Annotated in this window: 43 protein-coding genes (2 of these 43 only partly in view); 23 read left to right on the top strand and 20 right to left on the bottom strand. The window is 59.5% G+C overall.

Annotated features, from left to right (window positions below; genetic code table 11):
• The 7 genes from ACIOU6_RS06665 to ACIOU6_RS06635 form a co-directional block, all read right to left on the bottom strand.
• On the bottom strand, window positions 1-236 hold the start of the coding sequence (locus tag ACIOU6_RS06665; protein WP_339431513.1) for a response regulator. 721 nt of this gene lie to the left of the window's left edge; only the first 236 of its 957 coding nucleotides appear in the window; its start codon is at window positions 234-236; its stop codon lies off the left edge, out of view.
• Window positions 237-400: 164 nt separating this feature from the next.
• Window positions 401-1,162 (bottom strand): phosphate signaling complex protein PhoU, encoded by a 762-nt coding sequence (phoU, locus tag ACIOU6_RS06660; RefSeq protein WP_221731907.1) that lies wholly within the window; start codon window positions 1,160-1,162, stop codon window positions 401-403.
• Window positions 1,163-1,282: 120 nt separating this feature from the next.
• Window positions 1,283-2,116, bottom strand: a complete 834-nt coding sequence (gene pstB / locus ACIOU6_RS06655; RefSeq protein WP_221731906.1) for a phosphate ABC transporter ATP-binding protein PstB — start codon at window positions 2,114-2,116, stop codon at window positions 1,283-1,285.
• A gap of 184 nt (window positions 2,117-2,300) precedes the next feature.
• The gene (gene pstA, locus ACIOU6_RS06650) at window positions 2,301-3,971 is read right to left on the bottom strand and encodes a phosphate ABC transporter permease PstA (protein ID WP_221731905.1); all 1,671 of its coding nucleotides are present in this window, start codon (window positions 3,969-3,971) and stop codon (window positions 2,301-2,303) included.
• Between the two features lie 16 nt (window positions 3,972-3,987).
• Window positions 3,988-6,273 carry an ABC transporter permease subunit gene (locus ACIOU6_RS06645; RefSeq protein ID WP_221731904.1) on the bottom strand — a complete coding sequence of 762 codons (2,286 nt, stop codon included), beginning with the start codon at window positions 6,271-6,273 and terminating at the stop codon, window positions 3,988-3,990.
• 174 nt (window positions 6,274-6,447) lie between these two features.
• Entirely contained in the window at window positions 6,448-7,449 is a 1,002-nt protein-coding gene (locus tag ACIOU6_RS06640; RefSeq protein ID WP_221731903.1) for a phosphate ABC transporter substrate-binding protein PstS, read from the bottom strand.
• Window positions 7,450-7,689: 240 nt separating this feature from the next.
• On the bottom strand, window positions 7,690-8,988 hold the full coding sequence (locus tag ACIOU6_RS06635; RefSeq protein WP_221731902.1) for an MFS transporter: 1,299 nt from the start codon (window positions 8,986-8,988) through the stop codon (window positions 7,690-7,692).
• A 378-nt stretch (window positions 8,989-9,366) separates the two neighbouring features.
• Here ACIOU6_RS06635 and ACIOU6_RS06630 point away from each other — a divergent pair, with 378 nt between their 5' ends.
• Window positions 9,367-9,771, top strand: a complete 405-nt coding sequence (locus tag ACIOU6_RS06630) for an acyl-CoA thioesterase (RefSeq protein WP_003229628.1) — start codon at window positions 9,367-9,369, stop codon at window positions 9,769-9,771.
• Between the two features lie 57 nt (window positions 9,772-9,828).
• On the top strand, window positions 9,829-10,728 hold the full coding sequence (locus tag ACIOU6_RS06625; RefSeq protein ID WP_401134855.1) for a D-hexose-6-phosphate mutarotase: 900 nt from the start codon (window positions 9,829-9,831) through the stop codon (window positions 10,726-10,728).
• Between the two features lie 125 nt (window positions 10,729-10,853).
• Here ACIOU6_RS06625 and ACIOU6_RS06620 read toward each other — a convergent pair whose 3' ends face one another.
• The 5 genes from ACIOU6_RS06620 to ACIOU6_RS06600 form a co-directional block, all read right to left on the bottom strand.
• The gene (locus tag ACIOU6_RS06620; protein WP_401134853.1) at window positions 10,854-11,390 is read right to left on the bottom strand and encodes a DUF3299 domain-containing protein; all 537 of its coding nucleotides are present in this window, start codon (window positions 11,388-11,390) and stop codon (window positions 10,854-10,856) included.
• Between the two features lie 86 nt (window positions 11,391-11,476).
• Window positions 11,477-11,722 carry a GlsB/YeaQ/YmgE family stress response membrane protein gene (locus tag ACIOU6_RS06615; protein ID WP_217829170.1) on the bottom strand — a complete coding sequence of 82 codons (246 nt, stop codon included), beginning with the start codon at window positions 11,720-11,722 and terminating at the stop codon, window positions 11,477-11,479.
• Between the two features lie 109 nt (window positions 11,723-11,831).
• Window positions 11,832-12,914: a 5-(carboxyamino)imidazole ribonucleotide synthase gene (locus ACIOU6_RS06610; protein ID WP_401134850.1), complete on the bottom strand. Its 1,083-nt coding sequence runs from the start codon at window positions 12,912-12,914 to the stop codon at window positions 11,832-11,834.
• 10 nt (window positions 12,915-12,924) lie between these two features.
• Window positions 12,925-13,416, bottom strand: a complete 492-nt coding sequence (gene purE / locus ACIOU6_RS06605; protein WP_007920220.1) for a 5-(carboxyamino)imidazole ribonucleotide mutase — start codon at window positions 13,414-13,416, stop codon at window positions 12,925-12,927.
• A 329-nt stretch (window positions 13,417-13,745) separates the two neighbouring features.
• Window positions 13,746-14,654, bottom strand: coding sequence for a LysR substrate-binding domain-containing protein (locus ACIOU6_RS06600; protein WP_221731898.1), 909 nt, complete (start codon window positions 14,652-14,654; stop codon window positions 13,746-13,748).
• A gap of 180 nt (window positions 14,655-14,834) precedes the next feature.
• Here ACIOU6_RS06600 and aspA point away from each other — a divergent pair, with 180 nt between their 5' ends.
• The 6 genes from aspA to ACIOU6_RS06570 all read left to right on the top strand — a co-directional run bounded on the left by aspA (window position 14,835) and on the right by ACIOU6_RS06570 (window position 26,720).
• The gene (gene aspA, locus ACIOU6_RS06595) at window positions 14,835-16,259 is read left to right on the top strand and encodes an aspartate ammonia-lyase (protein WP_221731897.1); all 1,425 of its coding nucleotides are present in this window, start codon (window positions 14,835-14,837) and stop codon (window positions 16,257-16,259) included.
• Between the two features lie 531 nt (window positions 16,260-16,790).
• A complete protein-coding gene (locus ACIOU6_RS06590) occupies window positions 16,791-18,242 on the top strand; it encodes a sodium:alanine symporter family protein (protein WP_221731896.1) in 1,452 nt (483 codons plus the stop codon).
• Between the two features lie 169 nt (window positions 18,243-18,411).
• Window positions 18,412-19,416 carry an asparaginase gene (locus ACIOU6_RS06585; RefSeq protein WP_401134846.1) on the top strand — a complete coding sequence of 335 codons (1,005 nt, stop codon included), beginning with the start codon at window positions 18,412-18,414 and terminating at the stop codon, window positions 19,414-19,416.
• Between the two features lie 122 nt (window positions 19,417-19,538).
• The gene (locus tag ACIOU6_RS06580) at window positions 19,539-20,534 is read left to right on the top strand and encodes an AraC family transcriptional regulator (protein WP_221731894.1); all 996 of its coding nucleotides are present in this window, start codon (window positions 19,539-19,541) and stop codon (window positions 20,532-20,534) included.
• 430 nt (window positions 20,535-20,964) lie between these two features.
• On the top strand, window positions 20,965-21,990 hold the full coding sequence (locus ACIOU6_RS06575) for a histone deacetylase family protein (RefSeq protein WP_221731893.1): 1,026 nt from the start codon (window positions 20,965-20,967) through the stop codon (window positions 21,988-21,990).
• A gap of 155 nt (window positions 21,991-22,145) precedes the next feature.
• Window positions 22,146-26,720: a dermonecrotic toxin domain-containing protein gene (locus ACIOU6_RS06570; protein WP_401134842.1), complete on the top strand. Its 4,575-nt coding sequence runs from the start codon at window positions 22,146-22,148 to the stop codon at window positions 26,718-26,720.
• Here ACIOU6_RS06570 and ACIOU6_RS06565 read toward each other — a convergent pair.
• Window positions 26,689-28,242 (bottom strand): PLP-dependent aminotransferase family protein, encoded by a 1,554-nt coding sequence (locus tag ACIOU6_RS06565; RefSeq protein ID WP_401134839.1) that lies wholly within the window; start codon window positions 28,240-28,242, stop codon window positions 26,689-26,691. The genes ACIOU6_RS06570 and ACIOU6_RS06565 overlap by 32 nt on opposite strands.
• A gap of 92 nt (window positions 28,243-28,334) precedes the next feature.
• Between ACIOU6_RS06565 and ACIOU6_RS06560 the strand changes: the two genes are divergently transcribed.
• From ACIOU6_RS06560 to ACIOU6_RS06550, 3 genes are read left to right on the top strand one after another with little or no spacing between them, the layout of a single operon-like run.
• Window positions 28,335-28,958, top strand: coding sequence for an FMN-binding negative transcriptional regulator (locus tag ACIOU6_RS06560; protein ID WP_401134836.1), 624 nt, complete (start codon window positions 28,335-28,337; stop codon window positions 28,956-28,958).
• Window positions 28,959-28,968: 10 nt separating this feature from the next.
• The gene (locus ACIOU6_RS06555; RefSeq protein ID WP_221731889.1) at window positions 28,969-29,415 is read left to right on the top strand and encodes a GNAT family N-acetyltransferase; all 447 of its coding nucleotides are present in this window, start codon (window positions 28,969-28,971) and stop codon (window positions 29,413-29,415) included.
• Between the two features lie 12 nt (window positions 29,416-29,427).
• A complete protein-coding gene (locus tag ACIOU6_RS06550) occupies window positions 29,428-30,099 on the top strand; it encodes a GNAT family N-acetyltransferase (RefSeq protein ID WP_221731888.1) in 672 nt (223 codons plus the stop codon).
• Between the two features lie 254 nt (window positions 30,100-30,353).
• Here the strand turns inward: ACIOU6_RS06550 and ACIOU6_RS06545 are convergent, their stop codons facing one another.
• Complete coding sequence (locus ACIOU6_RS06545; protein WP_401134832.1) at window positions 30,354-30,719, bottom strand: DUF6124 family protein; 366 nt, start codon at window positions 30,717-30,719, stop codon at window positions 30,354-30,356.
• A 600-nt stretch (window positions 30,720-31,319) separates the two neighbouring features.
• On the opposite strand from ACIOU6_RS06545, the gene ACIOU6_RS06540 reads away from it, so the two are divergent.
• The 6 genes from ACIOU6_RS06540 (at window position 31,320) to ACIOU6_RS06515 (ending at window position 39,065) form a co-directional block, all read left to right on the top strand.
• Window positions 31,320-33,395, top strand: a complete 2,076-nt coding sequence (locus tag ACIOU6_RS06540) for a type VI secretion system tip protein VgrG (RefSeq protein ID WP_401134829.1) — start codon at window positions 31,320-31,322, stop codon at window positions 33,393-33,395.
• Window positions 33,392-34,246 carry a DUF4123 domain-containing protein gene (locus ACIOU6_RS06535; protein WP_401134826.1) on the top strand — a complete coding sequence of 285 codons (855 nt, stop codon included), beginning with the start codon at window positions 33,392-33,394 and terminating at the stop codon, window positions 34,244-34,246. Before ACIOU6_RS06540 ends, ACIOU6_RS06535 begins: the two co-directional genes overlap by 4 nt.
• Window positions 34,243-35,022: a hypothetical protein gene (locus tag ACIOU6_RS06530; RefSeq protein ID WP_401134823.1), complete on the top strand. Its 780-nt coding sequence runs from the start codon at window positions 34,243-34,245 to the stop codon at window positions 35,020-35,022. The genes ACIOU6_RS06535 and ACIOU6_RS06530 overlap by 4 nt, the downstream gene beginning before the upstream one ends.
• A gap of 12 nt (window positions 35,023-35,034) precedes the next feature.
• Entirely contained in the window at window positions 35,035-35,817 is a 783-nt protein-coding gene (locus ACIOU6_RS06525; protein ID WP_401134821.1) for a hypothetical protein, read from the top strand.
• 12 nt (window positions 35,818-35,829) lie between these two features.
• The gene (locus ACIOU6_RS06520; protein WP_401134818.1) at window positions 35,830-38,007 is read left to right on the top strand and encodes a lipase family protein; all 2,178 of its coding nucleotides are present in this window, start codon (window positions 35,830-35,832) and stop codon (window positions 38,005-38,007) included.
• A gap of 83 nt (window positions 38,008-38,090) precedes the next feature.
• Window positions 38,091-39,065 (top strand): hypothetical protein, encoded by a 975-nt coding sequence (locus tag ACIOU6_RS06515; RefSeq protein WP_401134816.1) that lies wholly within the window; start codon window positions 38,091-38,093, stop codon window positions 39,063-39,065.
• 187 nt (window positions 39,066-39,252) lie between these two features.
• Here ACIOU6_RS06515 and ACIOU6_RS06510 read toward each other — a convergent pair whose 3' ends face one another.
• Window positions 39,253-40,152: a homocysteine S-methyltransferase family protein gene (locus tag ACIOU6_RS06510; RefSeq protein WP_339465159.1), complete on the bottom strand. Its 900-nt coding sequence runs from the start codon at window positions 40,150-40,152 to the stop codon at window positions 39,253-39,255.
• Window positions 40,153-40,265: 113 nt separating this feature from the next.
• On the opposite strand from ACIOU6_RS06510, the gene ACIOU6_RS06505 reads away from it, so the two are divergent.
• The 4 genes from ACIOU6_RS06505 to ACIOU6_RS06490 all read left to right on the top strand — a co-directional run bounded on the left by ACIOU6_RS06505 (window position 40,266) and on the right by ACIOU6_RS06490 (window position 47,367).
• Window positions 40,266-41,087 (top strand): ABC transporter substrate-binding protein, encoded by an 822-nt coding sequence (locus ACIOU6_RS06505; protein WP_401134813.1) that lies wholly within the window; start codon window positions 40,266-40,268, stop codon window positions 41,085-41,087.
• Window positions 41,084-41,920 (top strand): amino acid ABC transporter permease, encoded by an 837-nt coding sequence (locus ACIOU6_RS06500; protein ID WP_221731879.1) that lies wholly within the window; start codon window positions 41,084-41,086, stop codon window positions 41,918-41,920. Before ACIOU6_RS06505 ends, ACIOU6_RS06500 begins: the two co-directional genes overlap by 4 nt.
• A gap of 85 nt (window positions 41,921-42,005) precedes the next feature.
• On the top strand, window positions 42,006-44,963 hold the full coding sequence (locus ACIOU6_RS06495) for an autotransporter domain-containing protein (protein WP_401134811.1): 2,958 nt from the start codon (window positions 42,006-42,008) through the stop codon (window positions 44,961-44,963).
• A gap of 199 nt (window positions 44,964-45,162) precedes the next feature.
• Window positions 45,163-47,367: an autotransporter domain-containing protein gene (locus ACIOU6_RS06490; protein WP_401134809.1), complete on the top strand. Its 2,205-nt coding sequence runs from the start codon at window positions 45,163-45,165 to the stop codon at window positions 47,365-47,367.
• 198 nt (window positions 47,368-47,565) lie between these two features.
• Here ACIOU6_RS06490 and oadA read toward each other — a convergent pair whose 3' ends face one another.
• Together oadA and ACIOU6_RS06480 are read right to left on the bottom strand one after the other, a co-directional pair.
• The gene (gene oadA, locus ACIOU6_RS06485) at window positions 47,566-49,374 is read right to left on the bottom strand and encodes a sodium-extruding oxaloacetate decarboxylase subunit alpha (RefSeq protein WP_221731876.1); all 1,809 of its coding nucleotides are present in this window, start codon (window positions 49,372-49,374) and stop codon (window positions 47,566-47,568) included.
• 11 nt (window positions 49,375-49,385) lie between these two features.
• The gene (locus ACIOU6_RS06480; RefSeq protein WP_221731875.1) at window positions 49,386-50,801 is read right to left on the bottom strand and encodes an acetyl-CoA carboxylase biotin carboxylase subunit; all 1,416 of its coding nucleotides are present in this window, start codon (window positions 50,799-50,801) and stop codon (window positions 49,386-49,388) included.
• Between the two features lie 190 nt (window positions 50,802-50,991).
• Here ACIOU6_RS06480 and ACIOU6_RS06475 point away from each other — a divergent pair, with 190 nt between their 5' ends.
• Window positions 50,992-51,954 (top strand): LysR family transcriptional regulator, encoded by a 963-nt coding sequence (locus ACIOU6_RS06475; RefSeq protein ID WP_401134805.1) that lies wholly within the window; start codon window positions 50,992-50,994, stop codon window positions 51,952-51,954.
• Here the strand turns inward: ACIOU6_RS06475 and ACIOU6_RS06470 are convergent.
• The 3 genes from ACIOU6_RS06470 to ACIOU6_RS06460 form a co-directional block, all read right to left on the bottom strand.
• Entirely contained in the window at window positions 51,896-52,108 is a 213-nt protein-coding gene (locus tag ACIOU6_RS06470; RefSeq protein ID WP_221731873.1) for a PA3496 family putative envelope integrity protein, read from the bottom strand. The genes ACIOU6_RS06475 and ACIOU6_RS06470 overlap by 59 nt on opposite strands.
• Before the next feature lie 204 nt (window positions 52,109-52,312).
• On the bottom strand, window positions 52,313-53,179 hold the full coding sequence (hexR, locus tag ACIOU6_RS06465) for a transcriptional regulator HexR (RefSeq protein WP_007962240.1): 867 nt from the start codon (window positions 53,177-53,179) through the stop codon (window positions 52,313-52,315).
• A gap of 127 nt (window positions 53,180-53,306) precedes the next feature.
• Window positions 53,307-56,180: an EAL domain-containing protein gene (locus ACIOU6_RS06460; protein ID WP_401134801.1), complete on the bottom strand. Its 2,874-nt coding sequence runs from the start codon at window positions 56,178-56,180 to the stop codon at window positions 53,307-53,309.
• A gap of 257 nt (window positions 56,181-56,437) precedes the next feature.
• On the opposite strand from ACIOU6_RS06460, the gene uvrD reads away from it, so the two are divergent.
• Window positions 56,438-57,671 carry the 5' portion of a DNA helicase II gene (gene uvrD, locus ACIOU6_RS06455; protein WP_221731871.1) on the top strand. It continues 950 nt past the right edge of the window, so the window shows 1,234 of its 2,184 coding nt (coding positions 1-1,234); it begins with the start codon at window positions 56,438-56,440; its stop codon lies beyond the right edge, outside the window.

Below are 57,671 nucleotides of genomic sequence, written 5' to 3'. Positions count from 1 at the left end.
GTCTTGAGATTGTCCTGTTGACGGCACCAGGTCAGCAGTTCGAGACCGGACATTTCCGGCATTTCCCAGTCGCACAGAACCAGGTCGAAGGCTTCCTTGGCCAGCATGGCCTGAGCCTTTTTACCGTTGACGGCATCCTCGGTGCGGATCCCCGGGAAGTAATTACGCAGGCACTTTTTCACCAGGTCACGAATGAACGACGCATCGTCCACGACCAACACACTGATTTTGCTCATCCAACACCCCTATAAAAATCCCGGCAAGCATAACGCTGGCTGATGGCACATTGCCAAAACTCTTCAGTCACGCCGGGACTTTTCGTTCGCGGGTGCTGCTTTTTTATCCGAACACCTAAATAAAAACGCCCGGCCAAAGGGCCGGGCGCTTTTCTCAGGCAATCTTACTTATCGTCAGCAACGCCCGGAACATTAGCGGTTTCGCCGCTTGTGCCCTGAACTTCTTCCTTCATGCGCTTGAGGCCCATGTGGCGAACGTCGGTGCCGCGCACCAGATAGATCACCAGTTCCGAGATGTTGCGCGCGTGGTCACCGATACGCTCCAGCGAACGCAGCACCCAGATGATGCTCAAGACCCGCGAGATAGAGCGTGGGTCTTCCATCATGTAGGTTGCCAGCTCGCGCAGTGCCGTTTTGTATTCGCGGTCGATGACTTTGTCGTACTGCGCCACCGACAACGCCAGATCGGCGTCGAAACGGGCAAACGCATCCAAGGCATCACGCACCATGTTGCGCACCTGGTCACCGATGTGGCGCACCTCAACGTAACCGCGCGGCGCCTCGCCCTCTTCGCACAGCTGGATGGCGCGGCGGGCAATCTTGGTGGCCTCGTCGCCGATGCGCTCCAGGTCGATCACCGACTTGGAGATGCTGATGATCAGACGCAGGTCGGAGGCCGCTGGCTGACGACGGGCCAGAATGCGCAGGCATTCTTCGTCGATGTTGCGCTCCATCTGGTTGATCTGATCGTCGATTTCGCGTACCTGCTGGGCCAGGCCGGAGTCGGCTTCGATCAGCGCTGTGACGGCGTCGTTGACCTGTTTCTCGACCAGTCCGCCCATGGCCAGGAGGTGGCTGCGCACTTCCTCCAGTTCAGCGTTGAACTGCGCGGAAATGTGATGAGTGAGGCCTTCCTTAGAAATCATTGTGTTCGCTCCGCAAAAGCTTTTACCAAGAGCTGCAAGCTACAAGCTGCAAGCTGATTTGTGTCGTACTCGAACCGCTCTCGCTTGCCGCTTGAAGCTCGCGGCTCGCAGCTGCCTCAATCAACCATAACGACCGGTAATGTAGTCTTCGGTCTGCTTCTTCGCCGGGTTGGTGAACAGCGTATCGGTGTCGCCGAATTCCACCAGTTTGCCCATGTACATGAAGGCCGTGTAGTCGGACACCCGCGCCGCCTGCTGCATGTTGTGGGTCACGATGACGATGGTGAATTTGGATTTCAATTCGTAGATCAGCTCTTCGACTTTGAGGGTCGATATCGGATCGAGAGCCGAGCACGGTTCGTCGAGCAGCAGTACTTCGGGCTCAACCGCGATGGTGCGGGCAATCACCAGACGCTGCTGCTGACCACCGGACAGGCCCAGTGCCGATTCGTGCAGACGGTCTTTGACTTCGTCCCACAGCGCCGCGCCTTTCAACGCCCACTCAACGGCTTCGTCGAGGATGCGCTTCTTGTTGATCCCTTGAATGCGCAGGCCGTAAACCACGTTTTCATAGATGGTTTTCGGGAACGGGTTCGGCTTCTGGAACACCATGCCGACGCGACGACGCAGTTCGGCAACGTCTTCGCCCTTGCGATAGATGTTGTTGCCGTACAGGTTGATCGCGCCTTCTACGCGGCAACCGTCAACCAGGTCGTTCATGCGATTGAAGGTACGCAGCAACGTCGACTTGCCGCAGCCGGACGGGCCGATGAAGGCCGTCACGCGCTGTTTCGGGATGTTCATGCTGACGTCGAACAGTGCTTGTTTGTCGCCGTAGTACAGGCTCAGGCCCGGCACTTCGATGGCAACGGTTTCCTGCTCGAGGCTCAGGCTCTGCTTGTCGCGGCCCAGGGCAGACATGTTGATGCCGTGGGTATGTGTTTCGTGCTGCATGGGAGGCTCCCTGTGCTAACAAATTCGGTTCGTTGAACCGCTGGAAAACGCCAGCGGGTTACTCAAATTCTGTATCTGTCGCGACTCCTGTGGGAGCTGGCTTGCCAGCGATTGCATCACCGAGGTGTCAATGAAACACCGCATCGCCTGCATCGCTGGCAAGCCAGCTCCCACAAGGTTTGTGTTAACTGTCCAACGCTTTGTACTTTTCGCGCAGGTGGTTACGAATCCACACCGCCGACAGGTTCAACGTGGCGATCACCAACACCAGCAACAGCGCCGTGGCGTACACCAGCGGGCGGGCTGCTTCGACGTTCGGGCTCTGGAAGCCGACGTCATAAATGTGGAAGCCCAAGTGCATGATCTTCTGATCCAGGTGCAGGTACGGGTAGTTGCCGTCCATCGGCAGCGACGGCGCCAGTTTCACCACACCCACCAGCATCAGCGGCGCCACTTCACCGGCGGCGCGAGCCACGGCGAGGATCATGCCGGTCATCATGGCCGGGCTGGCCATTGGCAGGACGATCTTCCACAAGGTTTCAGCCTTGGTCGCGCCAAGCGCTAGCGAGCCTTCGCGCACCGTGCGTGGAATCCGCGCCAGCCCTTCTTCAGTCGCCACGATCACCACCGGCACTGCCAGCAGCGCCAGGGTCAACGAAGCCCAGAGCAGGCCCGGCGTACCGAAGGTCGGTGCCGGCAGCGCTTCGGGGAAGAACAAGCGGTCAACCGAGCCACCCAGTACATAAACAAAGAAGCCCAGACCAAACACGCCGTAAACGATCGCCGGTACGCCGGCGAGGTTGTTCACCGCGATACGGATGATCCGCGTCAGGGCGTTCTGCTTGGCGTATTCACGCAGGTACACCGCCGCCAACACGCCGAACGGGGTCACGATCATCGCCATGATCAGGGTCATCATCACGGTGCCGAAAATCGCCGGGAAAATCCCGCCTTCGGTGTTCGCTTCACGCGGATCTTCCGACAGGAATTCCCAAACCTTGGCGAAGTAGAAGCGAATCTTGGTGAACGTACCCATCGCATTCGGCTGGTAGGCGTGAACCACTTTGCCCAGGCCGATTTCAATCTCTTTGCCGTTGGCATCACGAGCGGTCAAGGCATCACGGTTGAACTGGGCATGCAGATCGGACAGGCGTGCTTCAACGTCCTGATAACGAGCGTTAAGTTCGGCGCGCTCGGATTCCATGTCCGCTTGTGCGGTGGCGTCAAGTTTGCCTTCCAGTTCCAGTTTACGGCCGTGCAGACGGATGCGCTCCAACCCTGCGTTGATCGCGCCGATGTCAGTCTTTTCCAGCGACTTCAGTTGCTTGGCAAGCCCGCTCACGCGGTCGATCCGCGCCTGCAGCTCAGGCCATGCAGCCTCGCCCTCGGCGATCACCTTACCGTCCTGTTTGACGTTGACCAGGTAGCCGTAGAAATTGCCCCACTCACGACGCTCGATCGCCATCAGCTCCGGCGGCGACGTCTGGTTAGTCAGCCACTCGCCGACGATCCAGGTGAAGTCGTTGCCGTTCAGATCACGGTTACCGACCTTGATCAGCTCACGGGTCATGAACTCCGGGCCCTGATCAGGCACTGGCAAACCAGCGCTCTTGAGGCGGGCACGCGGCACTTCTTCTTTCTGCACCACTTCGCCGATGACCAGGTGATTGGCCTGGCCCGGCACGTCGTAGTTGGCACGGATCAGATCCGCCGGCCAGAAGTGACCCAGACCGCGCACGGCAATCACCGCCAGCAGGCCAATGGTCATGATGACCGCGATGGACACCGCGCCACCGCTGATCCAGACGCCAGGGGCGCCGCTCTTGAACCATCCATTCAGGGAGTTCTGTTTCACAGACTTCTACCTTTGCTTAAAGCGACGAGTATTTCTTGCGCAGACGCTGACGAATCAGTTCTGCCAGGGTGTTCATGATGAAGGTGAACAACAGCAGCACCAGCGCCGAGAGGAACAGCACGCGGTAGTGGCTGCCGCCGACTTCCGACTCCGGCATTTCCACTGCCACGTTGGCCGCCAGCGTACGCAGACCTTCGAACAGGTTCAGCTCCATGACCGGGGTGTTACCGGTGGCCATCAGCACGATCATGGTTTCCCCGACCGCACGGCCCATGCCGATCATCAATGCCGAGAAGATGCCCGGGCTTGCGGTGAGGATGACCACGCGGGTCATGGTCTGCCACGGTGTGGCACCCAGCGCCAGCGAGCCAAGGGTCAAGCCGCGCGGCACGCTGAACACGGCATCTTCAGCAATCGAGTAGATGTTCGGGATCACCGCGAAACCCATGGCCAGACCAACCACCAGTGCGTTGCGCTGGTCGTAGGTGATGCCCAGGTCGTGGGAGATCCACATGCGCATGTCACCGCCGAAGAACCAGTTCTCCATGAACGGGCTCATGTACAGCGACAGCCAGCCCACAAACAGGATCACCGGAATCAGCAGCGCACTTTCCCAGCCGTCCGGCACTTTCAGGCGGATGGCTTCAGGCAGACGGCTGAAGGTGAACCCGGCTACCAGAATGCCGATCGGTAGCAGCATCAGCAGGCTGAAGATGCCCGGTAAATGCCCTTCCACATAAGGTGCGAGAAACAGACCGGCGAAGAAACCGAGGATCACCGTCGGCATCGCTTCCATCAACTCGATCACCGGTTTGACCTTGCGGCGCAAGCTCGGGGCCATGAAGTACGCGGTGTAGATCGCAGCGGCAACGGCCAGCGGTGCCGCCAATAGCATGGCGTAGAACGCTGCCTTGAGCGTACCGAAGGTCAGTGGCGCCAGGCTCATCTTGGGTTCGAAATCAGTGTTGGCGGCGGTCGATTGCCAGACGTATTTAGGCTCGTCGTAGTTTTCGTACCAGACCTTGCTCCACAACGCGCTCCAGGACACCTCCGGGTGCGGGTTGTCGAGCAGCAGCGGTTGCAGCTTGCCGCCCGCTTCGACAATCACACGGTTGGCGCGAGGCGACAGACCAAACAAGCCTTGGCCGTCGACCACTTGATCGACCAGCAAAGTGCGGTGTGCGGTGCTGTGGAACACGCCGAGCTTGCCGCTGGCATCCAGGGCGAGAAAGCCCTTGCGACGCTCTTCAGCGGTGATTTCAACGATCGGTGCAGTGCCCATCTGGAAGGTGCGAATCTGCTTAAGGCGCAGTTCACCGTCGGTGTCGCGAGCCATGAACCACTGGGCCAGACCACCATTGGAATCACCGACGATCAGCGAAATACCGCCCACCAACTGGGCCGTCGCAGTCACTTGCGCATCGCCGTTTTCCAGCAGTTTGTAACGACCATTGAGACTCTTGTCGCGCAGGCTGAACACGTCGGCCTGGGCACGCCCGTTGACCACGTACAGCCACTGCTGGCGCGGGTCGACGAAAATGTTTTTCACCGGCTCAGTCATCTGCGGCAGATCGATACGCTTCTGCTCGTTGGTGACTTCGCCGGTCATCATGTTTTCTTCGCTGGTCAGCGACAGCACATTGAGTTGCGAACCGGTGGAGCCGACCAGCATCAAGGTCGAATCGGAGGCATTGAGGCTGACGTGCTCCAGCGCACCGCCGCTTTCGTTCAGCGCGATCGGCGTGTCGCCATAGGGATATTCGATGGCTGGGGTGATGGTTTTCTTGCCATCGGGGTAGCTGACTTTATAGGTGTGGCGGAACACCAGCACCTGGCCGTTGGACAGGCCCACGGCGACCAGCGGATGACCTGGCTGGTCTTTGGCGATGGACGTCACCGTTGCACCTGCCGGCACCGGCAGATCGACACGCTTCAACTCAGCGCCACTGTCGATATCGAAGAACAGCGCCTGACCTTTGTCGGAAACGCGCATGGCCACCTTATTCTGCTCTTCGAGCGAAATCATCAGTGGCTTGCCAGCGTCCTGCATCCAGGCTGGGGTGATTGCATCTTTCGCGGTCAGGTCGGCACCTTTGAACAGCGGGGCAACCACATAGGCGAGGAAGAAGAAAATCAGCGTGATGGCCGCCAGCACTGCCAGGCCGCCAATCAGGACGTACCAGCGAGTGAGGCGATCCTTGAGCGCGCGAATACGGCGCTTGCGTTGCAGCTCAGGCGTATTGAAATCAATGCGCTTGGGAGGGGAAGTCGTAGTCATTGTGGAGTTGGCCAGATCATTCATGCGCTCACCCTAGCGATCCTGTATGACAGAAAGATGACAATGCAGTGACGCACCAAATCCACCCCCAGCGGGTACTGGAGGCGGATCGAAAATTTGAGGTGTGTAAAAGGCCGGTCTGCGGGCAGATCCGGCCTTTCACTTGAGCCCGGTGGGGTTCACCCCGGGCTCAATTTGTTACTTCTTAGCGACAGCGCCGCCTTCTTGCAGACCCAGGTCAGCCAGTGCTTTTGCAGCAACCTTGGCCGGCAGTGGGATGTAACCGTCTTTCACAACCACTTCCTGGCCTTGTTTGGACAGCACCAGTTTCACGAACTCAGCTTCCAGCGGGGCCAAAGGCTTGTTCGGGGCTTTGTTGACGTAAACGTAGAGGAAACGCGACAGCGGATACTTGCCGTTCAGGGCGTTTTCTTCACTGTCTTCGATGAAGTCAGTGCTGCCTTTCTTGGCCAGGGCCACGGTTTTCACGCTAGCGGTTTTGTAGCCGATGCCCGAGTAACCGATGCCGTTCAGCGAGGAGCTGATCGACTGCACGACCGAAGCCGAGCCTGGTTGTTCGTTGACGTTTGGCTTGTAGTCGCCTTTGCACAGGGCTTCTTCTTTGAAGTAGCCGTAGGTGCCGGATACCGAGTTACGACCGAACAGTTGCACTGGCTTGTTGGCCAGGTCGCCGGTCACACCCAGGTCGCCCCAGGTTTTGACGTCGGCTTTGGCGCCGCACAGACGGGTGGACGAGAAGATCGCGTCAACCTGTTCCATGGTCAGGTGCTGGATCGGGTTGTCCTTGTGAACGAAGACCGCCAGGGCGTCCACAGCAACCGGGATAGCGGTTGGCTTGTAGCCGTACTTCTGCTCGAAGGCAGCCAGTTCGGTGTCCTTCATCTTGCGGCTCATAGGGCCCAGGTTCGAAGTACCTTCAGTCAGCGCAGGTGGCGCTGTAGCGGAACCGGCAGCCTGAATCTGGATGTTGACGTTCGGGTATTCTTTTTTGTAGTTCTCAGCCCAGAGGGTCATGAGGTTAGCCAGGGTATCGGAGCCAACGCTGGACAGGTTGCCCGATACACCGGTGACTTTGCTGTACGCCGGAATTGCCGGGTCAACGCCAGCGGCTACCGCGTGGGCAGTCGCTACGCCAGCAGCGACAAAAGTCATTGCCGCCATCAAACGCTTCAGTTTCATGCCTTACTCCTAGCAGATAGGGGGTGTTAAGTCGGGGCCAAGTATCAGCAGGCCGTGTGAACACTCTATGGCTGAAATATGACAATTGGATGAAAGGCCAGCATTGGTTTTTTAGTGATTGATTCGCGGCGCCCCATTCGCGAGCAAGCCCGCTCCCACACTTTGAAATGCATTCCAAATGTGGGAGCGGCGGTGCGACTTGCTCGCGAAGGCGTCAGAACAATCGATGAAGTGTCGGGATCAGCGGCCCTTCTTCCAGAGCCACGCGCCCACCACAATCCCCACCGCGCAGAGCACCACCACATAATAAGCCGGGCCCATCGCGCTTTTTTTCAGCAGCAGGCTGACCACCATCGGCGTCAGACCACCGAAGATCGCGTACGCCACGTTGTACGAGAACGACAGGCCACTGAAGCGCACCGCCGGCGGGAACGCTTTGACCATCACATAGGGCACCGCACCGATGGTGCCGACCAGAAATCCGGTCAACGCGTACAGCGGGAACAACCAGTCAGGGTGATCGGCGAGGCTGTGATAGAAGGTCCAGGAACTGATCAACAAGCCCAGGCAACCGAAGACAAACACACGGCCGGCGCCAAAACGATCCGCCAGGGCGCCGGAAATGATGCAACCGATGCTCAGGAATACGATGGCCAGGCTGTTCGATTGCAGCGCTGTGGTTGGCGAGAAGTGATAGACCGTTTGCAGTACGGTCGGGGTCATCAGGATCACCACGACGACCCCGGCGGACAGCAACCAGGTCAGCAGCATCGAGATTGCAATCGCCCCGCGATGATCACGCAGCACCGCACGCAACGGCACTTCTTCGGCCAGCGCCTTGCGCAATTGCAACTCGGCGAACACCGGGGTTTCGTGCAGCCAGCGACGCAGGTAAACCGAGAACAGGCCGAACACGCCACCGAGCAGGAACGGAATCCGCCAGGCGTAATCCGCGACTTCCACGGGCGTATAAATGCTGTTGATCGCGGTGGCGACCAGCGAGCCGAGCAGGATGCCGGCGGTCAAGCCGCTGGTCAGGGTGCCGCAGGCATAGCCGATGTGCTTTTGCGGCACATGTTCGGAAACGAAGACCCACGCCCCAGGCACCTCACCGCCAATCGCCGCCCCTTGAATCACGCGCATCAGCAGCAACAGGATCGGCGCCCACAGGCCGATTTGCGCATAAGTGGGCAGCAGCCCCATGATCAGGGTCGGCACAGCCATCATGAAAATGCTCAGGGTGAACATCTTCTTGCGACCCAACAGATCGCCGAAATGCGCCATGACGATGCCGCCCAACGGCCGCGCCAGGTAACCGGCGGCGAAGATGCCGAAGGTCTGCATCAGGCGCAGCCACTCTGGCATGTCGGCGGGGAAGAACAGTTTGCCGACCACGGTGGCAAAGAAAACGAAGATGATGAAATCGTAGAACTCCAGCGCGCCCCCCAGGGCAGACAGCGACAGAGTCTTGTAATCATTGCGGGTCAACGGTCGTGCGGGTTGCTCGGACTGCGCGAGGCTCGAGGGCGCTGTGGTCATGGCAAGGGCTTCTCTTATTAGGCGGATCTACCGCCACAACAACGCTGGCTGTGGCTTGAGCAGGTTCGGCACCATAGCAAATTGTTCGAAAAAGCACATAGAGGTGCGTATTTGGCAGTCAAAATCAGAACCGGATGGTCGTCGCGGAGTCTACCGACCGATATACTCGCAACCTTGCTCCGGTTTGTAGGGGGTTGCTGTGCGAAAACGTCGTTGGTCCGCCCTTTGCCTGGGAGCAGCCGATTTCGCAGAGTTTCCCTTTTAGTTGCCTTATGGAAAACGTGACGAACGTAATATGTTCGGTGCTGAATCGTTTTTCCTGAAGACGGCTACCACCCGCAATACCCACAAAGAGTCACGGGTCAGAGGCCCCTCGGCATGATAGAGCTCGAACAAGAAGATCCGATCCCGCAGGGCGATCTGGCCCTGCAAATCACCGCGCTACCGCGTGAAACCAATGGCTTTGGCGATATTTTCGGCGGCTGGCTGGTCGCGCAAATGGACCTGGCCGGCACCGCAATGGCCAGCCGTGTGGCCGGTGGCCGCGTCGCGACCGTCGCCATTGATCGCATGGCGTTCCTGGTGCCAGTGGCCGTTGGCGCGCAATTGTCCTTTTATACACAGACCCTGGAAATCGGCCGCAGCTCGATCCAGATGATGGTCGAAGTGTGGAGCGACGATCCGCTGTCCAGCGAATGGCGTAAAGTCACCGAAGCGGTGTTCGTCTTCGTCGCTATCGACGGCAGCGGTCGCACCCGTTCGGTACCTCCACGCGCACGCTAAACCTCACGGCCGTTTTACGGTCGATAGTTGTCCTTGTTTCTGATCGAGAGCTGTCCCATGAACCCGCCCAACGTTGAAGCCGTGAAACTGGATGAACTGAACTGCTGGCGCATTCGCCACGGTCAGGCCGAAGTGCTGGTGGCCCAGCAAGGCGCGCACATCCTCAGTTATCAGATCGACGGCCAGCCGCCGATCATCTGGCTCAACGACAAGGCCGATTTCAAGACCGGCAAGAGCATCCGCGCCGGTGTGCCGGTGTGCTGGCCGTGGTTCGGCAAGTTCGAACGCAATCCGCAGAGCGTCAAAGCCATGCGCGTCAGTGACGAACCGGCGCCGGCGCATGGTTTGGTAAGGGCGATGGATTGGGCGCTGGGCGGTATCGAAGCCGAGGCCAACGGCATCAATGTCGAGTTCAAGCTGCCCTGCCCCGAAGGCGGATTGCCGGGCTGGCCCCATGAAGTGGATCTGACCCTGACCCTGCGTCTGGATGATCAATTGCACTTCAGCCTGACCAGCCACAACCGGGGCGCCGAGACCGTCAGCCTCAGCCAGGCGCTGCACACGTACTTCGCCGTCAGCGATGTGCGCAATGTGCACGTCGACGGTGTCGATGGCCTGAATTACATCGAGACGCTGGATGACTGGAAGACCGTCACCCAGCAAGGTGATCTGCACTTTGCCGGCGAAACCGACCGCATCTACCTCGACGCCCCGCCACAGCTAAGCATCATCGACCCGACGTGGGAACGGCGTATCGTGCTGACGGCTAAGGGTTCGCGCACCGCTGTGATCTGGAACCCGTGGACCGACCGCGCGGCAGCGCTCAGCGATATGGATAACGATGGCTGGCAGCGCATGCTGTGCATCGAGACCGCGAATGTAATGGATGACGTGGTGAATCTGGCGCCCGGTGCCCTTCACACCATGGGTGTCAGCATCCGCAGCGCACCGCTCTAACCAACACCGGATAACACTGTGGGAGCGGGCTTGCTCGCGAAAGCGTCGTATCAGGCAACATCAATGTGACTGACAGACCGCATTCGCGAGCCAGCCCGCTCACACATTGGGTTCTACGCCAAATCTTAGAGATCAGATTCCTGCACCACCCGCACCTTGTCCGCTTCCAGCGCATACGCCGCATCAGCCAGATCATTGCTGACCTTCTCGATCTTCAGCGTGCCGGTCACCCACAGCGGCGTATAGATGTCATCGAGCTTCAGACCTTTCGGGTAGCGCACCAGCAACAGTTGATTCGGCGGCGGTGGCGGCACATGGATGCACGCGCCCGGATATGGCACGAGGAAGAACAGCGTACCGCGACCCTTGGCGTCGGACTCAAGCGGCACCGGGTATCCGCCAATGCGGATGTGCTTGCCATTCATCGCCGCCACAGTCTTGGTCGAATACATCACCGCCGGCAGACCCTTGGCCTGTTTCATGCCGCCCTTCTCGGTGAAGGTGCCAGTGGCTTCAGGGGAGTTGTGGTCGATTTCAGGCATGGCCTCAAGGGCCTTTTGGTCCGACTTGGGCATCAGTTCCAGCCAGTCGGTTTCCGGCAGTTCGCCGGCGTGGGCCAAACCACTGCCCAGGAAAAGGAGAGTCAACAGAAGACGGCGCATGAAGGTGCTCGGAAAAAGAAAGGAATGAATCGCCGAGCATTCTAGCCCTCCCCGCCCGATTGGCAGAGAGGGCTTTGTCGCTTGGATCAGTTCTTTTTGATCAGGCCGTAGATCACCAGCAACACGATCGCGCCGACCAGCGCGCCGAAGAACCCTGCGCCCTGACCTGCCTGATAGATGCCCAAAGCCTGGCCGCCGTAAGTGGCCGCCAGCGAACCGCCGATACCGAGCAGGATGGTCATGATCCAGCCCATGCTGTCATCGCCCGGTTTCAGGAACCGCGCCAGCAGGCCGACGATCAAGCCGATAAAGATGGTTCCGATAATTCCCATGGCACTTCCCTCTTGATGGTCGATATGCGAAGCCTAGTCAGACTTTCGCATCCTGCCATGAGAGAACGGCGGCCCCTGAATGGTTCCGCCGCTGCCACATGAAAGTGTTTTACTCGGCGATCAGCGTTTGGACCTTGACGATCTGCGCCTGGAGCGTGGCCATGTCGGCGCAACGCAGGTTGGCGTGACCGACCTTGCGTCCGGCCTTGAACGCCTTGCCGTAGTGATGCAGATGGCAATCTTCGATGGCGATGACTTTCTCTACCGGCGGTACGATACCGATGAAGTTGAGCATCGCGCTCTCGCCGACTTTGGCGGTCGAACCCAGCGGCAGGCCGGCAACGGCGCGCAGGTGGTTTTCGAACTGGCTGCACTCGGCGCCTTCGGTGGTCCAGTGCCCGGAGTTGTGCACGCGCGGGGCGATTTCGTTGGCCTTCAGGCCACCGTCGACTTCAAAGAACTCGAACGCCATCACGCCGACGTAATCCAGTTGCTTGAGCACGCGGCTGGAATAGTCTTCGGCCAGCGCTTGCAACGGGTGATCGGTGCTGGCAACGGACAGCTTGAGGATGCCGCTGTCGTGGGTGTTGTGCACCAACGGGTAGAACTTGGTTTCGCCATCGCGAGCGCGCACGGCGATCAGCGAGACTTCACCGGTGAACGGCACGAAGCCTTCCAGCAAACAGGCGACGCTACCGAGTTCGGCGAAAGTGCCGACCACATCTTCAGGCTTGCGCAGGACTTTCTGGCCCTTGCCGTCGTAACCCAGCGTGCGGGTTTTCAGCACGGCCGGCAGACCGATGGAAGCGACGGCGGCGTCCAGATCAGCTTGCGATTGGATGTCGGCGAAGGCTGGGGTTGGAATCCCCAGATCCTTGAACATGCTCTTCTCGAACCAGCGGTCGCGAGCAATGCGCAGGGCTTCAGCGCTCGGGTAGACCGGCACGAATTGCGAGAGAAACGCTACGGTTTCAGCCGGGACGCTTTCGAACTCGAAGGTCACCAAATCGACTTCATCGGCCAACTGGCGCAGATGATCCTGATCGCCGTAATCGGCCCGCAGGTGTTCACCCAACGCCGCGGCGCAAGCGTCCGGCGCTGGGTCGAGGAAAGCGAAGTTCATGCCCAGCGGAGTCCCCGCCAGGGCCAACATACGGCCCAACTGGCCGCCACCGATTACACCGATCTTCATCTCAACAACCTCAGGCAATACGTGGGTCTGGATTGTCCAGGACGCTGTCTGTCTGCTCGGCACGGAAGGTTTTCAGTACCGCGTGGAACTGTGGATGCTTGGCGCCGAGGATGCTCGCCGAGAGCAGGGCCGCGTTGATCGCACCTGCTTTGCCGATGGCCAGAGTGGCGACCGGAATGCCGGCCGGCATCTGCACGATCGACAGCAGCGAGTCGACGCCCGAGAGCATGGCCGACTGCACCGGAACGCCCAGTACCGGCAGGTGGGTCTTGGCCGCACACATGCCTGGCAGGTGAGCTGCGCCACCGGCACCGGCGATAATCACCTCGATACCGCGGCTTTCAGCCTCTTCGGCGTACTGGAACAGCAAATCCGGGGTGCGGTGGGCAGAGACCACTTTGACCTCGTACGGGATGCCGAGCTTTTCCAGCATATCGGCGGTGTGGCTAAGGGTGGACCAATCGGACTTGGAGCCCATGATCACGCCAACCAGTGCACTCATCGTCGCGCCTCTTCTCTCTGGGCGCCCGCAGGCGCGTCAAAAACAACAAGCCACGCAGAATGCGTGGCTTGTTGTAGGAAAAATGGCCGGACGTACCGGCCGAAGGCCGCGCAGTATACCGCAAAGAAAGCAATAAACAGCCCCCTGGGCGACCATCTGTCAAATGACGCAAAGGCCCGGTTTTATTGACTTGAAGGTCAGTCCAGAAACACCGCAAATCCCTTGTGGGAGCTGGCTTGCCAGCGATGACGTCGTGTCAGCAAACATTGAGGGTGACTGGCCAACCGCAATCGCTGGCAAGCCAGCTCCCACAGGGTTATTCGATGGGTTCAGGTGTTTTGTGCGGCGCCACCTTCTAGCTTGCGCCACAGCAGACGGACGTTGGCCTTGCGCACCAGTGCGCAGCGGTACAGACGAATCTCCAGTGGCACATGCCATTGCGGGCCGCCGCACACAACGAGTTCACCGCGTGCCAGTTCGGCACGCACGCTCAGTTGTGGCACCCAGGCAATGCCGAGGCCTTCCAGCGCCATGCTTTTCAGGCTGTCGGCCATGGCGGTTTCATAAATGGTGGTAAACCGCAGCTGACGCTGGCGCAGCAAACCGTTCACAGAGCGTCCGAGAAAAGCCCCGGCGCTGTAGGCGAGCAGCGGCACGCTGGCTTCACCTTCCAGATCGAACAGCGGTTTGCCATCGGCATCCGCCGCGCACACCGGCAACATTTCGGTCTGGCCCAAATGCAGCGACGGGAAAATCTCCGGGTCCATCTGCATCGCCGCGTCCGGGTCATAGAACGCCAGCATCAGATCGCAACCACCCTCGCGCAACGCATGCACGGCGTCGCCGACGTTGGTCGCCACCAACCGCGTGGCAATGTTCAGCCCTTCGTTGCGCAACTGCGCGATCCAGCGCGGAAAGAAGCCCAACGCCAGCGAGTGAGCGGCAGCAACCTGCATCACCTCGCCCTGCCCGCCTTCCAGATGATGCAGATGGCGCAGCACTTCGCCGAGTTGTTCGACCACAGTACGCGCGGTCACCAGAAACAACTGCCCTGCCGCCGTCAGCTCGACCGGCGTGCGCGAGCGGTTGACCAACGTCAGCCCCAGCGCCGCCTCAAGGCTGCGGATCCGTCGACTGAAGGCCGGCTGGGTCACGAAGCGCCGCTCGGCGGCCTGCGAGAAGCTGCGGGTGGCGGCCAGAGCACTGAAGTCCTCAAGCCATTTGCTTTCCAGATTCATCACGTCCTCCCGGACACGCACCAAAACAGGTCACACGTCTGCCGCGCACGCGGCGTCACACGGGCATTATGCCGAATGTGCATAGGCCAGTGCTGAACAGCATTGGCCCAAAATGCCCCACAAGCCTAGCATTCGCAGCGTTCCGGCACAGACCGGGTCCATATTGAGATGATTTCTATCATGTCCTCCGCTGCATCTTTCCGCACAGAAAACGACCTGCTTGGCGCCCTCGAAGTACCGGCTCAAGCGTATTACGGCATCCAGACCCTGCGAGCGGTGAACAACTTCCGCCTCTCGGGCGTTCCGATTTCGCATTACCCGAAACTGGTTGTCGGTCTGGCGATGGTCAAACAGGCCGCCGCTGACGCCAACCGAGAGTTGGGTCATCTGAGCGAAGCCAAGCACGCTGCCATCAGCGAAGCCTGTGCCCGATTGATCCGCGGTGATTTCCACGAAGAGTTCGTGGTCGACATGATTCAAGGTGGCGCCGGTACTTCCACCAACATGAACGCCAACGAAGTGATCGCCAACATTGCGCTCGAAGCAATGGGTCACCAGAAAGGCGAGTACCAGTACCTGCACCCGAACGACGACGTGAACATGGCGCAGTCGACCAACGACGCCTACCCGACCGCGATCCGTCTGGGTCTGCTGCTGGGCCACGACTCGCTGCTGGCCAGCCTCGACAGCCTGATCAAGGCATTCGCAGCCAAGGGTGAAGAATTCAACCACGTCCTGAAAATGGGCCGCACCCAACTGCAAGACGCCGTGCCGATGACCCTCGGCCAGGAATTCCGTGCCTTCGCCACCACCATGGGCGAAGACCTGGCCCGTCTGAAGACGCTGGCCCCGGAACTGCTGACTGAAGTGAACCTGGGCGGTACCGCCATTGGTACCGGCATCAACGCCGACCCACGCTATCAGGCCCTGGCTGTCCAGCGTCTGGCGCTGATCAGCGGTCAACCGCTGGTGCCCGCCGCCGACCTGATCGAAGCCACCTCCGACATGGGCGCCTTCGTGCTGTTCTCCGGCATGCTCAAGCGCACCGCGGTCAAGCTGTCGAAGATCTGCAACGACCTGCGCCTGCTGTCCAGCGGCCCGCGCACCGGCATCAACGAAATCAACCTGCCGGCACGTCAGCCAGGCAGCTCGATCATGCCAGGCAAGGTCAACCCGGTTATTCCGGAAGCCGTGAACCAGGTGGCCTTCCAGGTCATCGGTAACGACTTGGCGCTGACCATGGCAGCCGAAGGCGGCCAACTGCAACTGAACGTGATGGAGCCGCTGATCGCCTTCAAGATCCTCGACTCGATCCGCCTGCTGCAGCGCGCCATGGACATGCTGCGCGAGCACTGCATCGTCGGCATCACCGCCAACGAAGCGCGCTGCCGCGAACTGGTCGAACACTCGATCGGTCTGGTCACCGCACTGAACCCTTACATCGGCTACAAAAACGCCACCCGCATTGCCCGCATCGCCCTTGAAAGCGGCCGCGGCGTGCTGGAACTGGTGCGCGAAGAAGGTCTGCTCGACGAAGCCATGCTCGCCGACATCCTGCGCCCGGAAAACATGATTGCTCCGCGTCTGGTTCCGCTCAAAGGCTGAACCGACGTGATGTGTGTAGCACCGCTCACCAGGTCGAGGGACTAGACACCTCTCACCTTTTGAGGGCCTGGGGATCAGTCCCCAGGCCCTTTTTTTTAACGCTCTGACCCTGAGACCCGTATGTCTGGGGGTTGCTTCATGTGGGAGCGGGCTTGCTCGCGAAGGCGTCGTGTCAGTCGACCAAAATGAACCTGACACACCGCATTCACGAGCAAGCCCGCACCCACAGACAGCAATCCCTGCACAAGCCCGGCGCCGGTAACGTCGGGTGTTTCAAAGCTTCGTTTCGTCGCTTGCACCACAACCGTGCAGACGGGCGCCGCACTGATAGGTATAGTGCCGCCCCTCTTCGCGTGAGCGGTCGTCGGTAACGAGGCCATAACCCATGCGAAACCCGAACTAATAACAAACCCGCGAAATGGATCCGGGACGAAATCATCGCCTCTCCTGCTGTGCCGCGTGCACGCTGGTGTAACACGATGTTTCTACCATCCAGTATTTGCTTACACAAAAAACAGCGAGGATAAATCCATGCTCGAAGTCATCAACGACTTCCTCTCAGGGAAAGTACTGATCGTGCTCATTGTCGGGCTCGGTAGCTACTTCACGATTCGCTCGCGTTTCGTTCAATTTCGTCACTTCTTCCACATGTTCGCGGTGTTCCGCGACAGCCTGAAAAGCAGCGCCGGGCAACTCAGCTCGTTCCAGGCCCTGATGCTCAGCCTCGCCGGCCGCGTCGGTGCAGGCAACATCGCAGGTGTCGGCATCGCCGTGACCCTGGGTGGGCCAGGTGCAGTGTTCTGGATGTGGGTCACCGCTCTGGTCGGCATGTCCAGCAGCTTCTTTGAATGCTCGCTCGGTCAGCTCTACAAACGTACCGACTCCGACGGCACCTACCGTGGCGGCCCGTCCTACTACATCCAGCACGGTCTGCAGAAGCGCTGGCTGGGTATGGTCATGGCGTTCCTGTTGCTGGTGACCTTCGGTTTCGCCTTCAACGGCCTGCAAGCCCACGCCGTGACCCACTCGCTGAACAATGCCTTCGGCTTCGACACCACCTACACAGGCATCGGCCTGGCGGTGTTGCTGGGCCTGGTGTTCATCGGCGGGATCAAACGCATCGCCAAGGTCGCTGACCTGCTGGTGCCGGTGAAAACCCTGATCTACATCGGCGTGACCATCTACGTGATCGTGCTGCAAATCGACCAAGTACCCGCCATGCTGATGACCATCGTCAAGAGCGCCTTCGGTCTCGACCAGGCCTTCGGCGGCCTGATCGGCACCGCGATCGTGATGGGCGTGAAGCGTGGTGTATTCGCCAACGAAGCCGGTCTGGGCAGTGCACCGAACGTGGCGGCTGTGGCGTCGGTCGAGCACCCGGTGGCACAAGGTGTGGTTCAAGCGTTCAGCGTGTTCCTCGATACCTTCGTGATCTGCACCTGCACCGCGCTGCTGATCCTGCTCTCCGGTTTCTACACCCCGGGCTTCGAAGGCGACGGCATTGCCCTGACCCAAAACTCGCTGGCCGCCGTGGTTGGTGACTGGGGCCGGATGTTCATCTCGGTGGCGCTGGCGCTGTTCGTGTTCACCTCGATTCTCTACAACTACTACCTGGGCGAAAGCAATCTGCGCTTCCTGATCGGTGAAAACCGCAAGGCGCTGATCGGCTACCGTGCGCTGGTACTGGTGTTGATCTTCTGGGGTGCCATCGAAAACCTCGGCACCGTGTTCGCCTTCGCCGACATCACCATGACCATGCTGGCGTTCGTTAACCTGATCGCGCTGTTCCTGCTGTTCAAGGTCGGCATGCGTATCCTGCGTGACTACGATGACCAGCGTTCGGCCGGCATCAAGACCCCGGTATTCGATTCGAGCAAGTTCCCGGATCTGGACCTGGACCGCAAAGCCTGGCCGGCCAACCCGCCTGCCGCTGCTGGCAAGACACAAGCCGAGCCGCAAGGCGTCCCTGCAGCGCAACGCTGATAGGTGAATGACGGGCGCATCCCCTGCGCCCGTCAGTTATTGTGATGCAATACCTGTGGGAGCGGGCTTGCTCGCGAATGCGGTGTGTCAGTCAAAATTCTTGTATCTGACACACCGCATTCGCGAGCAAGCCCGCTCCCACAAGGAACTCATCGTTTCGGAGAATCCTATGAACCCTTCGACTTATCCCGCCGCCCAGCACGTCATGGTGTTGTACACCGGTGGCACCATCGGCATGCAGGCCAGCGCCAATGGCCTGGCCCCGGCGTCCGGTTTCGAAGCGCGGATGCGCGACTACCTGCACAGCCAGCCTGATCTGGTGGTGCCGCAGTGGCGCTTTCGCGAGATGTCGCCGCTGATCGACAGCGCCAACATGACCCCGGCCTACTGGCAGCAACTGCGCGAAGCCGTGGTCGACGCCGTTGATGTGCAAGGCTGCGACAGCGTGCTGATCCTGCACGGCACCGACACTCTGGCTTACAGCGCGGCGGCGATGAGCTTCCAGTTGCTCGGCCTGCACGCTCGCGTGTGCTTCACCGGCTCGATGCTGCCGGCCGGCGTCACCGACAGCGATGCCTGGGAAAACCTCAGCGGCGCACTGGTTGCCCTCGGCCAAGGGCTGGCACCGGGCGTGCATCTGTACTTCCACGGCGAACGGCTGGCACCGACCCGTTGCGCAAAAGTGCGCAGCTTCGGTCGCCATCCGTTCAAGCGTCTGGAGCGTCAGGGCGGCGGCGTGAAAGCAGCCTCGATTCCAGCGGCGTTGAATTACAACCAGCCAAAACAATTGGCGAACGTTGCCGTGTTGCCACTGTTCCCCGGCATCGGCGCGCCAATCCTCGACGGCCTGCTCGACAGCGGCATTCAGGGCTTGGTGTTGGAGTGCTACGGCAGCGGTACCGGGCCGAGCGACAATCCGGCGTTCCTCGCCAGCCTCGCCCGCGCGCGGGACAACGGCGTGGTCGTGGTGGCGGTCACGCAGTGCCATGAAGGCGGCGTCGAACTGGATGTTTACGAAGCGGGCAGTCGTTTGCGCGGCGTTGGTGTGTTGTCCGGTGGCGGCATGACCCGTGAGGCCGCGTTCGGCAAGTTGAACGGATTGCTCAGTGCAGGCCTGGAAACCGCTGAAGTCCGCCGACTGGTCGAACTCGACCTGTGTGGTGAGCTGGCCTGAGCATGGCGTTGGATCGCCCCTCACCCTCTCCCAGAGGGTGAGGGCTGGATCGGGCTGACACCACAAGCATCGCGGCACACAACTTGCTCCCTTTTCCAGCATCCCCTGGCTGGAAGACACTGATGCTCCACTCCCACCTCACCACCCTCAACGCCGTCTCCCTGATACTCAACACCTTCAACGCCGAAGGCTTGTCGAGCCAGGCGCTGCTGGCCGGCAGCGGCATCAGTGCGGCGGATCTGAGCCGAGCCGATACGCGCATCACCACCAATCAGGAGATGCAGGTCTGCGCCAACGCGGTCGCGCTCAAGCACGACATCGGCCTGGAACTGGGCCGGCGCATGCACGTTTCCTGCTACGGCATGCTCGGTTACGCACTCCTGACCTGTGCCACCTTCGGTGACGCTTTGCGTTTGGCGATCCGTTATCCGGCGTTGTTGGGAACACTTTTCGAGCTGAACCTTGAGGACGACGGCGAGCGCGTCTGGTTCGTTGCGGCCGATTATCGCGAGAGTCCGGCGATGGCCGCGTTCAATGCCGAATTCTGTCTGGTGTCACTGAAAGTCATCTGCGACGACTTGCTCGGTCATCCGCTACCGCTACTCGCCACTCGCTTTGAACACGCGGCGCCGGATTACCGTGACAGCTACGCCGAGCATTTCGCCAGCCCGTTGCACTTCGCCGCCAAGGACAACGCCTTTGCGTTCGAAAAGCACTGGCTCGATCAACCGTTACCCCTGGCCGACAGCATTACTCATCAGGCCATGGCCGAACGCTGCCGCAAACAGAATCTTGAGTTCACTGGGCGTCAGGCATGGCTGGGAAGAATTCGCCAATTGCTCAGCGCCCAATTGAACGCCGCACCTGGGCTTGAGGGGCTGGCCCAGCAGATGAAGTGCTCACCGCGCACCTTGCGTCGCCACCTCAAAGACATGGGTAGCAGCTATCAGGAACTGCTCGACGAATTGCGTTTCGAACGAGCCAAACAAATGCTCTGTGAAGATCAACTGCCGATCTACCGCATCGCTGAACACCTGGGTTTCAGCGAGACCGCGAGTTTCCGCCATGCGTTCGTACGCTGGAGCGGCGTGGCGCCGAGTCAGTTCAGACCGCACTGAGATTCCAGTGTGCAGGCTTGCTCGCGAAGAGGCCGTGTCAGTCACCTGATGCATAAACTGACACGCCGCCTTCGCGAGCAAGCCCGCTCCCACAGGTTTTTCGCCATCCTTTAGCTCGGCGTTAAACGTTAGTTCTGGTAGCCGTTTAAGCACACGCCCAGTTACTTCCTTGACCCACGCCTGCGAATCCCTCGCCTCGGCGAGCATCATGACCAGTGAACTGGCGGTCAACCGCGTGCTGGACAACCTCGTCCCTACCGGTTGAACACAAATCCCTGTGGGAGCGTATTTTCTGATGCAGGCTTGAGGGGCCAATTGCGGTCATGATTTTTGGCCATATCAATCCCCTTTTGGCCTTTCCTGCCGTTCTCCGAATCGTTGTACGCCGCAACACTTGAGGCCACCGAATCAGCCCTGCGGAGAACAACAAATGCTGACGATCTACTCGGACGATCACCACCTGCACCATGGCCGCTGCGAACTGATCGATGGCCAGCTCAAGCCTTGCTTCGAGATGCCCTCGCGCGCCGACCATGTGCTGCAACGCGTGCAAAACCAACACCTGGGCCCGGTCCAAGCCCCCCAGGATTTCGGCCTCGAACCCATCGCCCGTATCCACAGCCGCGATTACCTCGATTTCTTCAAGGGTGCGTGGGCGCGCTGGACCGAGTTCAACACCGACGGTGATCTGCTGCCCTACACCTGGCCAGCCCGCACATTGCGCGCAATCAAACCGACCAGCCTGCACGGCCAACTCGGTTATTACAGCTTCGACGGCGGCGCACCGATCACCGCTGGCACCTGGCAGGCCGCCTACAGCGCAGCGCAAGTGGCACTGACCGCGCAAGCGGCGATTCAGGGTGGTGCGCACAGTGCCTTTGCCCTCTGCCGCCCACCGGGACACCACGCCGCCAGCGACTTGATGGGCGGTTATTGCTACCTCAACAACGCCGCCATCGCCGCGCAGGCGTTCCTCGATCAGGGCCACAAAAAAGTCGCGATCCTCGACGTCGACTATCACCACGGCAACGGCACCCAGTCGATTTTCTACGAGCGCAGCGACGTACTGTTCACCTCGATCCACGGCCACCCGGAAGCGGAGTTTCCGTTCTTCCTCGGCTACGACGATGAACGCGGCGAAGGCCCCGGTGAGGGTTTCAACTTCAACTATCCGCTGCCCGCCGGTTCAGGCTGGGACATGTGGAGCGCTGCCCTGGAACAAGCTTGCAATGAGATCGACCGCTACGGCGCCGACATCATCGTGGTGTCGCTCGGTGTCGACACGTTCAAGGATGATCCGATCTCGCAATTCAAACTCGATAGCCCCGACTACCTGGCAATGGGCAAGCGTATTGCCGCCCTCGGCAAACCAACGCTGTTTGTCATGGAAGGCGGTTACGCGGTGGAGGAAATCGGCATCAACGCGGTGAACGTGCTTGAAGGGTTTGAACGATGAATAGCGCCTGAAAACGGATTGGCACGGCAGGACCCGCTTTGGCGGGTCTTTTTTCATCTGCAAGATGTATGTACCGCACACCGCTGAAACGCGGCCTCTACCTTGCCCTGATTCGACGCCCTTTAGCGTGCCCCCCATCAGAGCAGGTGTTGCCCATGTCCGAAAATTCCTTATCCAGTGCCATTGATGTAGTCACGCAACTGGTGACCGGCCCCTCACTGCGAGAAGTCGCCACAAAGGCACTGCGCCCGGCACTCAAGACGCTGTACCCGGACCTCAATATCGACCCGCAACTGGCGATGGTCGTGAAACCGACCTGGATCATTCAGGACGGCAGAGTCATTCCCGGCCGCCCTCTGATCGAATCGCTGACCGATGCGTTGGTACGCTTGGGCTTGTCCGGCACGGCGGTGACCTACCTCGATGGTGAACATTTTCTGACCTTGCAGCCCGATATCCAGACGGCTATCCAGTTGCCGGTGAAGATCGACGCCATCGGTTTGCTGCTCAACGAACTGGCGCCTGTGCTGTTCATCGCCTTCAAGGAACAACACGTCGACTACTGGGACGAATTCACGTATCCGGGACAGCCGCGCTGGCAAAAAATGTCCGATGCCCTGCGCAATCTGTGGAACGTCGACGCCAGTCTTGGCTGGGATGCCGACCAGCGCGCCATCGCCCACGCTGTCTGCCAAAACCCGGACAAGCAACAACGTCTCAACGATCCCTACAAGACTCGCGCCTGCCTGATAGATCTCGACCGTGACGACGCAAAACACCCGGAACATTTGACCCTGCTTGATAGTGCCGTGCTGATCGGAACTGTCGAGCAGCGCACGGTGGTCCTTACCCACTCGGTGATCCACGGTTTTCAGCGCTTCGACTCGCTGGATGCATTCGGTGAAGCCCTGCCGCAGTTCTGGCAAAACGCTCCCAGCGCTGGTCTGAAGTGGCGACTGGTCGAGCCGCAGGGCCATTTTTTCGATCATCAGGCCTGCACATTGATCGCCCTGGAGGCCGAGGCCCTGGGCAAGATCAATTTTTTTCAAGGCTCGCCCCTCGACAACCTCTTCCCTCGCCAAGGCACAGCGGCGACTACTCGGCCAACACCGCGTCTCAAACCGCATATAGATCGTCTGCATCCGCGACTGCCCGCCTGGCTGAACAATGCCCTTCCCGCCGATCAAACCTGTTACAGCCGACATCTGCTGGATCTGACAACGGTGCAGCATTCCAACCAAGGAAAAACGTTCCAGAGCGAAGTGGCCAGCCTGCAAAAATTCACCCGCGAAGCCCTCAAGCAGCAGATGCTCAAGGAGCATCCGACAGCGAGCAAGATCGAGATCGATGACCTAGAAATCACCATCACCAGCCTGGTGGTATGGGGCACATTCGTATTGCCGGGCAATATTCAGACTCAGACGCTTTCGCTCAGTGAACTGGCCCTGCAAAACCTGGCGGGCCAGCCACTGGGCAATAAAACCGTGCGCTACAAAGGCGACCACGCGTTACCAGACTGGCTGACCGTGACCTACCTTGAAAAACTGGTGAGTACTGTCGACATCGGCAAGACCTACCCGCAGCACCTGCAAAAATTGTTGATTGACGACACCGGACAAGCGTCCGCACTGCAAGCGCTCTACACCAGCCAGTTACCTATAGAACTGCCGCTCCTGGCGCTGCAACACAAGATCCAGGGCAAAGCAGGCATGGATGAAAAAGGGTATCGATATGTCGCCGCTGCACTGGGCAACACCGCAGAGCAGCGTCACATCGATGGCGAGGAGATTGTCATTCGGCCATTGTCGTTCGTCGCCCACCGCAGCAGTTCACGCGCGGACGTCGTCAACAACATGTTTGTCATCGGTCCGAGGGAAGTGGAAAAAGGCCCCTGCGTACTCTATCGACCGCTGTTCGAAATGGCGCTGATCCAGTATCCAGGCCACGCCAACCTGCTTTACGCCATCGAGCATTCGCGACAGCTTCGCGAGTCGGTACTCGCCTGGTTGCCGGACGATGTGCGCTTCAATTACAGCCAGTTCGTATTCACCGCCAGGCTGCCCTCGGTGTGGACGATCCCGCAACTGCTGGTGAACCCGACCACCGCGCTCGACATGTCAGGGCCTGTTGCATTGGGGACCGCTGCGATTGAGAGCGATGTGCGGGGAACACTGTATGAGAGCAACGTCCAGGCCGTCATCACACAAGCCGAACGGCAATCGGTATCGGATGCGGAGGCACGCTGGGCGACACTTAAACGCGGCGGTTGGATGGTGTTCAACGCGGCGCTGCCATTCCTCGGTCGCAGTGCCGGCACGGCAGCGTGGATCTGGCAGATCATGGACGATTTGCAGGAAATCAGCGATGTCGAGAATGAGCAGACCGACAAGACTGCCTGGACAGCAATCGCCGACATTCTCCTCGCTTTGGGCATGGTGCTGGCCCATCGTGCAGCGGTCGGGAACAAGCCGGTGCATGAATCAATTGCGACGACGCCGGAAGAAACCCGCCCCGTAACGCCCGCCCCCGAAACCATCAAACCGCTGCGTTTGCCGGACGTGGCCGGCACCGAACTGCCTATCGCTCATGACATGTCGCTCAATACGGTGACCGCACTGAAGCGCTCACCTGTCGCACTTGCAGCGCTGCTCGACAGTTTCAAGATCGACAAACCCAAAGGACTCGGCGCCGCAGCCAACGAAGGCGTGCATCACCACCTCTACGCAAAACAGCAGAAATGGTACGCATCGGTCGGCAATCGCTGGTTCGAAGTGCTGATCAACGAAAACCAGGACGTACAGATCATCGACTCGCGCCGGCAACCACCCCACGCGGGGCCGTTGCTGGCCCGCACCGCCGGCGGACAATGGATCATCGACCTGAGATTGCGCCTGCGTGGCGGTGGACTGCGCAGTGCGCGCGAACAAGAAAGAGGCAAAAACCTCAGAAAAGTACAGGCTCTGATTGCTGAAATCGAAGCTTTCGACAACACGATGGCAGACAAGCAGAGTCAACTCGACGCGGCCCATAGCGCAATGCACGATACATCGTCGACAGTGGACGAAGTCGTTGGCAAAAAGTACCTGGACACCCTCGACTCGCTGGGCGAGGCGTACGCGGCAAACGTCGAGAAAATCAAGTCACTGAACCGCAAACAGACAGTTCCCAACTATCGGACAGTCATGATCGAACGGCTGCAGATGCTGTTGTTTCTGGGGCAGGAATGGCTCAGCCAGCACAACACCGATTTTCAGGCCAATGTGAACGCGACCATCTCGATGATTGCTGACCACACCCATGTCGAACCGCAAAAGTTTATCCAGTCCTGTGAAAACATCACCGATCAAACCCAAGGCATCATCGAAAAGATCGAGGCCGCCCATGCCCGGTTCGCAGAACTTGAGCTGCTCGGCAAAGAAGCCGTAGAGACCGTTTCAACTTATCGAAAGGCACTCCCGAACTACGACCTCAATGACCTCAAACTTTTGCAGATCAGTCTTGGGCAAGAGATCTGCGTCAAGCCCGGCGAGACCGCGACTCGGGCAGACGCGCAACAGGCACTGGAAACGCTCATCGAGGATGCTGCGCTGAATATTCAGAGCTCGATGAATCTGACCGCCGATGAGAGCCTGAGCAACTTGCGCGATCGAATCGAAGCCCTGAGCAATGTTTCCGAGCAGTTTGCCGCGGTGGACCAACGTTTTTCCGACCTTGTCGCTGAGTTTCCCGATCAACTCCTGACCACTCGACTGGGGCATGTACGTACTCGGGTAATCGAGTTCAAAGCACACACAGACGTGCGCCTGGCTGACCTGCTGCGCAATAAACATCTACTGGAGCCGTTGCCAGGCCCAGCGAAACCGGCGTCGAGTCGCAAGATCATCAGCACCAAATTCAAGGGCACGCTCGTTGGGGAACGGAAAAAAAGCACGGATGGCCTAGACACCGAACTGGTCGAGGTGCGCGGAGAACTGACCGGCGTTATTGCCACGTTTCACGAAAAATCGCCCGGTGTCTGGGTCGAACACGGCATCACGAAAACACAACCTGCCAAGGCCAGACCGAACCTCAAAAAAGCGGTCGAGCACGCTCAGGCATTAGTCGATGGCCTGGCAGCGTTCCACCGGCGTACCGAGGCGCGCATCAAACGGGGTCAACGTATCCCGGTCGAGATTGAGGAGATCTACCACGAGGAAGCCGAGCGTTTGCGCAAAGCCGGCGAAGCGCTTGATGAGGCAATGACGGCCGCCAATCTGACCGTCGACCCGAAACATCCGACGGCCGCTCTCGGTCATGCGCTGAACAATGCGGCGACCGCACTCTACGAAAAAGGCACCAGTGCCCGCATCAGGATCATCAAACAACAACCTCCGACGGCGGCCCGAGTGGAGTGGCTCAAAAACAAGCATGAGGTGCAGATAACGCAAACGGTCACCCGGCGCAGCCTCAAGGGGCAAGACAAGGATTTTCTCGACGAATATGAAGTCAGCGACGCCAAAACCGGAAAAGTGCTCTGGTATGCGCACTTTCACTATAAAAATGTCAGCGACGCGTCTGGCTCGTTCACCGTCGGGCACATGAAAACCCTTCAGCAACGGCGCCTGGGCGGCAAGTTTGACCTGCGCGACAAGAGTAACCAGGAACTGATCGAAATCTATCGCAGCCAGATCGGCAGTACCCTGGCGCAAACCCTGTTTTTCAAACCTGCCACGCCTGTCGCAGACGCATAAGTGCTGCTCTGATCCCAGGCTCCGGCACGGCGGCAAAGCCCAGCACCAGTCCGGCGCGCTGATCGGCTGAAGTCAGGGAATCGGGCAGCCAGTAATGGCTCAAGCCGTTGATTTCCACATCCACGCGGGCGGCTTGTTCAACCAATTGCTGCTCGCGCTCGACGCTGTCCACGGCCACCGTCAGGTGCAACCCGGCAGACACCGCAGGCAGCTTGCCCACACCGGCAATTGCCGTCGGCCAGCCGTCCAGCAATGCATTGCGACGGCTGAGTGCTGCCCGACGCATACGCCGGATATGGCGCTGGAAATGCCCGGCGGCCATGAACTCGGCCATCACCATTTGCGTACTCACCTCGGAATGCCGGACGTCCACTGCCCGGCGTTGCGAAAACGCGTCCACCAGCCCCGGTGGCAGCACCAGATAGCCCAGTCGCAACGCCGGGAACGCGACTTTGCCGAAGGTGCCGACATACAGCACTCGCCCCTGTCGATCGAGCGCCGCCAACGGTGCCAATGGCGCGCCGGTGTAGCGGTACTCACCGTCGTAGTCATCCTCGATGATCCAGCCTTGGGTGCGTTCGGCCCAGGCCAGCAGCTCAAGCCGTCGCGCCAGGCTCATCACCACACCCGTCGGGTATTGATGCGACGGCGTCACATAAGCCACGCGACAGTCACTGGCTGCCGACAGCGCCGAGCAATCCATGCCCTCTTCATCCACGGCAATACCGTGTAAACGGCCACCCGCCACCGCGAACGCATGGCCGGCCGCTCGGTAACCCGGATTTTCGATACCGACGCCATCGCCCGGAGCCACCAGCAGCTGTGCACAAAGACTGATGCCTTGCTGTGCGCCACTGGTGATCACAATTTGTTCAGCCGAACACTGCATGCCACGCGAACTGCGCAAATAAGCGGCAATCAGACCGCGCAAACGCGCATCGCCAGCCGGGTCGCCGTAGCACAGTTGCTGAAGATCGGGTTTGCGCCAGAAAGCCGCGTTGAGCTTGGCCCATACGTCAAAGGGGAACAGATCGAAGGCTGGAACGCCCACTCGAAATGCGCGGGGCGGACCACTGGGAGGTTTGGGTAAATGATTGTTTCTGACCCGGCACAGCGGATCGCTGTGGATAACTTTACTGGACGGATCAACAGGTAAATCCAGCCAATTTGTGGATAAGTCTGTGGGTAAGCCTGTTGAAAACCCTGTGGATACTTTTGTGGATAGTTTTTCCGCCGATAACGCGGCTTGGGGTAATTGCGCGACGTAGGTGCCATCACCGACTCGCCCCTCGATAAAGCCTTCGGCGTATAGCTGATCGTAGGCGCGCACCACACTGTTACGGGAAATGCCCAGCGCCGCCGCCAGATCACGGCTGGCCGGCAGGCGTGTGCCGCCGCACAGGCGCCCGTCCAGCACACGCAAACGCAGCGCCTGATAGAGCTGGCGGGTCAAGCCCAAGCGACGGTCGAGCTCGATACCCGCCGGATTGAAGGGCATGGACAACGTGGGCGATTCAGGCATGGCAATGGACCTATGAAATGGGTCATCAATGGCTCTTACAACAGACCAATAGCCTGCCTAGGATGCAGGCATTCGCCAAGGAAAATTTCTCCATGTACACGCCCCGCGCCTTTGCCATCGACGAGTTGTCGCAACTCCACGAACTGATCCTCGCCACCCGCCTCGCCATTCTGGTGACCCACGGCGAAAACGGTCTGCAAGCCAGCCATGTGCCGGTGTTGCTGCATTGCGAGCAAGGCGAGAACGGCACGCTCTACGGGCATCTGGCCAAGGCCAATCCACAGTGGAAAGACTTGCGCGACGGGGCTGAAGCGATGCTGATCTTTGCCGGCCCGGACGCCTACGTCAGCCCGGGCTTTTACCCGAGCAAGGCCGAGCACGGCAAAGTCGTGCCGACCTGGAACTACATCGCGGTGCACGCCTACGGCCACGCCGAAACCTTCAGCGACGGCGGACGGCTGCTCGACATCGTCAGCACCCTCACCGACCGCCATGAGGCCGGCCGCGCGCAACCGTGGAAGGTTGACGACGCCCCCGCCGATTACATCGACGGCATGCTCAAGGCCATCGTCGGTTTCGCCATTCCCATCGACCGACTGGAAGGCAAGCGCAAGCTCAGCCAGAACCGCAGCCCCGCCGACATTGCCGGCGTGCGCGAAGGTCTGGCCGCCAGCCCCGACAGCAATGATCAAACCCTCGCCCACTTGATGCGTTAAGGAATTCACCATGAGTCAGATCGAGATCCGCCCAGTCACCGCCAGTGACCACGCCGCCTGGCTGCCGCTGTGGCAGACCTACCTGCGTTTCTACAACACCGAGCTGCCCGAGGCCGTAACCCATAGCACTTGGCAGCGCCTGCTCGACCCCAGCGAGCCAACCCACGCCGCCCTCGCCTGGGCCGATGGCAAAGCCGTGGGCATGGTGCATTACATCTACCATCGCTCGAACTGGAGCATCGAAAACGCCTGCTACCTGCAAGACTTGCTGGTGGCGCCTGAAACCCGCGGCACCGGCGTCGGTCGCCTGCTGATCGAACACGTCTACGCCACGGCCAAGGCTGACGGTTGCGCCAAAGTGCATTGGCTGACCCACGAAACCAACGCTACCGCGATCCAGCTCTACGAGCGCATCGCCGAACGCCCAGGCTTCATCCAGTTTCGCAAAGCCCTTTAAGGAGAGACGCTCATGACCGCTTCACTGGCTGACTGGAAAGGCGCCCCCGCCCCCACGACCACACTGATCGAAGGCCGCTTCATTCGCCTGGAAAAACTCGACCCGGCCCGTCACGCCGACGAGCTGTTCAAAGCCCTTGAAGGCCCCGGCGCCGACCCGAAACTGTGGAATTATCTGCCTTACGGCCCATTCCCTGAGCGCAGCGTCTTCAATGACTGGCTGAACAAACACGCCGCCAGCAGCGATCCGTATTTCTTCAGCGTCATCGACCGCGCCACAGGTCAGGTGCAAGGCATCCTCAGCCTGATGTCGATTGTCCCGGCCCAGGGCCGCATCGAAATCGGCCACGTCACCTTCGGCGCACCGATGCAGCGCTCGCCGAAAAGCACCGAGGCGGTTTACTTGTTGGCCAAATATTCCTTTGAGCTGGGCTACCGTCGCCTCGAATGGAAGTGCAACAACGGCAACGCCCGCTCCAAATACGCCGCCGAGCGCTTGGGTTTCAGCTTCGAAGGCGTGTTTCGCCAGCACATGGTGGTCAAGGGCGAGAACCGCGACACTGCGTGGTATTCGATTCTCGATGGTGAGTGGCCGGCGATTGCGGCCGGGTTTGAGCGGTGGTTGTCCGATGAAAACCAGACGCCTGACGGGCAGGTGAAAGGGCTGGTCGAGTGCCGCTCCTGAGCGTCTGAAAGCAAAAGATCGCAGCCTGGCAGGCAGCGATCTTTTGATGTTTAACGGACATCTCGCCGAATTCGCACCACGCCCATCTTCATCCCAAACGGGCGATTGTATGTTTTCAATAAGCACAGTGCGTTCGGCAACGGTCAGGCTTATTTCAGACCCCACTTTTTCAATCGCTGGTCAATCACGCCTCAATAACGTATTTCCCAACCAATGCGCTGGCGGCACATGCGCATGCGCCGCCAGCACGTTGATCACTCCGTGGGCACTAACTTATCCAGCACACGATTAACCGCCAGCTCGGCCAGCATCACCACCTGCGCGATGCCTTGCAGGGTTTTGCGGTTCGAGCCTTCAACCATTGCCGCGTGGTTGTGGAGCATGACGGTGGCGGAACCGAGCGTTTCACTGGCGTCGGCCAGCAGGGATTCGGTGTCAGCCTCGGGGTGTGCCATGTAGAGCGTGTTGGGGGTGTAGGGCGCGGCCATGATGGCGGCGGCCGGTGGGCCGAGATAGTGGTCGAGGGCGCGCTCGGCGGCTTCGTGGAATTTCTTTGAATCGGGCGATTCGTAGGGGGATGCCGGATCGGGGATCGGCGGGTTTGGCGTTACTTTGAACATCGGAGTGTACCTCTATGAGGCCGCACCATCCCGCTGCTAAACGATAGGGTGGCGGCTGTGCGCAAGTTAGCAGACCGGTCACTCCGAAACCCGGCGCACCCGAAGGTGCCATGCGCACAGCCACCATCGAGCGCAGGCAAATGCCTGACCGGATGAGACTTGTACGACCGGAATGAAACGAAGCCGGGCTGCTAAACCCGATCACTGGGAATCAGTGACCCGATCCAAGTTACGCAGCCAGCCCTGGGCGCACAAGCCGGCGGATTCTGGCGTAGCCGTAGGCAACGACGCAAGGATTTGTAGGTCGCGAGGCGTAAAGCCAATAGGTTTTAAACGAGAACAACGCCAGAGGTTTACTACACAAAAATAATTGGCGATTTGTCTGACGTATTTGAGCCGCATACATGCCAAGAATCCGAGCCTCGCAATAGCGTCAGTGAAGAGGCAACCGAACCACACGAACAATCAAGGTCCTTTCCTTCAACCCCATAGGACCCCTCCTACATTTTTTCTTCGGCACGTTTGTTAGCTTTCGGCACTTGTATCTGCCTTCACGCATTCAGATACAAATTCCCTCAGCGACCGTCGAAGGAACAAAGGATGCCTAGCCCCAGCCCTCTCGCACGTTTCAATCTGACCATTGATAGTCTGGAGCACGACCTTCAAGTCCTGGAGTTCACCGGTCAGGAAGCGATCAGCACACCCTATGCCTTCGACGTGGTGCTGGTCAGCGAGAGGCCGAATCTCGATCTTGAAAGCCTGCTGCACAAACAAGCGTTTCTGGCATTCAGCGACGGTCGCAATGGCATCCATGGGCAAATCCATCGCGTTGCGCAAGGCGACGCTGGCAAACGTCTGACGCGTTACAGCCTCACGCTTGTTCCTCGGGTGGCTTATTTGGGCCACCGCATCAACCAACGTATTTTTCAACAACTGACCGTCCCGCAAATCATTGCGCAGGTGTTGGAAGAACACGGCATCCACCGCGACCTTCATCTGTTTCAGTTGGGTGCCATTTATCCGGATCGCGAGTACTGCGTGCAGTACGACGAATCAGATCTGCACTTCGTCCAAAGGCTCTGCCAAGAAGAAGGCATTCATTACCACTTTCGGCACAGTCGCGAAAAACACCTGATGGTATTTGGGGACGACCAAACCGTATTCCCCAGACTTGACCGGCCAACACCCTACAAACAAAACAGCGGCATGGTTGCCGAGGGATCAGTGATCAAACGATTCGACCTGCGAGTCGAAGCGCGCACCAGTCGCACCACTCGCCGTGACTACGACTACGAAAAATCCCGAATTCTTCTGGAGTCCAACTACGAACCTGGCACCGATCTCACGCAGCCTGACCTGGAAGATTACGACTATCCCGGCCGCTTCACCCTGCGTGAGCGCGGCAAGTTTTTAACCAAACGGGCACTGGAGCGCCATCGTGCCGACTATCGGCAGGCTGAAGGCAAAAGCGATCAGCAGACCTTGGTATCCGGGCATTTTATGGAGATGTCCGAGCATTCACGCACGCAGTGGAATGCGCTTTGGTTGCTGACAGAAGTGCGCCACGAATGTAAGCAGCCGCAAGTGCTGGAAGAGAGCATCACCAGCGAAACCTCCGCACAAGAACATGACTTTGTTCAAGGTTATCGAAATCAATTTGTCGCAACGCCTTGGGACGTTTTCTACCGACCCCCACACCATTACCAAAAGCCGCGAATACTGGGCAGCCAGACCGCCATGGTCACCGGTCCCAAAGGCGAGGAAATCCACTGCGACCCCTTCGGCAGGGTCAAGGCTCAGTTTTTTTGGGACAGAGAAGGTCGTAGCGACGACAAAAGCAGTTGCTGGTTGCGGGTGTCTTCGAATTGGGCCGGCAACGCCCATGGCAGCGTCACTATTCCGAGAGTGGGCATGGAGGTGTTGGTCAGTTTTCTTGAAGGCGATCCTGATCAACCGGTGATCAGTGGCTGTCTGGCCAACAGCGCCAACCCGGTGCCCTACGAACTGCCCGCGCACAAAACCCGAAGTGTGTTTCGCTCACGCAGTTCACCCGATAGCGGCGGATTCAACGAATTGCACCTGGAAGATCGCGCCGGGCAGGAGTTGATCTACCTGCGTGCCCAGCGCGACATGGAGCACAAGGTCGAAAACGACAGTCGACTTGAAGTCGGCAACGAACGCCGGGAAACCATCAAGGGCAACAGCATTACCGTGCTGGAAGCCGAAGAACACCGAACCATCACCGCCGACCGCAAAGTGCAACTCAAGGCCAATGACTATCTGCATGTCGCGAGCAACAGCCAGACCCGAGTCGACCAAACGCTGGTGGTGGAGGCTGGCCAGCAAGTGCACATCAAGGCTGGGGCGCACCTGACGCTGGATGCTGGCGCGAGCATCAGCCTCAAGGCCGGTGGGCAGCACATTGTGATTGGCCACGCGGGCATTTTCAGCAGCAGCGAAATCCAGATCGGGGGTGCCCCGGTGGCGGGTTCCGCTGCCGCATTGTCAATGCCGGGGGCCAATGACGCCTTGGCGATGCCATTAGAACGGCCGCCCATGATTGCGCCCAGCCAGAACGAATTGATGGCGGTCAGCAGTGCTATGGGATCGGACTTCTGCCCCATCTGCGAGGCCTGTCGTGCGGGTATTTGCCTGCCCCAGGGAGCCGCCGCATGACTGACTCGCTACCCCGCCAATGGATGAGAGAACAGCAACGTTCAGGTTTTGCCTTGTGCGTCGTTTTGGACTCACAGAACGAGCGCGACCTGCGCCAATCCCTTTTAAAAACCAGCCAATTCGACCAATGCCTGAGTGTTTACGGTGAAACGTTGGTGGCTGATCTGGCGGATGCCGGGCCATTCATCTTCACTTTCGATCAGCCTGACGACAGCCGCATCAGTGAACTGCTGAAGAATCCGCAACGCAACTGGGGCTGGTTTGCCAGCCTTCAAAAAGGCGATTTGAGCAGGCTGGTCAAACATTGGCACGAACGCCTGATCATCGGTGCCCGCCCACATCAGGCGCTGTACCGCTTTCACGATAATCGGGTATTGAGCCGCGCCCTCGCGCACCTGCCTGAGGACGCCTGGCCGGCCTACCTCGGGCCAGCGATCAGCGTGTGTTACTGGCAAGGCACACACTGGCAAGGCACGAACAACCCCGCCCCCGGCAGCTACCCGGTGCCAGATCAGCCGCTGTGGCATCAAGTGCCAGCGCCCAACCAACAGACGGATGAAATTCGCCGCAGCAATGCTCATCGCTATCTGCTGGCGGAGCATGTCCAGGCTTACGCCAAACTTGCCGAACACCATGATCCTGATACGTGGCTGCGCAACAGACTGGCGCAGGCGCAAATGTGGGGTTGGCTGGCGCCGGAGCAACTGGAGTTTTTGCTGACCCAGAGCCTGCAGGCGCAGGGCTATACGTTGGCGCCGCACTGGCAGGTTCGGGCCGGTGAAACGCCGAGTGAGCATTTCGAACGGGTGTCGCAAACAACAGCATTTTGGCAAGGAGAAGCCGCCCTATGAAACGCCTGATTCGCACAGCAAGTCTGGGTTTTGGCCTCGCGTTAACCGCAGGCTGCGCGAGCAGCCACAGTCAGCCGAATACCTTCACCTTTACCGCCGATATGCCGCCCGATTTCACGTATCAGGCCATTGCTGTGTATGTACCCGCCAAAGGCGAAACCTGCACCGTACCGGGCGGGCGAGATACTGAAGTGGAATACAACATGAAATGGCGGGGAATCTACCAGCCCAGCAATGAAATAGCCCTGCGCAGAACAGTCAGCGGTTGCCCGCTGGTCATCAGCCGCATCGAGCTGAAAATCTACGCAACTTACGGTAAAGCCCGGGGTGATTACGGTGTGGATATCGCCAGCGTGTTTATTCGGAATGAAGTGGAAGATCAATACAAAAGCGTCTTTAACGAAGCAGGCGAAAGTACCTTCTCAGGTGAATGCCAACAGTTATTTCGTACTTCGGGTAAGCCCCGAATCCTTAGAAAACTCCTCGATTGCAAAACGATCGGTGCCCAGGGCGAGCTGCGACGAGGCAAACCTTCCGCAGCTTATACCCCGGACCAACTGCCGGGTAAGACCGTGAAGATGCACATCAAATTGGCCGACGAGGAGAAACCCGGCTGGGGAGATACGTGGGTGAAGGTTCCGAATGGCTGGAAGCGTTGCATGGGTAGAGGACTTGAGGATCAACGAGGTTATTGCAACGGCAACTACACCGACTTCAGCACTTTCCAGCTGCCCGACGGCCGGCAATGCACCATCTATCCCGGCTGCACTGAATAAGGACATTACCCAATGACTAAGTCTTATCCCTTGCTTAAAAACGCTGCATTGGGCTGCTGCTTCGTTGGCATCTCAGGCTGCGCGAGCAGTCAGCCCAACACTTTCACCTTTACCGCCGATATGCCGCCCGACTTTGCATACGTTGCAGTGGTTTATTACATGCCTGCCAAGGGCGAAACCTGCACCGTTGAAAAAAAGGCCAACTTGGCACCCGTGTTCAACGGCGAGTGGCGAACGGAATACAAACCTGATGCTGAAATAACGATTCGCAGAACACGTAGCGGCTGTCCGTTGGTGGTCAATCGCATCGAACTGAAAATCTACGCGACTTACGGTAAGGATCGGGGAGATTTTGGCGCCGACAGCGCCAGGGTGTTCATTCGGAATGAGGTGGAAGATCAGTACAGAAACGTTTTCAACGAAGCGGGTGAAAGTACCTTTTACGGTGAATGCCAACAGCTGTTTCGTACTTCGGGTAAGCCCCGAATCCTCAGAAAACTCCTCGACTGCAAAACGATCGGTGCCCAGGGCGAGCTGCGACGAGGCAAACCTTCCGCAGCTTATACCCCGGACCAACTGCCGGGTAAGACCGTGAAGATGCACATCAAATTGGCCGACGAGGACAGGCCCGCTATCGGAGATACGTGGGTCAAAGTTCCGAATGGCTGGAAGCGTTGTATGGGCGACAACTTCGAAGACCAATACGCGTTCTGTTTTGGCAATTACAAAGACTTCAGCAGCTTTCAGATGCCCGACGGCCGGCAATGCACCATCTATCCCGGTTGCACTGAATAAGGAGGCTTCGACATGACGTCAATGGAAAAAGAACTGGAAGCGCCGCTGAGCAGCCGTGTACTGACGTGCCCCGCCCAGGGTCGATGGAGCAGCTTTCAACTGGTCGACGAGTTTGGCTCTGGCGAACCCTACGCAGGACTGGCTTACGTCGCCATCGATGCCGAAGGGAAGAGTTACGAAGGCAATCTGGATGCCACAGGCTCTGGCAAGGTTGCTGATCACTTCGCAGGCCCGATTGCACTTACTCTTGAGACGGAATACCAAGGGCATGAAAAGGCTTACGCCTTTTTACAGGCGAGACCCCATTACCCTCTCAAAATCACTGAACTCCAGGTACGCGCCGAACAAACCCATTACCTGAACCACAACTCGACCCGCATCAAAGACAACCCCGCACAAGCCTGCGCCGATGAATTCTTTCAGGTGGAAGTGCGCCATCTGGTCAAGCATGTTTCGCATTTACCACCGCAGGTTTACAGCCACTACCCGCCCGGGTCGGGGCCGGCGAAAATCATGGGCAAGCATGGTGAACGCGGTGTTGCCCTCATGCCGCTCAAACACACGGTGCTGGAAGTACGCCCGATGCGCGCCTTGCGCCCCATGCTGTCAATCGACCCTGGTTTCTGCGCGCTAAATCTCTATCAACTGGCGCTCATGGCCACCCTGAGCTATTGCCCGTTTGGTCAGAAGCCAGAGAAACACCCCGGCAAAATAAAAACCGTGAGCTTCCCCCTGCAACCCAGCGTGGGTAACTGGTTCGGGGATGCACTGGCCAAATTCGAAGAGCTTGGGAAAGTCGATGCGACGCAGACATCAGCGTATTACCCGCTTTTTGAAGATGTGCCTTACTCCAGGCGACTGGAGATCGTGCCGTTCGACTCAGACCTCTATGACGCAAACAAACCTGAACAGAAAGACGAGCAGGAATACCCGGCCAAGATTCATTTCTTTGACGATACCGACCAAAAGGGCGGTACCGATACTCAAGCCTTCATCATCCACCACGACGAGTTAATCCTGATTTCCGTGCGTGGCACCTATGAACTCATCGCGGATGGCCTGCGCGACGCCGATGCATTTCAAGTGCCGTTCGCAGACACCGACAGCAAGGTACACCGTGGTTTCTACGAAGCTGCGCGGAAAGCCTACGACTTCGTCCTGGAATACCTCGACAGGTTTTATGCCGGTCAAAAACTGCTGATCTGTGGGCACAGCCTCGGAGGCGCAGTCGCATTGCTGCTGTCGGAGATGCTGCGTCGTAGACCAGAAGGCTACAACATCCAGCTCTACACCTACGGCGCCCCCCGCGCCGGTGACGCCCTTTTCACCAAAGGCGCAGAGCCGCTGGAACATCACCGCATGGTCGCCCATAACGACCCGGTGCCCAGTGTGCCCGGCACCTGGATGAACACCAAAACGAGTGTTTACGGAACAGGTGCGGCACTGACCTTCGTCAACGTGCCCGTTGGCCTCTCGGTGTTTGTCGCCGGTATTACCAACTGGACCGGCGAACCCTACGAGCATCACGGCAAGCTGTACCACGCGATGCCGGTGCAGTTTGATCGCAAGGAAAAGTCCATGATCCTGTGGGAGCCCGGTTGCGACACCGTTGCCCAGCATGCCGCCTGCTCGGTGGCCATTCAGCAAAAAAACGGCCTCCCGGATCGACCTTCGTTACTGACGCAACTCTTCAATGCCGGCAGCCACTCGATGGTCGGCAGCTACATTCCGGCGTGCTGGGCAACGCTGAAACGTTGGCAGGAAGCGCAATCAGCAAACCGATCCCTCGTATCGGATAGAGAGTTTGAGTGGATGCAAAAAGCGCTGGCGAGCATTACTTTGCAGTTGCGGCAAAAGCGCGACCAGACACGCCCGGACGCTTACGTTCGCCATCATGAAAAAACCATCGAAGCGCTCAATCGCGAGATCGACAAAATACAAATGTCGCTTGATCGCCTCAAAACCTTGCGGCAACAGCGCATCACCGAAAAAAAGGTCTACGGATCACTTTCGGACCAGCCCGAGCCGCTATCTGAAAGCCTGTCGCGCTGGCTTGCCCATTCGGAAAACAAAGTCGTCGAGCAGTTGGCCATGGCGCCCACCAGCAAAAGTGATGACGGGCTACTGGCGTCGATCTACGGCCATACAGTGGGTGCGCCGCATACGCTGGATATCGATTCATTCATCTAAAAACAGTCCGGCACCCTCGCCATTTGCGTGTCTTGCGGGTAGCCCGCGCCCGAAGGCTGCCCGGTTAACCCGCGAGGTTTTCCATGAAAGATTCAAGTTCAATGTCCGAAGCTCAAGCGCTGCCCGATTATCACCAATGCCTCCCCGCCGAACTCCACAGTCATGCGGATGATTTCATTCGCTATTTGCACGAACTGCCCAAGAGGTCGCCGGTCGAGTGCCCGCAGTGCGGTCATCCACGCTTCAGACTGGAAACCAGCCAGAAAACACGCCTGCCTTTTTACCGCTGTGTGGCCTGCAACAAAGGCTTTAACTGTCTCTCGAAAACACCGTTTTCGAAAGTCGGGCTAATGCACCTCTGGTCAACCTTTGGTCAATACCTGTTGGCGGGTTGGTCGATGCGAGGTATTGCCGAAGCCATGAATATTGCCCCCAGCACCACTTCGCGGTGGAACAAACACTGCCGCACCGTCATGGCTAAAGACTTTCCAACGTTGTATCAGTGGTGGGCGGCACGCCAGGATCGAATCGATCTGGAGCCACCCGCACCTATTGCGGCTCAGGCCCAAGCGTTTCTGAGTGGGCTGGAGCATTTGCTCACGACTCCTCAAGCAGTCTGTCCAAAGTGCGGTTCACCTGACATGAAGCGTTTCGATGAGCGCCGCCCTGATTTTCGTTGCCTAGGCTGTTACAGCACTGTGAGTTTGCTGCAGGGCACGCTACTGGCCCGATTGGGTTATCCAGAGCATTGGCTGGGTTTTGTTCAAGGCTTGATCAACGGCGAGAGCGTGACTGATTTACAGCGGCGTACAGGCCTTTGCCAGCAGACGTGCAAGCGTTGGCAAGTACGTTTCATGCGGATGTTTGAAGAACAGGGCCACACCGATCTGGCGCAGTGGATTACATGGCTGCGCAGCCGTCGGGTTAAAGAAGTGAGTGATTTTGTGCGAGACGGCGGGGAGCTGGAAGCGGTTACAGGTTCTCGTTATTCCGCCAATTCAGGACGGCGATTTGCCGTTCCCCCGAAGAACCCGTGGAAGCGCAAACCCGATAAGTAGGCCGTAGGAGCATTTAACGCCGCGCACTTTTATCGGCGCACCGGGTTGGTCAGGGGGGCGATGGCAGGAGTCATGGGACAGACCTCATCAAGCAGATGAGGCCAATCCTGGAGTCGCTATGCGTCCGTCATGTGGGATGGCCCCTACACCCTGGAGCTGCCGCAGGCTGCGATCTTTTGATCTTCTCTCAAGCGAGTTTCTGCGCCAGCACCGCAATGTGCTCCGGGCCGATCCCGCAGCAACCGCCCAAGTGACTGGCGCCGCGCTGCTGCCAATCAATCGCCCATTGCAGATAGCCGGGTGGATCGAGGTCTTCGCGCAACGGATCGAGTCCGTCATTGGCCGTCGCTTCCTTAGGCTGCGGCGGGAAGGCGTTGGCATAGGCGCCGATGTTTATCTTCACGCCCAGACGTTCGAAGGTCGCGCGTGCCGCGTCAATCGCCGCGCCGATCACTTCCGGCTGACTGCAATTGAACAACAGCGTCTCGACGCCCAACTCAGCCGCCGCTGCAGCCGCTTCGGCCACCGGCTCGCCGGAACGCAAACGCGGCACTTCGTCGGTGTCTTCGTCCTTCAAGGTAAACGACAGCCAGAACGGCTTGCCGTCCTGCGGCAGCCCGGCGTGAATGGCGCGCGCCTCGACGATCGAGCTTTGGGTTTCCGCCAGCCAAAGATCAACGTGCGGTGCGAGCCCCTTGACCAACGGGCCCAGCAACTCGGTCACCCGGGACGCCTCGAACAGATCCGGACGATAGGAGCCAAACAACGGCGGCAACGAGCCGGCCACCCGCACCGCTTTGCCCGAAGCCTGCACCGCACGCCGCGCCAGTTCACCGGCCAACGCCGCCAGCGCCTGCCCTTCAGCGGCGAAACGTTCTTCGCCGATGTGGAACGGCACCACCGCGTAACTGTTGCTGGTGATCACATTGGCCCCGCTGGCGATGTAAGCGGCGTGTACCGCTTCCACCGCCTGCGGCGCTTCGCTCAACGCCAGCGCTGACCACTCGGGTTGCCGGAATGGCGCACCGGCGCGTTGCAACTCACGGCCCATGCCGCCATCGAGAATAATCGTGCTTGCTGCGCCCATATGCCTTTCACTCATAAGCTTATGAAAATAACTCACTATCAGAGTCGTTCTTATAACTATTTAATACGCACCATTCCGTTAATGACAACCTCTTTTTCAACCAGGGATCGACTGTGAAATTTCAACCGCTACTGGCCCTGGGCCTGACGATTCTGGCCGCCTCATCCCAAGCCTTCGGCGGCGCCACACTGGATCGCGTCGAGCAGAAAAAAGAACTGGTTGGCGTGCTGATGGAAAGTTATCCACCGTTCTCGTTTCTCAACGAGCAGAACCAGCTCGACGGTTTCGACGTTGATGTCGCCAAAGCCGTGGCGGACAAACTGGGGGTTAAGCTGCGTCTGGAAACGCCGTCCTGGGACGTCATCGCCGCCGGCCGCTGGAGCGGGCGCTACGACATCTGCATCTGCTCGATGACCCCGAGCAAGGCCCGCGCCGAAGTGTTCGATTTCCCGGTCGAGTACTACGCCTCCCCTGCGGTGATCGTGGTCAACGCCAAGGATGACCGCATCCACGGCGCCAAGGACCTGAGCGGTATGAAGGTCGGCCTCACCAGCGCCTCCAGCTACGAAAGTTATCTGAACAAGAATCTGGTCATCGAAGGCGCCGAAGACACGCAGTTGCAGTACCCGTTCGAAGACGTGCAGATCGCTCCGTACGATACCGACAACGTTGCCTTTCAAGACTTGGGCCTGGGGGCCGGTGTGCGTCTGGACGCGATCCTCACCAACCTCGTCACCGCGCAGCCACGCCTGAACGAAGACAAACGCTTCAAACTGGCCGGTGCGTCGCTGTATTCGGAACCGAATTCGGTGGCCATCGAAAAGGGTGACGCCCAGTGGGATGCCAAAGTGCGCGAGGTGTTTGCGCAGCTCAAGCAGGACGGCACCCTGAGCAAGCTCTCACAAAAATGGATCGGCGCCGACATCAGTCAATGACTTCTTTCCCGACACCTCCACAGCCACCGCAACCGGTGGCTGCATCACGCCTGCAACGGCTCTTCGGTTTTCGTACGCGGTTGTACCTGACCTGGGCGGCGATGTTCTGCCTGTGCGCCGGGTTCTTCCTGAGCTTCGACCTGAAGTTCTCGATCATCCTCGACAAGCTGCCCAACCTGGTCGGCCTGAAGCTGGCACCCAATGGCTTCCTGCAAGGCGCGGCGCTGACGTTGTTTCTGTGCGTGTGCTCGATTGTCGCCTCGTCATTGCTGGGCTTCGTCACCGCGTTGGCGCGCTTGTCGAAAAGTGCCGTGGCGTTTGGCATCGCCAGTTTTTACGCTTCGTTTTTTCGTGGCACGCCGCTGCTGATCCAGATCCTGCTGATCTATCTCGGCTTGCCGCAATTGGGCATCGTGCCCGGCGCCATCGTTGCCGGGATCATCGCCCTGTCGCTGAACTATGGCGCTTATCTCAGCGAAATTTTCCGCGCCGGCATCCTCGGCGTCCCCTATGGTCAACGCGAAGCGTCGCTGGCGCTGGGCATGCGTGAGTCGGTGATTTTCTGGCGCATCACCCTGCCCCAGGCCATGCGCACGATCATCCCGCCAACCACCAACCAATTCATTTCCATGCTCAAAGACTCGTCGCTGATCTCGGTGATGGGCGTTTGGGAGGTGATGTTTCTGGCGCAGTCGTATGGTCGGTCAAGCTATCGCTACATCGAAATGCTCACGACCGCCGCGATCATTTACTGGGTGATGTCGATCGGGCTTGAGCTGATTCAGGCACGCATGGAGCGCCATTACGGCAAGGCTTACGAACGCCGTACCTAAGGTGCTCTGCACTATTACCGACATCATTCTGTAAAACCCCATCGCTATACAGGACGGCCCGCTTATAACAAAAGGCCGTCCGCCCATGCCCTTCTCGCCTCAGCGATTGTCCCTCGCCATCGCCCTGTTGATCGCCACCACGGCCGCTCACGGTAAAACCGTGCAGATCGACAGCGCCACCACGGCTTCGCAAACCCTCGGTGGCAGCGACACGCTGACGATTTCGGCGCCGGGCAGCATCACCAACAGTGGCAAGGCTGTCAGCCTGAAGGACAACACCAGCGGTGTCGGCGTGGTGATCGAAAACGCCGGCAAAATCATCTCCACTGGCGGCCGGGCCATCGACAGCAGCGGCGACCTGAGCCAGGCGCGCAACTACGCCCTCTACAACCGCAGCGGCGGGCAGATCCTCGGTGCCAATGATGCGTTGCGCATCGACAGCAACTTCGTCAGCGGCAGCCTGTTGATCGACAACAGTGGCGTCATTCGCTCCGCCACCGGCCAAGGGCTGGATCTGGATGCGCTGCGCAGTGACGGCGTGAAAACCACGATCATCAACCGTGCGGGCGGGCTGATTCGCGGCGAGGCCAGCGACGGCATGAAGACCGGCGCCAACGCGACGATTACCAACTACGGCGAGATCTCGACGGGCGATTCGCACAACGCCGACCAAAAATTCGACGGTATCGATATCGATACCGCCACGGGTGTGTCGATCACCAACAACGGCGTCATTTCCGGCGGCCGCCACGGCATCACCACTGACCTCGGCGCGACACTGGTCAACTACGGACAGATCACCGGGCGCAACGGCTCGGGATTCGGCTCCGACGGCGATGGCACGGTGATCAACCACGGCACCATTACCGGCGCGTACTCCGGGCTGCAAGCCAACGGTGATGGCGACGGCGTGGACATCGACAAGATTGCCCACATCGAAAACTACGGCACCATTCAAGGCGTCGGCGCGGGCGGTGTCGACAAAGCTGGGTTCGCCAACGGCAGTGAAGGCATCGCCCTGGGCGGCGGCTACATTCTCAACGCCAGCGGCGCCCTGATCAGCGGCGCTAACAGCGCGATCCTGGTAGACGACGGTAGCGACGGCTCGGGGCTGGCGGCAACCACGCTGGAAAACTTCGGCACCCTCCAGGGCCTCGACGGTTTTGGCGTGAAGTTCGTCGGTGAGTTCGCCGACAACGTGGTCAACGGCGGCACCCTCAGCGGCAGCAATGGCCTGGCACTGGATCTGGGCGGCGGCAACGACAGCCTGACCTTGCGCAATGGCAGCCGCTTTATCGGTGTGGTCGATGGCGGCAGCGGTTACGACCGGGTGGTGATGGACGACGTGGCGGGTGGCAGCTTCGGCGAGAGTCGCAATTTGGAGTGGCTGGAGGTCAAGCAAGGCGCATGGACGCTGACCGGTAGCGGCGATTTCAGCGACGGCGGCGCAGTGCGCAACGGCGCGACGTTGATCAACCAGGGCGGTATCGCCGGCAATCTCACCGTGGATGCCGGTGGTGTGTATGCCGGGGGCGGTTCGGTGGGCAGCCTCAACGTCAACGGCACCTTACGCACTGACACGGGCCTGGGCCGCGCGACGATTGTGCATGACTTGAACATGGGCAGCGCAGCCACCCTCGCCTACGGCGTCAACGCCGACGGCAGCAGCGCGCCAGTGCAGGTCGGCGGCACCGCGAATCTCAACGGCGCGACCCTGGCCGTTAATCCCGGCAGCGGCACCTATCCGTGGCAGAGCCATTACACCGTGCTGCAAGCCACGCAGATCAACGGCACCTTCGGCAAGGTCAGCAGCGATTACGCCTTTCTCACACCCACGTTCGCCTACACGCCAACTCAAGTCGACCTGACGTACACCCGTAACGACGTCGCCTTCAAAGATTTCGCCGCCACCGGCAACGGCAGTAGCGCCGCCAACAGTCTGGCCTCAATGGGCAAGCACAACGCGCTATACAACGCCCTGCTCAACACCACCCAAAGCACTGCCGGCGCGGCAATCGAACAACTGGCCGGGGCCAGCAGTGCCAACCTGACCAGCGCCACCCTTGGCGCCAGCAGCCAGGTGGGCAACAGCATGCTCTTGGCAATGCAGCAAATCGGCGGCAGCCCGGGACTGATGGTCGGCCTCGATCAACGCGAAACCCCTGTGTTGGCGGCCAACGGCGTGCCGTCCGAGGCGCGTAACCTGAACGATCCGAACGCTCGCGGCCGCCTCTGGCTGCAAGCCGTCGGCGGCTACGGCAAGCTCGACGGCGAACACGGCAGCAGCGGTCTGGAGCAACGCTCAAAGGGCAGCGTGCTCGGCGCCGACTGGTCGCTGAATCCAGCATGGCGGTTGGGCGTATTGGGCGGTTATTCGACAACCGATCTGGACGCCACAGGCGTCGATGGCAATGTCGAGAGCTGGCATGCCGGCGTTTATGCCCTGCATCAGAACGGCCCGATCTCACTGCGCCTCGGCGCGGCATACAGCGGCCATCAAGGCGAAAGCAAACGCACCATCGCTTTCAACGGTTTCAGTGATCGCCCCAAAGGCGACTATGACGCCTACAGCCAGCAAGCCTTCGCCGAACTCGGTTACGCCATGGGCAGCGGCCGCCTCAGCGCCGAACCGTTCGCCAGCCTCGGCTACCAGCGCTACCACCGTGACAGCTACCGGGAAAAGGGCGGCGCCGCTGCGCTGCAAGTCGACAGCCAGACCCAGGACAACTTCAGCAGCAACTTCGGCCTGCGCCTGGCACACCTGAGCAGTCTGGACAACGGCATGAGCCTGACGCCACGTATGGCGGCGGGCTGGAAACACACTTACGGCGACGTCAGCAGCTCGACGCGCCAGGCCTTCGTAGTCGGCGGCACAGCATTCAATGTCGACGGCAGCGCGCTGGACCGCGACAGCTTGGTGCTGGAGGCCGGTCTCGATCTCGGGATCTCGGCGCGTCATACGCTGGGGGTGGGTTACAGCGGCGAGATCGGCAGCAACAGCCGTAATCACGGAATGATCGGGCAGTGGCAGATGAGTTTTTGATCGTTGAATAGCCAGTGTGGTCTTGATTAGTCGTAGGAAAAGGAGCCGGTACAGTCGCGTAAAAATACCGGTTCCGGATATAGCGGAAGATTTCGACAAAATGATGCGACAGCGCCTGCAAAACGGCGGGAAGTAGCCGACATCGAAATTTTTGCTGCATCCCTAGAGTTTGGCCTTCTTTCAAAAAAGGCCTTACTTGATGCTCATTCAACACACATTCAAACCACAACACTTGGCTTTGGCCGTTGCGTTGGCGCTGGGCTGCGCAGAGATTGCAAACGCCCAGCAACTGCCTGAAGCCTCTGACGCAGCGTCCACCGCGCAGGTGCCAGAACAGCCCGAAGACACCGTCTATGCAGGATCTCTTGGGAGGATTAAGGACTTTATCAACGATAAAGCGACCGTTCCGATTGCCTTCAATACACCCCAGAGCACTTTTCGAGGAACTGACCTCAACGATCTGATCGCTCTTCAAGACGACGCAAGCTTCACGGGGCAGTTGGATGGTGGCAAGGGGGACAACATGCTGCTACTGGATATCTCCCAGGGGGGCACGCTGAAAGACACCCGCAATTTCAATGCACTGTTTCTCGTGCGCGGAGACTGGACGCTGAGCACAAAGGGAGACTTCAACCAAGGCGTGCTGGTAACACACAACGGTGCGCTGACCAACCAGGGCACCATCAGCGGTGGGGCGGTTACCGCTGGCAAACTCTTCAACAATGGAAGCATAAAAGGGGATGTCTATGTCGAGAACGGCGGCAGCTTTGCGGGTAAGGGCTCGGTAGGAAACTTGCACGTTAACGGCCTGCTCATGGTCAATGGATTGCATGGTAGCCCTCGAGTGAAAGGCAGTTTGAGCCTATCCCCAAATGCTGAACTGTCTTATGAGGTCGCCCCCGGCAGCAGTGGTCAAACGATCAAGGTAGACGGCACTGCCAAACTTGAAGGCGCCACCCTGAAAGTCGTTGCAGTTGCAGGGGAATACCCGCAAAGCAGCCAGTACAAAATCATCGAAGCCAGCAAGGTTGAAGGTCAGTTCGGCACGATACTGAACGATCTGGCGTTCATGACAGCCACACCTCAATACAACAAAAAATCTGTGGGACTGACCTACGCCCGCAACGAGGTATCCCTGCCTAGCGTGGCCACCACCGACAACGGTCGTGCAGTAGCCGAAAGTATTGAAGAGCCATCGATCTCGGATCGACCACCGATATCAGCACCACTGCCGGCAACAACGCCCGTACTGGCGACAAGTCCATCTTCCACGTCAGAAGAAGCCCCCATTTCAGAAGACGCGGTGGCTGTGCGTGCCGCCCCTGTCGCCACACCGCCAGCCCCTCAAACAGCGGCCCCCAAAAACGCAGCGGTCGTCGCACTGTTGGCTAGCGACAAAAGCACCGCACCGATTGCCATCGAGCAGTTGGCCGCCGGCAGCAACGCCAACCTCGCCAAAGCCACATTGAGCAGTGTCACGCCCGTGAGCGCGAGCATGCTTTCGGCCATGCGCCAACTGGACAGCCGCTCGGGCGCTGCGTCTGGCTCTGGCAGTTCACCCCGGCAGGCGGCCGGCAGTGCAGACTCCGGACGCGTCTGGGTTCAGGCCATCGGCCATGGTGGCAAGGTCGATCGCGATCACGACAGCACCCTGAAACACGCCACCCAGGGTCTGGTCATGGGCGCGGATTGGCGACTCGATGAGCAATGGCATATCGGCCTGCTGGGCGGTAAATCCCAGACGAAACTGGATGCCCGCCAGTACGATGGCGACCTCGACAGCTGGCACCTCGGCGCCTATGCCGTGCGCCAGGACGGGCCACTGGCCCTGCGCCTCGGGGCGACCTACGCCAGCCATGACGGCAGCAGCAAACGTCGAGTGGTGTTCAAGGGCTTCAGCGACCGCCTGAAGGGCAACTACGACGCCAACACCCAGCAGGCCTTTGCCGAACTGGGCTTCAATTTCGGCCATAACAACGTGACGCTCGAACCGTTCGCCAGCCTCGGCTATCAGCGTTATCAACGTGACAGCTACAGCGAAAAAGGCGGCGATGCGGCGCTGAAGGTGTTCGGGCAAACCCGCGACAACCTCAGCAGCACCTTCGGCCTGCGTGCAGCGAAAATCAGCCGACTGGACAACGGCATGAGCCTGACGCCGCGATTCGCCGCCGGCTGGAAACATACCTTCGGCGAACTCGACAGCGATGCCCGCCAACAACTGCTCAAGGGTGGGAAACGCTTTGAAGTGGCCGGTGCCGCGCTGGATCGAAACAGTTTGGGCGTCGATGCTGGCCTCGACCTTGGCCTGTCGGCCAACCACACCGTTGGGCTAGGCATCACGGGGGATTTCGGAACCGAAAGCCGTACTCACAGTGTGATGGGCCAGTGGCGAATGGCGTTCTGATGGTCTGAACACTGTCCCTGTGGGAGCGAGCTTGCTCGCGAAGAGGGGGTGTCAGTCGACATGTTCTGTGACTGATACACCGCATTCGCGAGCAAGCCCGCTCCCACAGGGGATTTGCGTGATTCAGTCAAATCCCGGGCAAAAAAAGGGGAGCACATGCCCCCCCGAGGTTTAAAGCGTTGTACCGAGGCTGTTATCTCAGCCTTCGATCTCGATCAGGATTTCGCCCGGATTGACCCGGTCGCCCTTGGCCACATGAATCGCCGTGACCTTACCGGCAACAGCGGCCTGGACTTCGGTTTCCATCTTCATGGCTTCGGTGATCAACACCGCTTGGCCAGCCTTGACGGTGTCGCCCTCCTTGACCAGCACATCAACGATGTTGCCCGGCATGGTGGTGCTGACGTGGCCCGGCGCCGACGCTTGCTTGCGCTTGCTGCTGCCACCGCCGACGAATTCGTTGAGCGGTTCGAACACCACTTCTTCCGGCATGCCGTCGATGGACAGGTAGAAGTGACGCTTGCCTTCGGCCTTCACACCAACACCGGTGATGTCGACGCGGTAGGTTTCGCCGTGAACGTCAATGACGAACTCGGTCGGCACACCTTCGCCGCCCGCCGAAGCGACTTTGCCGGCTTCAGGAATCGGCAACAGCACTTCCGGCGTGAGGGTGCCGGCGGCACGCTCTTCGAGGAACTTGCGACCGATTTCCGGGAACATGGCGAAGGTCAGCACGTCTTCTTCGGACTTGGCCAGTGCGCCGATATCGGCACGCAGCTTGGTCATTTCCGGCTTGAGCAGATCGGCCGGACGGACGTCGATCACTTCTTCGCTGCCGATGGCCTGACGACGCAGTTTCTCGTTAACCACGCCCGGCGCTTTGCCGTAGCCGCCCTGCAAATACAGCTTCACTTCGTTGGTGATGGTCTTGTAGCGCTCGCCGGCCAGCACGTTGAAGAACGCCTGAGTGCCGACGATCTGCGAAGTCGGGGTCACCAGCGGTGGGTAGCCGAGGTCCTCACGCACACGCGGGATTTCCGCCAGCACTTCGGCCATGCGGTTAAGGGCGCCCTGCTCTTTCAACTGGTTGGCGAGGTTGGAGATCATCCCACCCGGCACCTGGTTGACTTGAACACGAGTGTCGACCGCTGTGAATTCGCTTTCGAACTGGTGGTACTTCTTGCGCACGGCATAGAAGTACAGACCGATCTCTTGCAGCAGTTCCAGATTCAGACCGGTGTCGTACTCGGTGTCCTTGAGCGCTGCCACCATCGATTCGGTGCCCGGATGGCTGGTGCCCGAGGCGAAGCTGGAGATCGCGGTGTCGATGTGGTCGGCGCCGTTTTCGATTGCCTTGAGCTGGCACATGGCGGCCAGACCGGCCGTGTCGTGGGAGTGGATGAACACTGGCAGCGACTGCTCGGCTTTCAATGCCCTGACCAACTCACCCGTGGCGTACGGGGTCAGCAGACCGGCCATGTCCTTGATCGCCACCGAGTCGCAACCCATGGCTTCCATTTGCTTGGCCTGCGCCACAAAGGCGTCGATGGTGTGCACCGGGCTGGTGGTGTAAGCGATGGTGCCCTGGGCATGTTTGCCCGCCGCTTTCACCGCTTCGATGGCCACGCGCAGGTTACGCACGTCGTTCATCGCGTCGAAGATGCGGAACACGTCGATACCGTTGACTGCGGCCTTGGCGACGAAGGCTTTGACCACGTCGTCGCTGTAATGGCGGTAGCCGAGCAGGTTCTGCCCGCGCAGGAGCATTTGCAGGCGCGTGTTAGGCAGCGCGGCGCGCAGTTGGCGCAGGCGCTCCCACGGGTCTTCTTTCAGAAAGCGTACGCAGGCGTCGAAGGTCGCGCCGCCCCAGCACTCCAGCGACCAATAGCCAACTTTGTCGAGTTTGTCGCAGATCGGCAGCATGTCTTCGGTGCGCATGCGGGTGGCGAGCAGCGATTGGTGGGCGTCGCGCAGGATGGTGTCGGTTACAAAAATCTTTTTGGTCATTGTTCTATTCCTCACAGGCCTGCGTGGGCGGCGATGGCGGCGGCGATGGCCAGGGCCAGCTCTTCGGGTTTGCGCTTGATCGAGTAGTTGGTCAGTTCCGGATGGCTTTCAACGAAGCTGGTATTGAACTGTCCGCTACGGAATTCCGGGTTGCGCAGGATTTCCTGGTAGTACGCGGCAGTGGTCTTCACGCCTTGCAGACGCATGTCGTCGAGGGCGCGCAGGCCACGGTCCATCGCCTCTTCCCAGGTCAGTGCCCACACAACCAGCTTCAGGCACATGGAGTCGTAGTAAGGCGGAATGGTGTAGCCGGTGTAGATCGCCGTGTCGGTACGCACGCCCGGGCCACCCGGGGCGTAGTAACGAGTGATCTTGCCGAAGCTCGGCAGGAAGTTGTTTTTCGGGTCTTCGGCGTTGATGCGGAACTGCAACGCGAAACCACGGTGCTGAATGTCTTCCTGCTTCACCGACAGCGGCAGGCCGGAGGCGATGCGAATCTGCTCTCGGACGATATCGATCCCTGTGATTTCTTCGGTGATGGTGTGCTCCACCTGCACCCGGGTGTTCATCTCCATGAAGTACACCTCGCCCTCGGCGAGCAGAAACTCCACGGTGCCAGCGTTCTCGTAGCCCACAGCCTTGGCCGCACGCACCGACAGGTCGCCGATGTAGGCGCGCTGTTCCGGGGTCAGTTGCGGGCTCGGGGCGATTTCGATCAGCTTCTGGTTGCGACGCTGGATCGAACAGTCACGCTCGAACAGGTGCACCACGTTGCCAAAGCTGTCGCCCAGGATCTGCGCTTCGATGTGCTTGGGATTGACGATGCATTTTTCCAGGAACACTTGCGCCGAACCGAAGGCCTTGGTGGCTTCGGAGATGACGCGGGGGAAATTCTGTTCGAGTTCTTCGCGGCTGTTGCAGCGCCGGATACCGCGGCCACCGCCACCGGAAGTGGCTTTGAGCATCACCGGGTAGCCGATGCGGTCGCCCTCGGCCAAGGCTTCTTCGATGTCGGCAACGTTGCCTTCGGTGCCAGGGGTGACCGGTACGCCGGCCTTGATCATGCTGCGGCGCGCTTCGGTCTTGTCGCCCATGCGGCGAATGACTTCTGCCGAGGGGCCAATGAATTTGATGCCGCGTTCGGCGCAGATGTCTGCCAGCTCAGCGTTTTCCGAAAGGAAACCGTAACCGGGGTGCAGTGCATCGCAGCCGGTTTCAACCGCCAGGTTCACCAGTTTGCGCGGGTTCAGATAACCGGCCAGTGGCTCGGCACCGATGCTGTGGGCCTCGTCCGCACGCTTCACATGCAACGCATGTCGGTCGGCGTCGGAAAAAATCGCAACCGAGCGAATGCCCATCTCGGCGCAGGCTCGCACGATTCGTACGGCAATCTCACCACGGTTGGCGATCAGGATCTTTGTTATCACTTGGAGGTTCCCTTGAGCCGGTGGCACCACGACCTGCTAGACCCAGGTCGACGCGTGACCAAATGTTTCAATTTAGTCGCGACCCCACACTAGCGCCCGTAAGGGATTAATAAAAATGAATAAAAATTGGGTCAGGCATAAGTAAAGACTTATAGTTGAGCCACTCGCCAGCCTTCAGAGCCTGTAAAAAATGCGTAAGTCCCTGATGCGTATGACATTGCGTCAATTGCAGATCTTCAACGAAGTGTGTGATTTGCGCTCTTACAGCCGCGCTGCGGATGAAATGTCTCTCACGCAACCGGCCGTCAGCCTTCAGATTCGTCAGCTCGAGGAGCTGATCGGGCAGCCATTATTCGATTACGTCGGCAAAAAACTCTATATGACCGAGGCTGCCGAAGCTTTGCAGCGCGCCAGCCGGGACATTTTCGGGCGCCTGGAAAACCTCGATATGCAGCTGTCGGACATGCAGGGCTCACTGCAAGGCCAACTGAAACTGGCCGTGGAATCCAGCGCCAAGTATTTCGTGCCGCACCTGTTCGCCGCCTTCAAGCGCCATCACCCGGAGGTGAACCTGCAACTGACGGTGGTCAACCGTGGCCAGGTCATTCGGCGCCTCTCGGATAACCGTGACGACCTGGTGATCATGTCAATGGTGCCCCAGGACATGGGCCTGGAATTCCTGCCGTTCCTCAACAACCCGATTGTTGCCGTGGCCCGCCCGGATCATCCGCTGGCGCACTTGGGGCCGCTGCGCTTGCAGGATCTGGAACCTTACACCTTGCTGATCCGCGAACCGGGTTCGGGTACACGACTGGCCTGCGAGGAATACTTCAAAGAGAAACGCGTGCACTTCACCCAGACTCAGGAAGTGGCCTCGGCCGAAGCTCAGCGCGAATGCGTGTTGGCGGGTCTGGGCTTGGCGCTGTTGACGCGCCACGCCCTGAACCTGGAGCTGGCGACCGGTGGCCTGGTCGAGCTGCCGGTCGAAGAGTTGCCGCTGTTTCGCAGCTGGTGCCTGGTGCAAGCCAAAGCCAAACGGCTGTCACCGGTGGCACACGCCTTCCTGGCGTTTATCCGCAGCGAACGGGCACAGATCAGCGCGCTGGTTGAACGCTTCGACGGGAAGCTGCCGGTGCCGCGTGCCAGTAGTTGAGTTTACCTTCCTCGGGAAAATCTCCGATCTGGGCCTGAAGCTGGCGGAGTTCAAAGCGATCTTCGATGGCGCGGCGAAATTCCATGCGGCGCTGATCTTCCTGCTGACGACGGGTTTTCGCTGCGCTGTTGCGTTCTTCGTAGGGCTGAGCCATTTCGAGTCTCCCAAGGCGAGTACGGGAGTTTCACGATAGGCGCGGGGGATGACGGTTTGGCTTCGCGGGGATGACAGTGCGATGAAAGTTTCGCAGGGCGAGGGTGTTTTAGAGAATGCCTTCGCAGCAAGCCTGCTCCCACAGTGGATCTGCGGCGGACACAAATCTTGTGTCCTGGGGATCAAATGTGGGAGCGACCTTGCTTTAATCGTCCAAGGCTTTCACAGCCTTGGGTGAGAGCCGCAAGCTGCGCAGGCTGCGCTTCACGCTCTTGAGGTGGTTGACCAGACTCGGCCCCCGCGCCATGGCCACGCCCATCGCCAACACGTCGATGACCACCAGATGCGCAATGCGCGAAGTCAGCGGCGTATAGATTTCGGTGTCTTCATGCACATCGATCGCCAGGTTGACCGTGGACAATTCAGCCAACGGCGTCTGGCTCGGGCACAACGTGATCAGTGACGCGCCGCTCTCGCGCACCAGGTTGGCAGTGATCAGCAAATCCTTCGAACGCCCGGACTGGGAAATGCAGATCGCCACGTCGGTCGGCTTCAACGTCACCGCCGACATCGCTTGCATGTGCGGGTCGGAATACGCCGCCGCCGTCAGCAGCAGGCGGAAGAACTTGTGCTGCGCATCCGCGGCCACCGCGCCCGATGCGCCAAAGCCGTAGAACTCGACGCGCTGGGCCTGGGACATCAGCGTCACCGCACGCTGCAACTCCACCGGATCGAGCTTCTCGCGAACTTCCATCAGCGTGTGCAGCGTCGTGTCGAAAATCTTCAGGCTGTAATCGGCGACCGAGTCGTCCTCATGGATCGCGAACTGGCCGAAACTCGCACCGGCGGCCAGGCTCTGCGCCAGTTTGAGTTTCAGATCCTGAAACCCGGAGCAACCGATGGCGCGGCAAAAACGCACGATGGTTGGCTCGCTGATGCCGACGCTGTGGGCCAGGTCGGCCATGGAACTGTGCATCACCGCCGCAGGGTCAAGCAGCACGTGGTCGGCGACCTTGAGCTCCGACTTGCGTAACAGGTGACGTGATTGGGCGATGTGTTGCAGCAGATTCACGGGGCTGGACTCTTCTTATGGTCGGGGATGTAGCAAGCTTGTAGTTATACTACATGAATCGGCTTTTTGCCTGCTCAATACGTAACTCCATGCCCCCATATCAGGCGCGATGGCATACATGTAGCCCTTAAAACGTATTGTCCTGTTCGCGCAAAAGCCCGGCCAGATCGGCAGCTTCCACCGGTCGACTGATCAGATAGCCTTGCACTTCATCACAATGCTCGGCACGCAAAAATTCCAGTTGCTCCTGCCGCTCGACCCCCTCGGCCACCACCTTCAGCGACAACCCATGGGCCATGGCAATGATCGCCCGGGTGATCGCCGCATCTTCACTGCCCTCCCCCAAACCGCGAATGAAAGCCTGATCGATCTTCACGTAATCCACCGGGATGCGCTTGAGGTAACTGAGCGACGAATAGCCTGTACCGAAATCATCAATCGCCAGTTTCACGCCCAGGTCGCGTAGTTGCTGGAAGGTCGCGATGATGTGTTCGACGCTGTCGAGCAACTGGCTCTCGGTCAGTTCCAGTTCGAGGTAGTGCGGCGCCAGCCCGGTTTCCTCCAGCACCTGACGCACCAGACTGACCAGTTTGCCTTGACGCAACTGGTGCACCGACAGATTCACCGAAACACGGATCGGCGCCAGCCCCTGACGCTGCCACTCACACGCCTGCCAGCAGGCTTGGCGCAGCACGAATTCGCCAATCGGCCCGATCAGTCCGGTTTCTTCGGCAAGCCCGATGAAATCCCCCGGCGGCACCCGGCCCATGGTTGGATGGTCCCAGCGCACCAGCGCTTCCGCCGCATTCAGGCGCCCGGTCTCCAGGCACAGCTTGGGCTGGTAGAACACCTTCAACTGCTGCTCTTCGATGGCTTTGCGCAACTGGTTTTCCAGCTGCAAGCGCTCAAGGGTGCTGGCCTGCAAGCTGTCGGTGTAGAACTGGAAGTTGTTGCCGCCCAAATGTTTGGCATGTTGCATGGCCATGTTCGACTGACTGAGCAGCGCGGAAATCTCCCGCGCGTTGTCCGGCAACATGCTGATGCCCATTGATGCGCTGACCACCAACTCATGGCCTTCGACCGTCAGCGGCAGGCGCAGTTTGGCCGACAACCGCGTGGCGACTCGGGCCAGACTCGACAGGTTGCCGTAGGCGTCGAAGAGCACCGCAAATTCGTCGCCGGACAACCGGGCAATGGTGTCGGCTTCCGGTAAGGCGTTAACCAACCGTCGCGCCATTTTTTGCAGCAACTGGTCAGCGATTTCATGACCCAGGCTGTCATTGAGCAGCTTGAAGCGATCCAGATTGATGTGCAGCAGCGCCAGACTGCGTCGCCCGCCCTGCCGCACCCGTTGATGCGCTTCGTGCAGGCGTTCGCGGAACAGCGAGCGGTTGGCCAGACCTGTGAGTTCGTCGTAATGGGCCAGATAACGCATGCGCTCTTCGGATTCGCGCCGCGCCGACAGATCGGCGAAAAAGCCGACGATATGGCTGACATTTCCCCGACTATCGCGCACCGCGTTAAGTTGTAGCCACTGCGGATACAGCTCACCGTTCTTGCGGGTCTCCACCAGTTCGCCCTGCCAACTGCCGTGCTGTTCCAGCGCATGGCGGATCGCAACGTAATGGCGGCGGGCATCGCGGCTACACGGTAGCTCGACGACATTGCGCCCAAGCATGTCGTCGATGTCGTACCCCGTGACCCGACTGAATGCCTGATTGATCGCGATCAGCGCGTAATTCGGGTCGAGAATCACGATGCCTTCGCTGGCCGCTTCAAACACGGTCGCCGCCAGTCGCTGCTGTTCTTCAAGGTGTTTACTGGCGCTGATGTCGCGGCGCGTGCCGAGCATTCGGATCACCCGCCCGCTCTCGCTGCGCTCCACGGCGCGACCACGATCTTCAATCCACACCCAGTGACCGTCGCCGTGACGCACGCGGTATTCGATCTGGTAGTCCTCGGTGCGGCCCTTCAAATGTTCGATCAGCGCGTGTTTGAGCGACGGCAGGTCTTGTGGGTGCAACCGCGGCTTGAGGTCGCGCAGGATGGCCGTGACGTATTCCGGGGCGAGGCCGAACAGCTCCTGAATCTGCGTGTGATGGACTTCGTCGGTTTGCAGATTCCAGTCCCATAGCCCCAACTCACTGGCTTTCAACGCCAGTGCCAGGCGCGCCTCGCTTTTGCTCAACGCTTGGTTAGCGGCGTCCAGCTCACGGCTGCGCTGGGCGACGCGGTCTTCCAGTTCGACCTGCGCTTCGCGCAATTGGCCCTCGGCACAGCGGCGGTGCTCGATTTCCCTGGCCAGTTCCTGATTGAGTTGCTCGCTGCGCGACTGCGTCTGTTGCAGGTGTTCGATCAGGCGCTGATTCTGGAAGCGTCGCAGCAAACCGCGATCGATCAAACGATTGACCTGCCACGCCACCACGCTCAGCGAACCCAACAGAATCAGCCCCAGCCAACCCCAGCCGCGCGCCTGCTCATCGCCGCCCCAAAACAGAAAACCGATCGCCGGCAGCAGGCACGGCAAGGTAAAGGACAAGAACGCCGGCAGGCTCACCGCATAGGCAACACTGGCCGAGAGGGTCGCGGCGCCGATCAGGCCGAACACCCAGGCTTGCTGCATGAAATTGTCGGCCGGCACCAGAGCGATGCCGGCGCCGGCCAGGGTCAGGCCGGTCATGGTCGAGCCGATCAGGAACATCCGGAACCAGATCGGCTGGGCTTGGCGATGGGGAATCGCCGAATCGAACGCTGCCACCTGAATCACCCGCAATGCGACCAGCAACAGCAACCACACCAACCAGACGCTGACCACGAAGTAACGCTGCGGGCTCCAGAGCAAACCGGCGCAGACCAGACCATTGATCAACATGAACAGCGTGGGCAATAAAGAGCCCTGATACAGCAGGCGTGTGCGCTCGACCGCCATTTCGGTGGTGTAGTGCCGGCGAATAACCCGGGGTTCCACAGAGGGGCCCGACAGTTCGGAGCTGAGGGTCATGGGCAACGTTCTTGTTCTTATAAGGAGGGCGTGCGCCCGAAACGTGGACGGAGCATACACAAGCCGATCCCGTTGCCAAACTGCTCCAGATCATAATTTCACGGAAACTTTTCGCCCTCTCGCCACTGAAAAAACCCGCAGAGCGAGGCGGGCTGACGCCTGTAGGCAGTGACCGACCGGTCGTCACTGGCAGGACTTTCATCGGCTAATGCAAAGCTCGGTTTGCCCGGGCCTGCGGCGCACCCTAGAATGCCCCGATGCGCGATGATCTCTCCCTTCTGCTGAACTCCCTCAACGATGCCCAACGCCAGGCCGTAGCCGCCTCCGTTGGCCGTCAGTTGGTCCTGGCCGGTGCTGGCTCCGGTAAAACCCGAGTGCTGGTGCACCGTATCGCCTGGTTGATCCAGGTCGAAAACGCCTCGCCCCACTCCATTTTGTCGGTGACTTTCACCAACAAGGCCGCTGCCGAGATGCGTCATCGCATCGAGCAGTTGCTGGGTATCAACCCGGCGGGCATGTGGGTCGGTACCTTCCACGGCCTGGCGCACCGCTTGCTGCGGGCACACTGGCAGGAAGCGGGCTTGAGCCAGACTTTCCAGATTCTCGACAGCGACGATCAGCAGCGGCTGGTCAAGCGAGTGATTCGCGAGCTGGGTCTGGACGAACAACGCTGGCCCGCCCGTCAGGCCCAGTGGTTCATCAATGGGCAGAAAGACGAAGGTCTGCGTCCCAAACACATTCAGGCCAGCGGCGATCTGTACCTGGCAACCATGCGCAGCATCTATGAGGCCTACGAGGCGGCTTGCCTGCGTGCCGGCGTCATCGACTTCTCTGAGCTGCTGCTGCGCGCGCTCGACCTGTGGCGCGATCATCCGGGCCTGTTGGCGCATTATCAGAAGCGTTTCCGGCACATTCTGGTGGACGAATTCCAGGACACCAACGCCGTGCAGTACGCCTGGTTGCGTCTGCTGGGCAAGGGCGGCGACAGCCTGATGGTGGTTGGCGATGACGACCAGTCGATCTACGGCTGGCGCGGCGCGAAAATCGAAAACATTCATCAGTACTCTTCCGACTTCCCGGATTCGGTGACCATTCGCCTGGAGCAGAACTATCGCTCCACTGCCGGCATCCTCAAGGCCGCCAACGCCCTGATCGCCAACAACACCGGCCGCCTCGGCAAAGAGCTGTGGACAGACGGCGGCGACGGCGAAGCGATCAACCTGTATGCCGCGTTCAATGAACACGACGAAGCACGCTACGTTGTCGAAACCATCGAAAGCGCGCTGAAAACCGGCTTAGCCCGTAGCGATATCGCGATTCTGTACCGCTCCAACGCCCAATCGCGCGTTCTGGAAGAAGCCTTGCTGCGCGAACGCATTCCGTATCGCATTTACGGCGGCCAGCGCTTCTTCGAACGGGCGGAAATCAAAAACGCCATGGCCTATCTGCGCTTGCTGGAAGGTCGTGGCAACGATGCGGCACTGGAGCGGG

Origin of the sequence: Pseudomonas sp. NPDC087615 (assembly GCF_044743445.1) — a bacterium.
Taxonomy (GTDB): Bacteria; Pseudomonadota; Gammaproteobacteria; order Pseudomonadales; family Pseudomonadaceae; genus Aquipseudomonas; species Aquipseudomonas baetica_A.
Note: the sequence above shows the minus strand (reverse complement) of the source record. Positions and strands in the feature narration are given on the sequence as shown.

Bases quoted from the DNA above. Each gene is read 5' to 3' on its own strand.
- phoU (WP_221731907.1), bottom strand. From the start codon at position 1,162: ATGATTTCTAAGGAAGGCCTCACTCATCACATTTCCGCGCAGTTCAAC.
- pstB (WP_221731906.1), bottom strand. From the start codon at position 2,116: ATGCAGCACGAAACACATACCCACGGCATCAACATGTCTGCCCTGGGC.
- ACIOU6_RS06645 (WP_221731904.1), bottom strand. From the start codon at position 6,273: ATGAATGATCTGGCCAACTCCACAATGACTACGACTTCCCCTCCCAAG.
- ACIOU6_RS06640 (WP_221731903.1), bottom strand. From the start codon at position 7,449: ATGAAACTGAAGCGTTTGATGGCGGCAATGACTTTTGTCGCTGCTGGC.
- ACIOU6_RS06635 (WP_221731902.1), bottom strand. From the start codon at position 8,988: ATGACCACAGCGCCCTCGAGCCTCGCGCAGTCCGAGCAACCCGCACGA.
- ACIOU6_RS06630 (WP_003229628.1), top strand. From the start codon at position 9,367: ATGATAGAGCTCGAACAAGAAGATCCGATCCCGCAGGGCGATCTGGCC.
- ACIOU6_RS06625 (WP_401134855.1), top strand. From the start codon at position 9,829: ATGAACCCGCCCAACGTTGAAGCCGTGAAACTGGATGAACTGAACTGC.
- ACIOU6_RS06620 (WP_401134853.1), bottom strand. From the start codon at position 11,390: ATGCGCCGTCTTCTGTTGACTCTCCTTTTCCTGGGCAGTGGTTTGGCC.
- ACIOU6_RS06615 (WP_217829170.1), bottom strand. From the start codon at position 11,722: ATGGGAATTATCGGAACCATCTTTATCGGCTTGATCGTCGGCCTGCTG.
- ACIOU6_RS06610 (WP_401134850.1), bottom strand. From the start codon at position 12,914: ATGAAGATCGGTGTAATCGGTGGCGGCCAGTTGGGCCGTATGTTGGCC.
- purE (WP_007920220.1), bottom strand. From the start codon at position 13,416: ATGAGTGCACTGGTTGGCGTGATCATGGGCTCCAAGTCCGATTGGTCC.
- ACIOU6_RS06600 (WP_221731898.1), bottom strand. From the start codon at position 14,654: ATGAATCTGGAAAGCAAATGGCTTGAGGACTTCAGTGCTCTGGCCGCC.
- aspA (WP_221731897.1), top strand. From the start codon at position 14,835: ATGTCCTCCGCTGCATCTTTCCGCACAGAAAACGACCTGCTTGGCGCC.
- ACIOU6_RS06590 (WP_221731896.1), top strand. From the start codon at position 16,791: ATGCTCGAAGTCATCAACGACTTCCTCTCAGGGAAAGTACTGATCGTG.
- ACIOU6_RS06585 (WP_401134846.1), top strand. From the start codon at position 18,412: ATGAACCCTTCGACTTATCCCGCCGCCCAGCACGTCATGGTGTTGTAC.
- ACIOU6_RS06580 (WP_221731894.1), top strand. From the start codon at position 19,539: ATGCTCCACTCCCACCTCACCACCCTCAACGCCGTCTCCCTGATACTC.
- ACIOU6_RS06575 (WP_221731893.1), top strand. From the start codon at position 20,965: ATGCTGACGATCTACTCGGACGATCACCACCTGCACCATGGCCGCTGC.
- ACIOU6_RS06570 (WP_401134842.1), top strand. From the start codon at position 22,146: ATGTCCGAAAATTCCTTATCCAGTGCCATTGATGTAGTCACGCAACTG.
- ACIOU6_RS06565 (WP_401134839.1), bottom strand. From the start codon at position 28,242: ATGCCTGAATCGCCCACGTTGTCCATGCCCTTCAATCCGGCGGGTATC.
- ACIOU6_RS06560 (WP_401134836.1), top strand. From the start codon at position 28,335: ATGTACACGCCCCGCGCCTTTGCCATCGACGAGTTGTCGCAACTCCAC.
- ACIOU6_RS06555 (WP_221731889.1), top strand. From the start codon at position 28,969: ATGAGTCAGATCGAGATCCGCCCAGTCACCGCCAGTGACCACGCCGCC.
- ACIOU6_RS06550 (WP_221731888.1), top strand. From the start codon at position 29,428: ATGACCGCTTCACTGGCTGACTGGAAAGGCGCCCCCGCCCCCACGACC.
- ACIOU6_RS06545 (WP_401134832.1), bottom strand. From the start codon at position 30,719: ATGTTCAAAGTAACGCCAAACCCGCCGATCCCCGATCCGGCATCCCCC.
- ACIOU6_RS06540 (WP_401134829.1), top strand. From the start codon at position 31,320: ATGCCTAGCCCCAGCCCTCTCGCACGTTTCAATCTGACCATTGATAGT.
- ACIOU6_RS06535 (WP_401134826.1), top strand. From the start codon at position 33,392: ATGACTGACTCGCTACCCCGCCAATGGATGAGAGAACAGCAACGTTCA.
- ACIOU6_RS06530 (WP_401134823.1), top strand. From the start codon at position 34,243: ATGAAACGCCTGATTCGCACAGCAAGTCTGGGTTTTGGCCTCGCGTTA.
- ACIOU6_RS06525 (WP_401134821.1), top strand. From the start codon at position 35,035: ATGACTAAGTCTTATCCCTTGCTTAAAAACGCTGCATTGGGCTGCTGC.
- ACIOU6_RS06520 (WP_401134818.1), top strand. From the start codon at position 35,830: ATGACGTCAATGGAAAAAGAACTGGAAGCGCCGCTGAGCAGCCGTGTA.
- ACIOU6_RS06515 (WP_401134816.1), top strand. From the start codon at position 38,091: ATGAAAGATTCAAGTTCAATGTCCGAAGCTCAAGCGCTGCCCGATTAT.
- ACIOU6_RS06510 (WP_339465159.1), bottom strand. From the start codon at position 40,152: ATGGGCGCAGCAAGCACGATTATTCTCGATGGCGGCATGGGCCGTGAG.
- ACIOU6_RS06500 (WP_221731879.1), top strand. From the start codon at position 41,084: ATGACTTCTTTCCCGACACCTCCACAGCCACCGCAACCGGTGGCTGCA.
- ACIOU6_RS06495 (WP_401134811.1), top strand. From the start codon at position 42,006: ATGCCCTTCTCGCCTCAGCGATTGTCCCTCGCCATCGCCCTGTTGATC.
- ACIOU6_RS06490 (WP_401134809.1), top strand. From the start codon at position 45,163: ATGCTCATTCAACACACATTCAAACCACAACACTTGGCTTTGGCCGTT.
- oadA (WP_221731876.1), bottom strand. From the start codon at position 49,374: ATGACCAAAAAGATTTTTGTAACCGACACCATCCTGCGCGACGCCCAC.
- ACIOU6_RS06475 (WP_401134805.1), top strand. From the start codon at position 50,992: ATGCGTAAGTCCCTGATGCGTATGACATTGCGTCAATTGCAGATCTTC.
- ACIOU6_RS06470 (WP_221731873.1), bottom strand. From the start codon at position 52,108: ATGGCTCAGCCCTACGAAGAACGCAACAGCGCAGCGAAAACCCGTCGT.
- ACIOU6_RS06460 (WP_401134801.1), bottom strand. From the start codon at position 56,180: ATGACCCTCAGCTCCGAACTGTCGGGCCCCTCTGTGGAACCCCGGGTT.